The sequence below is a fragment of the Staphylococcus sp. GDY8P67P genome, from assembly GCF_017892545.1.
Lineage (GTDB): Bacteria > Bacillota > Bacilli > Staphylococcales > Staphylococcaceae > Staphylococcus > Staphylococcus ureilyticus.
This window is the reverse complement of the sequence record NZ_JAESLH010000034.1, coordinates 1-46,505: the sequence shown is the minus strand read 5'-3', so window position 1 is coordinate 46,505 and position 46,505 is coordinate 1. Positions and strand designations below refer to the sequence as shown.

58 protein-coding genes, 1 tRNA gene and 1 other RNA gene are annotated in these 46,505 nt (G+C 31.5%); 12 read left to right on the top strand and 48 right to left on the bottom strand.

Annotated elements, in window-relative coordinates:
- Positions 1-53 precede the first annotated feature (53 nt).
- Positions 54-470, top strand: a complete 417-nt coding sequence (locus KA833_RS13610) for a cytidine deaminase (protein ID WP_210128420.1) — start codon at positions 54-56, stop codon at positions 468-470.
- Between the two features lie 39 nt (positions 471-509).
- Here KA833_RS13610 and KA833_RS13605 read toward each other — a convergent pair whose 3' ends face one another.
- Genes KA833_RS13605 through KA833_RS13595 form a run of 3 tightly spaced genes read right to left on the bottom strand, consistent with a single transcriptional unit; the run spans position 510 to position 1,761 of the window.
- On the bottom strand, positions 510-965 hold the full coding sequence (locus tag KA833_RS13605; RefSeq protein ID WP_107359951.1) for a GNAT family N-acetyltransferase: 456 nt from the start codon (positions 963-965) through the stop codon (positions 510-512).
- Positions 966-977: 12 nt separating this feature from the next.
- Positions 978-1,397, bottom strand: a complete 420-nt coding sequence (fosB, locus tag KA833_RS13600) for a FosB/FosD family fosfomycin resistance bacillithiol transferase (protein WP_107359950.1) — start codon at positions 1,395-1,397, stop codon at positions 978-980.
- A gap of 31 nt (positions 1,398-1,428) precedes the next feature.
- Entirely contained in the window at positions 1,429-1,761 is a 333-nt protein-coding gene (locus KA833_RS13595) for a GNAT family N-acetyltransferase (RefSeq protein ID WP_157948044.1), read from the bottom strand.
- Between the two features lie 275 nt (positions 1,762-2,036).
- Here KA833_RS13595 and KA833_RS13590 point away from each other — a divergent pair, with 275 nt between their 5' ends.
- The gene (locus tag KA833_RS13590; RefSeq protein ID WP_210128403.1) at positions 2,037-2,615 is read left to right on the top strand and encodes a hypothetical protein; all 579 of its coding nucleotides are present in this window, start codon (positions 2,037-2,039) and stop codon (positions 2,613-2,615) included.
- Positions 2,616-2,841: 226 nt separating this feature from the next.
- Here KA833_RS13590 and KA833_RS13950 read toward each other — a convergent pair whose 3' ends face one another.
- Complete coding sequence (locus KA833_RS13950; RefSeq protein WP_245336307.1) at positions 2,842-3,075, bottom strand: YolD-like family protein; 234 nt, start codon at positions 3,073-3,075, stop codon at positions 2,842-2,844.
- Between the two features lie 436 nt (positions 3,076-3,511).
- On the opposite strand from KA833_RS13950, the gene KA833_RS13580 reads away from it, so the two are divergent.
- Positions 3,512-4,072 carry a hypothetical protein gene (locus KA833_RS13580; RefSeq protein ID WP_204180528.1) on the top strand — a complete coding sequence of 187 codons (561 nt, stop codon included), beginning with the start codon at positions 3,512-3,514 and terminating at the stop codon, positions 4,070-4,072.
- A 1,193-nt stretch (positions 4,073-5,265) separates the two neighbouring features.
- Here the strand turns inward: KA833_RS13580 and KA833_RS13575 are convergent.
- Positions 5,266-5,856: a hypothetical protein gene (locus tag KA833_RS13575; RefSeq protein ID WP_153647435.1), complete on the bottom strand. Its 591-nt coding sequence runs from the start codon at positions 5,854-5,856 to the stop codon at positions 5,266-5,268.
- Between the two features lie 12 nt (positions 5,857-5,868).
- Positions 5,869-6,708, bottom strand: coding sequence for a DUF4747 family protein (locus tag KA833_RS13570; RefSeq protein ID WP_153647436.1), 840 nt, complete (start codon positions 6,706-6,708; stop codon positions 5,869-5,871).
- A gap of 1,164 nt (positions 6,709-7,872) precedes the next feature.
- Here KA833_RS13570 and KA833_RS13565 point away from each other — a divergent pair.
- Positions 7,873-8,670, top strand: coding sequence for a hypothetical protein (locus KA833_RS13565; protein ID WP_210139599.1), 798 nt, complete (start codon positions 7,873-7,875; stop codon positions 8,668-8,670).
- 339 nt (positions 8,671-9,009) lie between these two features.
- Here the strand turns inward: KA833_RS13565 and KA833_RS13560 are convergent, their stop codons facing one another.
- From KA833_RS13560 to KA833_RS13480, 17 genes are all read right to left on the bottom strand, one after another.
- Positions 9,010-9,402 (bottom strand): YolD-like family protein, encoded by a 393-nt coding sequence (locus KA833_RS13560; RefSeq protein WP_210139597.1) that lies wholly within the window; start codon positions 9,400-9,402, stop codon positions 9,010-9,012.
- Positions 9,403-9,800: 398 nt separating this feature from the next.
- Positions 9,801-10,148 (bottom strand): hypothetical protein, encoded by a 348-nt coding sequence (locus KA833_RS13555; RefSeq protein WP_210124055.1) that lies wholly within the window; start codon positions 10,146-10,148, stop codon positions 9,801-9,803.
- Entirely contained in the window at positions 10,141-10,467 is a 327-nt protein-coding gene (locus tag KA833_RS13550; protein ID WP_071560461.1) for a hypothetical protein, read from the bottom strand. Before KA833_RS13550 ends, KA833_RS13555 begins: the two co-directional genes overlap by 8 nt.
- Positions 10,464-11,000 (bottom strand): hypothetical protein, encoded by a 537-nt coding sequence (locus KA833_RS13545; RefSeq protein ID WP_064263829.1) that lies wholly within the window; start codon positions 10,998-11,000, stop codon positions 10,464-10,466. The genes KA833_RS13550 and KA833_RS13545 overlap by 4 nt, the downstream gene beginning before the upstream one ends.
- 52 nt (positions 11,001-11,052) lie before the next feature.
- Entirely contained in the window at positions 11,053-11,559 is a 507-nt protein-coding gene (locus tag KA833_RS13540; protein ID WP_210139594.1) for a phage terminase small subunit P27 family, read from the bottom strand.
- 1,509 nt (positions 11,560-13,068) lie between these two features.
- On the bottom strand, positions 13,069-13,524 hold the full coding sequence (locus tag KA833_RS13535; RefSeq protein WP_040030199.1) for a hypothetical protein: 456 nt from the start codon (positions 13,522-13,524) through the stop codon (positions 13,069-13,071).
- Between the two features lie 12 nt (positions 13,525-13,536).
- Positions 13,537-14,175, bottom strand: coding sequence for a hypothetical protein (locus tag KA833_RS13530; protein ID WP_210139592.1), 639 nt, complete (start codon positions 14,173-14,175; stop codon positions 13,537-13,539).
- Positions 14,135-14,344 carry a hypothetical protein gene (locus tag KA833_RS13525; protein WP_210123251.1) on the bottom strand — a complete coding sequence of 70 codons (210 nt, stop codon included), beginning with the start codon at positions 14,342-14,344 and terminating at the stop codon, positions 14,135-14,137. The genes KA833_RS13530 and KA833_RS13525 overlap by 41 nt, the downstream gene beginning before the upstream one ends.
- Before the next feature lie 12 nt (positions 14,345-14,356).
- Entirely contained in the window at positions 14,357-14,809 is a 453-nt protein-coding gene (locus tag KA833_RS13520; protein ID WP_245336306.1) for a hypothetical protein, read from the bottom strand.
- Between the two features lie 41 nt (positions 14,810-14,850).
- Positions 14,851-15,375: an N-acetyltransferase gene (locus KA833_RS13515; RefSeq protein WP_210122401.1), complete on the bottom strand. Its 525-nt coding sequence runs from the start codon at positions 15,373-15,375 to the stop codon at positions 14,851-14,853.
- Positions 15,376-15,654: 279 nt separating this feature from the next.
- A complete protein-coding gene (locus KA833_RS13510) occupies positions 15,655-17,925 on the bottom strand; it encodes a phage/plasmid primase, P4 family (RefSeq protein WP_210139588.1) in 2,271 nt (756 codons plus the stop codon).
- Between the two features lie 106 nt (positions 17,926-18,031).
- Positions 18,032-18,337: a type II toxin-antitoxin system toxin TscT gene (tscT, locus tag KA833_RS13505; protein WP_210139586.1), complete on the bottom strand. Its 306-nt coding sequence runs from the start codon at positions 18,335-18,337 to the stop codon at positions 18,032-18,034.
- 12 nt (positions 18,338-18,349) lie between these two features.
- Positions 18,350-18,751, bottom strand: a complete 402-nt coding sequence (locus tag KA833_RS13500; protein WP_210139584.1) for a hypothetical protein — start codon at positions 18,749-18,751, stop codon at positions 18,350-18,352.
- A gap of 5 nt (positions 18,752-18,756) precedes the next feature.
- The gene (locus KA833_RS13495; protein WP_210139583.1) at positions 18,757-18,987 is read right to left on the bottom strand and encodes a hypothetical protein; all 231 of its coding nucleotides are present in this window, start codon (positions 18,985-18,987) and stop codon (positions 18,757-18,759) included.
- A 1-nt stretch (position 18,988) separates the two neighbouring features.
- A complete protein-coding gene (locus KA833_RS13490; RefSeq protein WP_245336305.1) occupies positions 18,989-19,336 on the bottom strand; it encodes a ParB N-terminal domain-containing protein in 348 nt (115 codons plus the stop codon).
- Positions 19,337-19,477, bottom strand: a complete 141-nt coding sequence (locus KA833_RS13485; protein WP_210139582.1) for a hypothetical protein — start codon at positions 19,475-19,477, stop codon at positions 19,337-19,339.
- 11 nt (positions 19,478-19,488) lie between these two features.
- Positions 19,489-19,707 (bottom strand): helix-turn-helix transcriptional regulator, encoded by a 219-nt coding sequence (locus KA833_RS13480; protein WP_070657685.1) that lies wholly within the window; start codon positions 19,705-19,707, stop codon positions 19,489-19,491.
- 152 nt (positions 19,708-19,859) lie between these two features.
- Here KA833_RS13480 and KA833_RS13475 point away from each other — a divergent pair, with 152 nt between their 5' ends.
- Together KA833_RS13475 and KA833_RS13470 are read left to right on the top strand one after the other, a co-directional pair.
- Positions 19,860-20,630, top strand: coding sequence for a helix-turn-helix domain-containing protein (locus KA833_RS13475; RefSeq protein ID WP_129314897.1), 771 nt, complete (start codon positions 19,860-19,862; stop codon positions 20,628-20,630).
- 10 nt (positions 20,631-20,640) lie between these two features.
- Positions 20,641-21,747 (top strand): tyrosine-type recombinase/integrase, encoded by a 1,107-nt coding sequence (locus tag KA833_RS13470; protein ID WP_192946582.1) that lies wholly within the window; start codon positions 20,641-20,643, stop codon positions 21,745-21,747.
- 107 nt (positions 21,748-21,854) lie between these two features.
- Here the strand turns inward: KA833_RS13470 and ssrA are convergent.
- The 12 genes from ssrA to KA833_RS13410 form a co-directional block, all read right to left on the bottom strand.
- Positions 21,855-22,214, bottom strand: a transfer-messenger RNA (tmRNA) gene (gene ssrA, locus KA833_RS13465).
- A 98-nt stretch (positions 22,215-22,312) separates the two neighbouring features.
- Positions 22,313-22,777, bottom strand: a complete 465-nt coding sequence (smpB, locus tag KA833_RS13460) for an SsrA-binding protein SmpB (protein WP_046207457.1) — start codon at positions 22,775-22,777, stop codon at positions 22,313-22,315.
- Between the two features lie 22 nt (positions 22,778-22,799).
- Positions 22,800-25,172 (bottom strand): ribonuclease R, encoded by a 2,373-nt coding sequence (gene rnr / locus KA833_RS13455; protein WP_210128404.1) that lies wholly within the window; start codon positions 25,170-25,172, stop codon positions 22,800-22,802.
- A gap of 35 nt (positions 25,173-25,207) precedes the next feature.
- Positions 25,208-25,948, bottom strand: a complete 741-nt coding sequence (locus KA833_RS13450) for an alpha/beta hydrolase (RefSeq protein ID WP_046207455.1) — start codon at positions 25,946-25,948, stop codon at positions 25,208-25,210.
- Between the two features lie 140 nt (positions 25,949-26,088).
- Entirely contained in the window at positions 26,089-26,322 is a 234-nt protein-coding gene (secG, locus tag KA833_RS13445) for a preprotein translocase subunit SecG (RefSeq protein ID WP_019469442.1), read from the bottom strand.
- 68 nt (positions 26,323-26,390) lie between these two features.
- Positions 26,391-26,852 carry a hypothetical protein gene (locus tag KA833_RS13440; protein WP_046207454.1) on the bottom strand — a complete coding sequence of 154 codons (462 nt, stop codon included), beginning with the start codon at positions 26,850-26,852 and terminating at the stop codon, positions 26,391-26,393.
- A gap of 264 nt (positions 26,853-27,116) precedes the next feature.
- A complete protein-coding gene (gene eno, locus KA833_RS13435) occupies positions 27,117-28,421 on the bottom strand; it encodes a surface-displayed alpha-enolase (RefSeq protein ID WP_046207453.1) in 1,305 nt (434 codons plus the stop codon).
- Between the two features lie 194 nt (positions 28,422-28,615).
- A complete protein-coding gene (gene gpmI, locus KA833_RS13430; protein WP_046207452.1) occupies positions 28,616-30,133 on the bottom strand; it encodes a 2,3-bisphosphoglycerate-independent phosphoglycerate mutase in 1,518 nt (505 codons plus the stop codon).
- A 1-nt stretch (position 30,134) separates the two neighbouring features.
- Complete coding sequence (gene tpiA / locus KA833_RS13425) at positions 30,135-30,896, bottom strand: triose-phosphate isomerase (protein WP_210128405.1); 762 nt, start codon at positions 30,894-30,896, stop codon at positions 30,135-30,137.
- 64 nt (positions 30,897-30,960) lie between these two features.
- Entirely contained in the window at positions 30,961-32,151 is a 1,191-nt protein-coding gene (locus KA833_RS13420) for a phosphoglycerate kinase (protein WP_210128406.1), read from the bottom strand.
- 129 nt (positions 32,152-32,280) lie between these two features.
- On the bottom strand, positions 32,281-33,288 hold the full coding sequence (gap, locus tag KA833_RS13415) for a type I glyceraldehyde-3-phosphate dehydrogenase (protein ID WP_019469448.1): 1,008 nt from the start codon (positions 33,286-33,288) through the stop codon (positions 32,281-32,283).
- Positions 33,289-33,327: 39 nt separating this feature from the next.
- Positions 33,328-34,302, bottom strand: a complete 975-nt coding sequence (locus tag KA833_RS13410; protein ID WP_226857817.1) for a sugar-binding transcriptional regulator — start codon at positions 34,300-34,302, stop codon at positions 33,328-33,330.
- 408 nt (positions 34,303-34,710) lie between these two features.
- On the opposite strand from KA833_RS13410, the gene KA833_RS13405 reads away from it, so the two are divergent.
- Positions 34,711-34,938 carry a hypothetical protein gene (locus KA833_RS13405; RefSeq protein ID WP_070039127.1) on the top strand — a complete coding sequence of 76 codons (228 nt, stop codon included), beginning with the start codon at positions 34,711-34,713 and terminating at the stop codon, positions 34,936-34,938.
- Between the two features lie 143 nt (positions 34,939-35,081).
- Here the strand turns inward: KA833_RS13405 and KA833_RS13400 are convergent, their stop codons facing one another.
- Complete coding sequence (locus KA833_RS13400) at positions 35,082-35,747, bottom strand: DUF4887 domain-containing protein (protein WP_210128407.1); 666 nt, start codon at positions 35,745-35,747, stop codon at positions 35,082-35,084.
- A 281-nt stretch (positions 35,748-36,028) separates the two neighbouring features.
- Between KA833_RS13400 and KA833_RS13395 the strand changes: the two genes are divergently transcribed.
- The 3 genes from KA833_RS13395 (at position 36,029) to KA833_RS13385 (ending at position 37,695) form a co-directional block, all read left to right on the top strand.
- A complete protein-coding gene (locus KA833_RS13395; RefSeq protein ID WP_210128408.1) occupies positions 36,029-36,217 on the top strand; it encodes a hypothetical protein in 189 nt (62 codons plus the stop codon).
- Positions 36,218-36,582: 365 nt separating this feature from the next.
- Positions 36,583-37,479, top strand: a complete 897-nt coding sequence (locus KA833_RS13390) for a TIGR01777 family oxidoreductase (protein WP_064209495.1) — start codon at positions 36,583-36,585, stop codon at positions 37,477-37,479.
- Between the two features lie 18 nt (positions 37,480-37,497).
- Positions 37,498-37,695: a hypothetical protein gene (locus KA833_RS13385; RefSeq protein WP_046207444.1), complete on the top strand. Its 198-nt coding sequence runs from the start codon at positions 37,498-37,500 to the stop codon at positions 37,693-37,695.
- Between the two features lie 141 nt (positions 37,696-37,836).
- Here KA833_RS13385 and clpP read toward each other — a convergent pair whose 3' ends face one another.
- Positions 37,837-38,421: an ATP-dependent Clp endopeptidase proteolytic subunit ClpP gene (clpP, locus tag KA833_RS13380; RefSeq protein WP_046207443.1), complete on the bottom strand. Its 585-nt coding sequence runs from the start codon at positions 38,419-38,421 to the stop codon at positions 37,837-37,839.
- 150 nt (positions 38,422-38,571) lie between these two features.
- On the opposite strand from clpP, the gene KA833_RS13375 reads away from it, so the two are divergent.
- A tRNA-Arg gene (locus tag KA833_RS13375) sits at positions 38,572-38,643 on the top strand.
- Between the two features lie 139 nt (positions 38,644-38,782).
- Here the strand turns inward: KA833_RS13375 and KA833_RS13370 are convergent.
- Entirely contained in the window at positions 38,783-39,556 is a 774-nt protein-coding gene (locus KA833_RS13370; protein WP_210128410.1) for a hypothetical protein, read from the bottom strand.
- 496 nt (positions 39,557-40,052) lie between these two features.
- Between KA833_RS13370 and KA833_RS13365 the strand changes: the two genes are divergently transcribed.
- Positions 40,053-40,610 carry a hypothetical protein gene (locus KA833_RS13365; protein ID WP_210128411.1) on the top strand — a complete coding sequence of 186 codons (558 nt, stop codon included), beginning with the start codon at positions 40,053-40,055 and terminating at the stop codon, positions 40,608-40,610.
- 49 nt (positions 40,611-40,659) lie between these two features.
- Here the strand turns inward: KA833_RS13365 and KA833_RS13360 are convergent, their stop codons facing one another.
- The 10 genes from KA833_RS13360 to KA833_RS13315 all read right to left on the bottom strand — a co-directional run bounded on the left by KA833_RS13360 (position 40,660) and on the right by KA833_RS13315 (position 45,790).
- A complete protein-coding gene (locus tag KA833_RS13360) occupies positions 40,660-41,046 on the bottom strand; it encodes a YbgA family protein (protein WP_210128421.1) in 387 nt (128 codons plus the stop codon).
- A 27-nt stretch (positions 41,047-41,073) separates the two neighbouring features.
- Positions 41,074-41,265: a hypothetical protein gene (locus tag KA833_RS13355; RefSeq protein ID WP_015900763.1), complete on the bottom strand. Its 192-nt coding sequence runs from the start codon at positions 41,263-41,265 to the stop codon at positions 41,074-41,076.
- Positions 41,266-41,349: 84 nt separating this feature from the next.
- Positions 41,350-41,583, bottom strand: coding sequence for a hypothetical protein (locus KA833_RS13350; protein ID WP_210128412.1), 234 nt, complete (start codon positions 41,581-41,583; stop codon positions 41,350-41,352).
- Between the two features lie 208 nt (positions 41,584-41,791).
- A complete protein-coding gene (locus KA833_RS13345) occupies positions 41,792-42,088 on the bottom strand; it encodes a hypothetical protein (protein WP_210128413.1) in 297 nt (98 codons plus the stop codon).
- 158 nt (positions 42,089-42,246) lie between these two features.
- A complete protein-coding gene (locus KA833_RS13340) occupies positions 42,247-43,413 on the bottom strand; it encodes an FRG domain-containing protein (RefSeq protein ID WP_210139580.1) in 1,167 nt (388 codons plus the stop codon).
- A complete protein-coding gene (locus tag KA833_RS13335) occupies positions 43,410-44,000 on the bottom strand; it encodes an ImmA/IrrE family metallo-endopeptidase (protein ID WP_210128416.1) in 591 nt (196 codons plus the stop codon). The genes KA833_RS13340 and KA833_RS13335 overlap by 4 nt, the downstream gene beginning before the upstream one ends.
- Before the next feature lie 74 nt (positions 44,001-44,074).
- Positions 44,075-44,410, bottom strand: coding sequence for a sigma-70 family RNA polymerase sigma factor (locus KA833_RS13330; protein ID WP_210128417.1), 336 nt, complete (start codon positions 44,408-44,410; stop codon positions 44,075-44,077).
- Positions 44,407-44,721: a hypothetical protein gene (locus KA833_RS13325; RefSeq protein ID WP_210128418.1), complete on the bottom strand. Its 315-nt coding sequence runs from the start codon at positions 44,719-44,721 to the stop codon at positions 44,407-44,409. The genes KA833_RS13330 and KA833_RS13325 overlap by 4 nt, the downstream gene beginning before the upstream one ends.
- On the bottom strand, positions 44,718-45,254 hold the full coding sequence (locus KA833_RS13320; protein WP_210128419.1) for a pathogenicity island protein: 537 nt from the start codon (positions 45,252-45,254) through the stop codon (positions 44,718-44,720). Before KA833_RS13320 ends, KA833_RS13325 begins: the two co-directional genes overlap by 4 nt.
- Before the next feature lie 26 nt (positions 45,255-45,280).
- Positions 45,281-45,790 (bottom strand): phage terminase small subunit P27 family, encoded by a 510-nt coding sequence (locus KA833_RS13315; RefSeq protein WP_069805117.1) that lies wholly within the window; start codon positions 45,788-45,790, stop codon positions 45,281-45,283.
- Positions 45,791-46,505 lie beyond the last annotated feature (715 nt).

Genomic DNA, 46,505 nt, shown 5'->3' with positions numbered 1-46,505 from the left:
CACAATTATACGGACTTTATCGATTTATACAAATATTTATTGGAGGTATGTTTATGAATATTGAACAAAAACTTTTCGAAGATGCTAAATCCTTAATCAAAGAACGTTATCCAAAAGGATGGGGTGGTGCAGCTGCAATGTATTCGAAAAATGGAAACACATATACATCAGTCGCACCAGAAATTATAAACGCTTCTAGTGCATTGTGTATTGAAACTGGAGCAATATTAGAAGCACATAAGTACCAAGATATAATCACTCATTCAATTTGTGTTGTAAGAGATGATGAATATAGGGATTTTAAAATACTTACCCCATGTGGTACATGCCAAGAAAGATTACTATATTGGGGAAATAAAATTAAAGTCGGTATAACAACTGATAATGAACAACCCCAATACAAAAATCTATATGATTTACAGCCACATCATTGGACTAATGCTTACGATGATATTGAATTTTCAGTATAAATTTATTATAAAATGAGCTAACTATTTAATTAGTTGGCTTTATTTTATATTATCGATACTTTTAGAGAATCCAGATGTCTTATTTTCAAAACCATTATTTTTATAAAAACTATAGACATTGTCTCTTTCTTCTCTTTTACCACTATTTAAAGTGAATGTTTTGCATCCTAATTGAATTGCTAACATTTCTGACTCTTTTAATAAAAGTGTTCCATAGCCTTTCCCTCTATAACTAGAATTAATAACGAACGCTAGTAAACGCATATATTCACCATTTTTTTCATAGAACAACATTTTGCACATACCACTTAAACCAATTATCACGTCATCTTTTATTAAAAGTAATAAATAATAATCTTCATTATTGTATATCTTGTTCAAACGATTAACTAAATCCTCTTCTATTGTTGGATAACCTAAATCTTCATATAAAACTAACAATTCATCGATTTTATTTAAGTCACGTTCATCAAATAATCTTGTTTCTACATTCATAATATAACCTACTTATTTATAAAATTTCATATGTGGCTTTTCTTCTTTATAATAATCTAACCTATCTTGTAATGTACCTGTATGTAGTTCTAACTTGTGCCCGTCTGGATCAGTGAAGTATATTGATTTCTTATCTCTTATATCTCTTGTACGCCCTTCTAATATGTTCACATTTCTAACTTTTAACCATTGATACCATTCTTTAAATTCACTTTCATCAATTGTAAATGCCATATGCGTATAGGAGTATTGAATTTCATTTCTTGGTATATCTTTTTCTTCATTCAATGCCAGCCATAGTCCACCTAAAGTAAAATAAGCTGTCTTATTACTCTCTACTAGAATGTTAGCTTTTAAAATATCTTTATAGAAAGCAATAGATTGCTTAATATCTGATACTGAATAAGTAACGTGATTTATAGATTGAATCATTTAGTACCACCTCTTATTTAAAATTTAGTTGTTAAAAGTTTTTTCTATAACCATAAAAATTTCTAAAACCTTGTTTTTCGTAAAATTTTGCTGAACGGTTTGTTGCTAATAAATCAATTCTTGTATCTGGATACATTTTATGTAAATGATTTATCAACTCATTACCTATCCCCCTACCTCTTTTATGCTCTATTATAAGCAACTCACAGATAAACAAAGTAGTATAACCATCTGTTAGGCCTCTAACAAAGCCAATAACATTATCGCATTTATCAACGGCAACTATTGTTATGGAATTTTCTAAAGATTTCTTGTAGTTATCTTTACTTTCAACAAGCTCTTGCCATCTCTCAAGTTTATTCAATTCATTAATTTGTTCCCAATAACGTAAACGAAATTCTACTAATTTAAATTCAATGATAAATGCACATCCTTTTTTTATAATTCACAGAATATTCTAACATAGATAAACACAAAAATAATCTCTACATTAAATAGATAATACTACGTAACCTTTTATCGAAATGTAATATAAGTAAATTCACAAACAGTAATGTTAATCATAACTTTTTGTTATCACTATTATTTTTAAGTATAGTACAATTAAGTTAATAATTTATTTTTAAGGGAGAGCATTAAATGAAAAATTTTTTATTTTTATTATTAGCAAGTTTTCTAGTTTTAGCAGCATGTGGGAATAAAGAAGAAAATAAATCAGAAGATACAAAAGAAACAAAATCATCATCAAAAGATGATAAGAAAAAATCAAATGATGATAAAAATGCATCTAAAGATAAGAAAACAAATAAAGAAGATAACTCTGATAGCGATAATCAAACTACTAGCAGTGACAGTCAATCACAAAATAGTGATGGCCAACAAGCTAACGTAGATAATCAAAATCAAACTACTAGCAATACACAACAAGCTAATTCAGATCAACAAGACCAACAAAATAAACAAATGAATGCTAACCAACAACAAAACACCGCTAACACACAACAACCGCAACAAGACAATCAACAAGCTAACGGTTATGATCCTAATAATCCATATATGAATATGCCTGACCAAGAATGGCGTAAAAACACTGGGGATGGTCTTTCATCTGGCGAAAAGCAAACTATGTATGCAATTGAAAATAATCAATATGAAGTTGAAGACGCAGAGCAAAAACTTGCAGCATTAAAATATTATCAAAATAAATATAGTCAATAATATTTACGATTACACTACTTGTGCATATATCTTTTATAAAACAACCCACCTAAACGATTAGGTGGGCTTATTTTATCTCCACAATATCTAATAAATTAACATCACTTAAACCAGTTACTTCATATAATTGTAGAGTTTCTGTTTACGGGTCTATTTTGTGTATGTAATTAACATTTGTTTCAATATATCCACCTTCAAAGTAACGTAAATCAATTAATGGTTGGTTTTACATTTTAAATATTAGTGTATCGTTTAAATCAGCAAGTTGGTGGTCTCTTAATGTGGGCTTGTCTATCTTATTTTGGTCATTCATATACTGTTCTAATCTTTCGTACTGTTCGGGCATCGTCTTGAATGGTTGCCATTTAACCATTCCTCTGCCCTTTGGTATGCGTGGATTAAGATATTCACGTGGTATTTTACGATAGTCAGTTTCATTTTTATATTTATTTGGCATCATAGTATCACCTCACTAAACACAACGGAACATTCGTTCGCATATGTAAAAAAATAACCACCCAGTGACTAGTGTGGGTGGATTAAATCAAAACGGTACAGTTAGCTTCTTACTACTAAACGCAAGTAAGTCCACTGCACGTAATAAAATAAAACATACAACCAAATGATAGTATGCCAGTGTTAAACACTGTTTCCTCATTTATATTGTACCATAAAAAATAGGGAAAGCGCATATTGCCTATCCTAAACAGTATTATTAGAGAGCACTCTATTAAGGAATGGTAAAACTTATTCTAGTAATTTAAAATCATTTTATTAGTTATTGATTTTAGTAAATACTATCAGTTTGGAATTATATTGCAAAACTTATGAAAAATACCATTTTATTTTACATTATATTGTTATGTTAGTTATATAAATCAAAGGAGGTATTCATTATGAACAATTATGCGAAGTTTACTAGTATTGTATTAGCATCAATATTTACGTTATCTTTAGCCGGTTCACCTATCACACAAGCGAGTAAAGAAAACATTAATGTCCATCAAAAACAACAATTGAGTATAAATAACATACCAAGTGATGCACAAAAAGAAGGAGACCACTACGTTAAATATATTTCAGATCAAGAGTTAAAATCAGAATTAAATAAAAAAGGATATGATACTAGCGGTTTTGAATCAGCTGAAAGTAATAATAGTATCAATACTTATGCCGCTAAAAAAGGCGGAGTAACAAAAGCAGTATATGGTAAAGGCAAAAATTCGGATAAAGTAGACTTATACCTATCACATAGTGCAGCAACAGGTATAATAAAAGCTGGAGGGTCTGGTGCAGCTGGTGCGTTAGGAGCTTTAATTGGCGGTGTATCAGGTGGTTTTACAGGTTCGTTTGCAGGGTATCTAGTTAATGCATTTGGCGGTAATGCAGTTCCTAAAAATGGCATTATAATTAAAGGTAAAGTTGATGGTACTGTAGATAGTGTTGTAAATCAGTAGCAAATGAGGTGTTTTCTATTATTAAAATTTTAATTGTTTTTTTATCAGCCTTATTATCCACGTTGTATGCGTTGCTAATTTTAAATTTAGTTACCAATCAGACATTAAGTTCTATCTTAATAGGAATTGGTCTATTTATAATAGTATTTACAATTACTACAATTGGACAAAAGATGAATAATAACAAAAATAAATAAAAAAAGGGGTGGTTTTCAGCCCCCTTTTATTTACTTCATTTTATCCAATAAACTATTAAACATCTGCCTAATTCTTTGTGACTGCACACCAAATATACTCCCAGTTTCTTCAAATTTCACACCATTACTAAGTAATAAGAATATATTATGTTCTTCTTCAGTCGCTACTCTTTCAACAATAGCCTCTAATTCATTAAAAAATATAATATCTTCAAAGCTTGTATCGTTATTATCTATTGTTTTATGGTAGTTTAATATAAATTCTTTTACAGTACCTTTATCATACTTCGTACATAATCTACTGTCTTTGCAACACGTTTTAATATAACTTTTTTGTGTGTCTTAACGTTAATACACTTATGCCCATCACATCAGCTATAACGTTCTCTGTATGATTGTTATCGTCCCTCCATTACAATTTAATGATCTGTTGTACCTTTGTTTGGGTATTGTTGTATACCTCTGTAATGCCCTTTACAATCGATTCTAGGTTCATATATTGAAGTTCATCCATATCACTAGTTAGATTCTTATAAGTATCTACCATATTATGATAATTACACACGTATCTTTCTAGAACAACTTTCAATAAATTTCAAAATTTTCATACATGAAAAAAGCCCTCAACCGTTGTGGTTGAGAGCTCTTATAGTGGAGACGGCGGGAGTTCATTAAAGCGTTTATCTATTCATGTATAAATCGCTATAAGTGTTGTCATATCAATGTTTACGTTGCCTAATCAGTTGTGTGTAAAATGTTAAAATTGAAAAAACAAAAGAAATTTGGGGCAATGATTATTTGAAATGCAAATATAGAATTTGTTCCCCTTTGATTTTTAAAATAGTACCGCCAATAATTGTATATGTTAAACTATCTACTTTTTCTAACGATTTCAAATCACCTTTTCAATACAGTTATTCATAAATACATTTCTCGCTGCAGCACAGAGCTTCTCTCAGCATATGAAGAGTAATGTTATGAAATACATTTATATACCTAAAAATAAAATGGTAATTTAATACAAGTTGAAAATAAAGTAAGGGTAAACAGTAAGCTGAAAATAATAGTGTAAATCACTATAAATCCTAAAAGAGCATTAAAGATTACACAAATTTCCATTGGTATAATTAAATAAAAATAACTAAATACTAATATTAAAATACTAATCAAATTAAAGCCTGCTGAGAAATAAAATCTATATAAGGTTGTTATCAGTTTTTCTAAAAGCTTTTCAGAATTCTCATCGAAAAAGTTATCACTATTTAACTTTAATGTTTTGATTAAGTTCGTTTTTCCAATAGCACTTATAGTTAATGCTAAAGCACTAAGAGAAAAAGCTATCAGTGCTATAAAACCACCTATAAAAGCTAATATTAATGGAGGTAAACTATCAATGAAATTCTGTTTATTAGTACAATATAAAATAGTTAAAAATATTATTAAAACAAAAGTGATTATAAAACTATATAGCGCCTCTCTACTATAATATATTTCTTTATATCTTCCACTTTCGCATAAACTCTTCAAAAATCTTCTGTTCTTTAGTTTTTTTCTTATTAAGGATAATTTAATATTGCTATTTTCCATAAGGAAACCACCTTATTCCTCTATTCTCTCCGATTGATACATAACTTCAATAGGAGAATCTCGTTTATTATTATCAATTGGTTCTTTAAGAAACAATTTTTTATCTTTTTTCGTGTTGATTTCTATCCAACTATCTGAAGCATTTTTCCCTTTTGCATAATAGTAACCTGCTCCATATTCAGCAACTTGTCGTAATACACTAACAATTTTAGAAGTTTTTTTAATCGGATCTCTCACATCACTTTTCAATTCATGTTTATATTCTTTTATATTTGCTTCTTGTAATTCATCAATTATCTCATCCATATCATCTAGTATATCTTCCGAACCATTAGGTGGGACTATTGCAGCTGTAAATACGTTCATTTTGTCAATTTCCATAAACTTGGCTTCAGCACTTTTTTTATCTACCATCATTGTAATATTTACATAACCAACTTCAGGTAAATTATTTTCAAATAATATTTTAAATATGTTAATAAAATTTCTATAACCAAATTTTTGTTTAGGTACAAACGCTATTACTTCCGTTGTTAAATTAAATGAGAAAGGTATTGCATATGAAACTTTTTTCAAAGTTATATCGTCTAATTTTTCATAACCTTCATCAAAAATATTAAAATTCTCTTCGTCATATATTTTCAACAACCAGCCAAATATAATATTTTTTTTAAAATCTTTATTGATTCTATAAAATCTATATTTAACGTTGGTTTTTTCATCTCTATAACTATTTTTTGAATCCATGTTTAATAATACATATTCTAAAATATCACTTAATTTTTTGTGATTTTTATATATTTTAAAAATATCCTCATTCACATTAAATTTAGCATAATATATGTTACTCATTTTCCCCGTAACCTCTTTCTTGTGTAGTTATTTTTTATTATATATTTAGTTGTACAAAATAAAAAGGGTTTATATTAAAAAAGCAACTAATATCGGGGAATGATATCAGTTGCAACTACACAATATCATTATACTATATTTTAGTACCTAGTACTAATCATTTTAATCTTATTCCTAAAATCTGCATATATTATCATGTGGGAATCTACATTGGGATGTTACTTACCCAACTTTTCTAAATCCATAACATTCTTTTCATCATCTTCATCAATACTATCAATAAATACTGGTGTAGCTACATTCACTTATCTAACATTACAAGTTACAATATATGGTTGAATATTTTGTTCGTTTCTTAGATCAACTAACAAAGGGCGACGTGTTTCCCTACTTCCTTTATCTAATAACTCATGTAGCTACCGTCACAAATTGTTAAATAAGCTCATGCACTAAAGTGGTGCGTTAGCTTACACACTAAAATACTGTATGAGATGTATACAAATTTTTATATACCACTGTCCATATTTGGACTGTGAAACTCACTGCGCAAATCTGCGCCACGAGATCATACATCATAAATATATTTCGACTATAAGCTGCGTAGCCAAATTGACTACGCACATCTATAAGTTAGATAACCAATATTTCGGTTTTCCAAAGTACCGTTTTGGTAATTCAGCTATTACAGAACTACATTTGAGCTTTTCAGAATTTAGAAAACGGAAATATGCGTTATCTAATATCCCCAAATATGGACGTATTACATCGATTTTTACAAGTGTAGTTGTAACTACGGTTTCTCTTAGCAAAGCTCAAAAATGAGCCGTGTACTTTTTGCAAAGTCCAAATTTGGACTCTGCCGTCGTGTTTTAAGACCTCGCGCACCAAGTTAGTGCATATTGCTAAATTAGCAATATGGTTTACATACTTTTCAAGAATTGCTCATAATTATCAAATATCCCACTCTCACATTCCCCCTGTGCTGCATCGAGAAATGAATTAATGTATAGTTGTTCGTAAAATGTTCCATAATCTCCTATAATTTTCATCGAATTATAAGTGTTTTATAACTTAACATCTTTAATCATAACTTTTTGTTATCACTATTTATTTTTGAATGTAGTACAATTAAGTTAACAATTTATTTTTAAGGGAGAGCATTAAATGAAAAAGTTTTTATTTTTATTATTAGCAAGTTTTTTAGTTTTGGTTGGTTGTCAAAGCCAAGAAGATAAAGAGAAAGAGTTTAAAAAATCAACAACTACATATGTAAACGAACTAAATAAACATTTGGATAAGTATGATGAAGATGAAGGTGAAAGCATAGCAGATTTCGCAAAAATTTCTAATAAAACAAAAAAAGAAATAATTAAATCTTTTGATATATACAAAGACAATTTTGATAAAGATGCTTTAGATAACTACGAGAACAAAGAAGTTTATAACACTTTATCGAACATTACTAGTTTGTATACTGATTACTATTCGAATGTAAATAAAACAGCAAAAATTAATAATATAGGTGATGAAACATTTATTAAACATCTAGCAAATTATACATATAGATTAAGTGATTCTTTAACTAATCAAGAGGAAAATTTAAAAGAAATAGATACAAAATCACTACTAGGTGAAAAAACAAACAATAAATTAAATGATATGATTCACACTGATGAAGATGACATGGATGAATATATGTCTGTATTTGGGAGTTTACAAGGTGAAGGGTACGAAGTTGATAATGTAGATGAATTACCAAAATTTGATGCTGTGAAATATAGTAAATATCAAAACAATCAACATGACAGAACAATGTCGGCAAACGAGTATAATGAAATAGCAGATGAAGCCAATAAAATGTTAGATTCTGATTCACAAGTTGAGCATGTTGATGATGAAGTTAACGTATATGTATATAATTTATTAATGGACAAGTATAATATATTAGTTGATTATAAATAATCCTTTGGTCAGCCACCACTATGCTCTATATATCTTATCTTTAATAACGAAAAAACTTTATGAGATTAAAACTTATGCTGATCTTTTTGGAAACACAAAACTATAATTAATACATTATCCCAGTATGGGGTGCATTCTATTGCATAAACATTTTACTAAAGCCACTTTTTGTTCGTTCTCTTTTTATTGATGAGTAACTACTATCTTAGAATAATTTGAAATTCGTTAGATATGTTTTAAGATGACAAACTATGGTTATATAACAAATAGCCACTACTTAACTACCTTTATATTGATTTATGAGTATATCTCTGAGACCTGCACTTTATTTAGTGCAGGTTATTTTATGTCTACAATATCCATCAAGCTAATTTTTCTTAATTCATCTTCTACATGGATGTATAAGCATTCCTCTAAGTCACCCACCTTGTGAATGATACCCTCTACATTTTCAATGTAACCATCTTTATAATAGCAGACTGTAAGTGATGGATCATGAAACATCTTATATACTAATGTATCATTTAACTCGTTTAATTGATCTTCACTTAATATAGGTCTCTCAATTTTATTTTGGTCTAGTATGTATTGCTCTAATCTTTCGTATTGCTCAGGCATTGTCTTGAAAGGTTGCCATTTAACCATGCCACGTCCTTGTGGTATGCGTGGATTAAGATATTCACGTGGTATTTTACGATAGTCAGTTTCATTTTTATATTTATCTGGCATCATAGTATCACCTCAATAAATATAATAGAACATACGTTCGTTATTGTAAATAAAAAAAAGACAGACTAGACCGTCTGCCTTATAAATTAAGAGTTATAATGCTAAAAACTGATAAATACATTTTAACATGACATTGAACTATCAAGCAAATAACCATCCCATAACATACTTGGGCAATTGGTATGTGCAAAAATTAATAATTATAAAATAATATATATAGCTGTATGTAAGTTTACTATAGCATTAAATATCAGAATAAGCCTATTTTATACTCACTCTAATGTGATTAAAAGAAAAAATTTAGTTGTATAATAACCAAATAAAAAAGACGACTTTTAAAGTCGTCTAGTGCGTATTCTATAGAAAGTGATAAGTGATTCCATTACCTATTATATACAATTTTAGTTATATTGCAAATATTCAATCATTTTAACTATTAACTTGTCTAACATCTGCTTAACTCTCTGAACGCCTACTTCGAATATACGAGCCATATCTTTGTAAGTTTTCCCCTCTACCATCAGTAAAAACAAATTAAACTCTTTGAATGTTCCTACTGTTTCGGCAGCCAATTCTAGCTCGTTTAAAAATATCGCATCTTCTGTATTCATTTGATCTATACGCTTATGGTCAACTTCAGCACCTAACTCAAAGAAATCATCTGTTTCAATGGGTTTATCTTCATAATCATCGTTAATATGCTCGTGACAGCTCAATATAAACTGCTTAATCGTCTTTTTATCATACATAGCCGATTTCACTCGCCAATCGATCTAATATAGACGTTCTAGCACGCAACAATGCCCTTTGTTTAATACCGATAACGTCGCAAATAACGTCATCTGATAAGGTTTCCTTGTCCCACCACGTCAACTTGATAACTTGTTGCTTTAATAAAGAAGAATCATTATATACAGCAGTTATACCTTTAACCACATCACATATATTTCGGTACTGAAGGTCATTGACGTTATGAGGTCTGTTGATGTACCAGTCACAAAGTCTGTGATAGTTCAACATATACTTGGATAACATTTTATAGTTCACATCTTGATACTCAATAATCATATGGCAAGCACCTCACGTTCATTTTGCAGGCTTTCACGTTTTGTTTCGATATAGTCATTATAAATCACTTTATTGGCTTGTATGTGCTTCTCACGGCGTTGTGAACGGTTTTTATGATGGACTTGATATAAATCTTTCTGCAGTTTCTTAATCGTTTCGTGTGGCTTATATGAGCCATTTGACTGCATGTATTGAATGATATCCTTTTGTTCATGCGAAGGATAGTGTTTGATTAGCTTTTTAACCAAATTTAGTCGTTTATTTGATTGTTTTTTATATCTATCCAGCTCGTCTTTTTTCTCAACAATCCAACATACTAACTTTTCTAAAGGATATGAAGTTGTGACTACACCCATCACATCATCACATGTCATGTGCGACGTATTAAGGCTATACATACATTCAATTTGTTCTTCAATGGTTTGTATTTTACGATTAATAAACACGGGATTATAAGCAGTTAATAGCTCGTATTCGGTTATCTTTTCTGTAGGATAATATCTTAATACTTGCATACAGGGTTTTAGAAGCATTGTATAACCTCATTTCTTTAATTATTAGCATTTATCACATTTTTATAAACTATTAATCATCTTTGCCTATGCCAAACTCTTCATATACTGATTTAGGCTTCTTACCTGTCACAAAATCACCTACGGGATCATACTCATTTTTTGTCTTAGGTTCCATAATCTTGAGACGTGCCTCAACAGTTAATCCTAATTTGGGACAAATGGCGTTCATTGTATTCACGCTATCCCTTTGTATTGTGTAATGAGGTGAGAGCTTACTTCCACGTTCAGTCACAACCACCATACCTTCTTCTTGAATTTTGAGTGTGGCATTTTTGTAGTTACTATATGTTTGGCAATAAGTAGCAAGCAGACCTTTGTCTAAATCTTTAATAGGTAATTCATTAATAAGTGGAAGCACTCTATACCATTCTTGAGTAGCATCATCGTCTAAAAAATCGGGTGGCTCTTTTGATAAAGGTGTAAGCTCATTCATAGCTTTCTCAGTCGCATTTCTTTGTTCTTGTACATCTTTGGTACGGTAAGCTTTTTGTTGTGATAATAGTTTTCTTTGTGACATCCATATCATCTCCTATTAGTATTATATGTATTGAAACAATCATTCATATTAAGCTCTGACAAACGTCTTATAGTGCATTGAAAGGCTTAATAGTCGGATATTAAGCCATAAACGGCTTAAATTAGGCTATTTTATCTATTGATATTGTGAATTTTTACACAATTTTAGCTTTTCATTTCAAGATTCGGTTACGGATAAGTCGGGCTCGTTTTCGCTCGAACACTAGAGCCACGGGGGTTTTTCTTCGCCACACCAAAAAATATTTTTGAAATTTATTTTTTTGAATCTCAATCCGAAAATTTTTACACTCCCGATAAAATTAATCTATCCGTTAAAATTTCCACCACTACTTTAATTATCTACTGGGCAAAATTAATTTACTTTCAATCTAAATTTAGTTACTTTTTACTCTTTTCATACAACGTATTCTAAGCCCATTTAAGCCACATGTAAGATTGTTGAGTACCTAAAAAAACTAAATAATAAATGTATGCTCTGTATAGCTCTCTAAATGGCTACAAATGGCATTGTATAATGCAAAGTATTCATGCTTAGTTATAACGTTTTGTATCTCCTAATTGCTTCTAACATTGTTCTTGCTTATCACTTTACGAACAACAATTATTATTTATATTTTTAAATCTCATTTTGATTTTTGAATTTAATTTTTATTTTGAAATTAGAAATATTATTTTGAAAATAATTCTTTAAAACTTTTTTGTAATTCAAATCTGAAATTACTTTTTACATTTACTTTCTTCTCTTAATGAACTTCTTAACTGAATTGATTCAACAAATGAAATCATTTATCTTCTGAACTCAATCAACAATTGAACTTCAACAAATGAATTAACTTAAACAATTTATCTTAATTGGATTAATCATTCTTAATTAGAAATCAAATATCAATTACAATTCATTTCTTCTCTTTGAATGTTGATGAACAATCACAATGAAACTTCTGTGTGAACTATCTCATTAGTTGGATCTAATCCTCATACTAAAAGTAGTGACCTTATAAACTGTGTGCTTAATAACCCGACCTTTAATGTAGGTAGCTTAATCACTGCGTACTTTATTGTGCAGTCCTCTAAACTATCCACCTTAATAAGCAGTGTGCTTTAATACACAGTGTCTTTAATGCTTGGGCACTTTATAACAGATGGCGCTTTATTATCTATGCTCATTATTTGCCTGCACCTTTAATACTTGGGTCTTATAACTGCATGTGCTTTTATATACTATGTTGAAGTATCTGCTACACATTGAATGCGTTCCACATATATCATTGTGATTACTTTCACATATATACTTTAAGAAAAGACCACCACCAATTAATAGTGATGGCCTAAACCAACGTACAGAAGAACTAGGATCTAATGAAAATAACAAGGAGTTAAATGCCCAATGGCTAATTTAGACTTTAATACTGAGCGCTCAACATTAAAGATTTAGTATATCTTTAATATCTATATTATACCATGAACGCCGTCATAATGCTACTTTATATTATCTAGTATTAATAGAAATTGCTTTTATTTTACCAATCTTTTCAATGAGCTTATTCATCGATGTCACTTCATCTGTATAGATTTGTACACTCTTAACTTTGTTATGCTGCACTAACTTTATAAATTCTTGCATAATTGGTTTGTCATCCACTTCTATAGACAGTCCATACAGTCCTTTATTAACTACCACTGTTAAATTGCCGCGATGTATCGATGCTAGGATATTACTATCCTTATTGTTGTCTAACATCACACATAGCTTGTCATTGTCTTTTAATGCTTGAAATACATTGTTATCTAACTCATATGGTTTAAATGTCTGATAGTTAGGATCTACTGTTTTGGTCGTTCCCATTTCTACAGGTTTATCTGTCGTAAGTGCTTGTACTGTAATTCGATTCTTTTGCTTATTATATTTAACGTTATTATCTGATTGTTTGATTGTTGTTAGCATATACTCACATCCTTACCATTGTTTTTTGCCATAATGATATTTTTGGAACTCATCACGAGAAACGGTATCTAATGCTTTCTCCAGTTGCCATGCATAGCCTCTAGGAGTCGTTTGTTCGTCGTACTTGTTGCCATCACCTAAATTGATTTCATGGTCTAGCATTTGGCCTTTATACTGGTTGTGAATGTTACCAGGATTATTTTTCTCTTGCTTAACATAACGTTCACGAGATATACGACGACCAGCCTCATTTTTATTCTCAATCATTTTACGATACACTTTCACAACATCTTGCAGTTTATCCTGCATCTCTTTCGCTAGTTTTTGATGTTCATCCTTAAATCCTGTCATTTCTTCGTTATATGCCTTATAGAACTCTTTGAATTCTTCATCGGTTACTTTGTAATCATCTGTATTCAATTGTCTATCTACCTCAATTAATTCTTGTTCCAAATCAGCTTGTAGACCTTTTAATTTAGTTGCTTCTGCAAATTCATCATTATTTTGATAATGTGTAATTTTACTATTAAGCTGTTTAATACGATTTGTTAGCTGTTGGTATTTTTGTTTAATCTCTTTTGCCTTAACACCCTTATCATAAATTTGATTATCAAAGATATTGATTGTATTGTCTTGTACTGTTTTTACCATAATTAAATGCCTTCTTTCGTTTTTGATTTATTATGCGTTTTATTGCACTAAAGTCTTTCTTATTTCTAGCATATTGCCTTACCAGTGAATCAAGATACCTAACAGATACATTGTTCACATGGGTAGGTAAACGCGCTAGAATCTGATGTGCTATCCGTTTATGATTCATGGAAACACTCCCTTAACTTATTTTCTGTGTATTACCTTTAATATGGTGTGTCGGCATAACATAGTGACTATTTCTATCAATTTCTAACATACGTTTACCATCTCTGTATTTCTGCCAATATTTAGCATCTGCAGTGAGTTTATTAATTTCATCTAGTAAATAATTAATCGCTAAATGATCACCACGTAAATATATTGTCATATGCCCTACACTGTTATAGTTGAGTTTCAAATTATATCCTCTTAACCACAAGAAGATTGATTCAGTATTTAACCTTGATTGCAGCTTTGCCTGTCCTAAACTCGACAAGCACCAATCACATGTTATAAAGTCTATTTCTAAATACTGATACTTGCCCTGTGTTTTATAGATGTGACAAATAGGTTTGTTAGCAATTTCTAAATTCTTAATATCATTAAAGTTGAGTTTCTTATTATTTAATTTGAATGATTTCTTATAGCTCATTTTCTTCATCCTCTATTCTTTTTAATATATCCTAAATAATCCTAAATAGACGGTACTCTTTTCTTAATCAGCAATTCTTCTTGGTTCTTTCCTCTTTTTCCGTAAGTTTTGAAACCATACTTTTTAAAATATAATGTATTATTTTGCGTTTCAGTCCATAAACACACTGGAACATTTATTGTGTTAGCAATATTTATCACACTGTTCATTAATTTCTTTCCATAACCTTTTTCTTTTGAATGCAAAGAATCTACTTCTATCATTAATGGAACGTTAAAACATTCAGCATGATTCTCGTTAGGTCTACGCAAATTAAACGCTATAGTACCTTTAAAGTCTTTTGTGAATACTTGAATAAAATTACCAAGTGGCAAAATATAGAATCCATTTTCTGCTAATTTTAATAGTCCTAATATAAAACCACATTCTTGTTTTTCAGAACTGTTTAATAATATTTGTAACAAACCAGCTTTAAATGTTTCTTGATTTGCTGCCACATTGTTTTGAAAATCATTATTTTTTGCCATACGTTCAAAAATATCATGTTCAATTTCGGTTATAGTCACATTATTAACCTCCGTTTGTTTTTAGTAGCGTATTTACTCTACCATTCTACTTTTGCGCTACCTCGTATTTCCTTGTCATATCAAGCGTTACTAGAGTTTTAGTAGCGGTAGCATTACTTTTCTGTACTCACAGATATTTATATATATATGATTTGTGAACTTAAAATATTTTCAATCTCATAAAATTCAATCTACCGCTACTAAAATAGACAAACTCCTTGATGCTATAGTCTTTATAAGGGTAGCGTTTAGGTAGAATTAAGTAGAGTTACGCTACTTTTATCTTTTTCTGAATCCACCTCTGACAACACCATTACCATTAATTGTGAATTTCACTGATTTTTTCCAAACCACATTAAAGTGATTTTCAATAATTGTTCTAAAATCTGATTTATCTATAGGGTCTCTTATAAAATTACTATTGCACCAAACTTTATAATCTTTATATGAGATTGATTCAGGTGTGTTCAAGAAATAATCAATACTTCTGTTCTCAAGATATTCACTTAAAGGGTTATTATTATCTGTGAACATTTCAATACTTTTATCAGAGCGCTCATTGTGTGTAATATATGAGCCTTCACGTTCTAACATGTCAGCTAAAGTATCAATTGCTAATTTTAAAACGTACTCCTTAGCACTTTCACTATTAATTTTGTTAGTGCTTTCTGTAACGCTTAATCTTGTCTCATCATCTTTAAAACTGTATTCAAATGGTATAATGTGCAATCTTTTATTAATCTGATCCCCACTTTCTTTAAATTTAGGGTAATGATTACTAGCGATAATAAACGGCGTTTGCATACGCACTGAACGGCTGTCCTTACCTTTTTGTTCAATTTCAAGGTACCCACCTGTGACTGAAGTTTTAATATTACCAGTATCCTCAATTTCAACATTAGGTAAATCATCAACTAAATTCGCCATTTTTCCATATATACTCGAACCTGCAAAATTATTATTTGCTAACCTTTGTGGACTTACTGACGATATTTGACCACCACTATCGAATGTAGCTTTAATCATATGCTGTAATGTAGATTTACCATTATCTGCAACAGTACCTAAAAGATATAGAATTTGATCAATTAGTATTTTGGGGTATAAAACTTGTGCAAACATTTCATATATATTGATTTTTGTAGCTTCATGATTACATGACACTTTTTGTATAGTAGTATCAATAAATTCATCGTATGCATTCGGATTATATGCTGTAGGTATTTTACTAATTACAAATATATCGGGTGTAAATTTTTTAAAACTTTTTGATTTAAAATGAACTAATCCATTTTTAGCAGCCACATAATCTGTATTGACTTCAGTTTTAATATCACATGTATCTATAATGTAATTTCTAACTTCTTTAACGGCATTATCCTTTAAAATTTCTAAATTCCTTATGATGCTTCGCATCTTACGACCAGTTTTATCAATTTCATAAATACCACTTTTAGGACTGTAAATATATATTTCTCCGTCAGCGTCGGGGTATCTAACAATTGATTTCTCTTGCAAAATATACTCAGCCATTATTGTGTGGGCAAACGATGGCTTATAATTTGTATCACCATCTGGATAGATCCACCATGAACCTTTTTTTAGTTTTTTAGATTTTGATTTTTCAAAGTTAAAGTCATAATTTGAATTTTTAAAAACTTCACTTTGATTACTAATAGCCTTATCTAGCTCTAACTGCCCCCATGTAGTATTGCCACGTTTACTATTCCATTTATCAGTCAAGTTATTATAATCTAAAAATAATCGTTCCATTTGCCCTTTATCCTTGCTCGTATAAAAAGCTAGATAGTGTAATAAACTTTGTACACCTTCACTAGGACTATCAAAGTATTTTTCATAATTACCTTTTAATAGATCACTGATTTTATCTTTATTTTTAGATTTCATCATGATATCCAATACTTCATCATCACTTAAATCATTAGTGCGATTAGGATGTATTGTGAACGTCTTAACTGGTTCCTCTACTTTAAAATACCTCTCTACAATATTATTGATCGTTGCTTGTACTTCACATATTTCACTTTGACCAATTGATTCACCAGTGACTGTCATAAATCTTGCGTTATTATACAATTCAATATCTAAATCACTTCGTTTTTTCTTTCGCTCTGAAGGTAGTTCACCTTTAAAGAAACAATGTAATCCTGTGCCACTAGGTGATAATTCACAGTAAGTTAATTCTGTCATTTCTAATGCTAAATCAGTTTGTAATTGACCTGTATCAGGATTGACTGCATCATCTATATCTAAACAAATATAATCATCATCATTGCTTAACACAAAGCCGATACCGTTATAACTGTGATTCTTCTCATACAAACTATGAATTGCATCAAAAATCGTCCATGTTTCACTTTCTGTAGAACTTGCACGATAACCAGCATAGCTATATGGCACTTTTTTATATTGTTTTTGCTTGTTATCCCATTCAGCACGCCACAATACCCATTTAGGCAATTGTTTTAATTCATCGGGTATTTCTAGCGCATTGACTTCAATGATTTTATCTTTTTCCTTAATTGCCATTAAATTCCTCCCTATTCACTTCAAAAACGAAGCACGGAATGATATAATATATTTATATAAATAAGCCATTCCATGCTTGTTTTGCTTTATTGTTATCGAAATTCATTTATGCGTTGTCAGATTCTGTCGCCAAACATTCATCTGATGACGCTATTTCTATATCTAATGCTTTAAAATCTTTGATTAACTTATCAAATTGCTTTAGATACGCTAACATTAACTCAGTTGTATGTTCATGTTGTATACGAGATTCGTTATAACCTATTGCGTAAGTCATCATTTCCTCTTTAGTTGTTAAATCTCTTTTAGTGAACATTTCATCACCATGCCACACATGTGCAGTAATCACGTCATCAATTTTTTCTTTCAATAATTCAAATTCGCATATTAAATCTTTCTGATTCCAATTCATCGTAAAACTCCTTTATTTATAAAAATTGATATAATTTGGTCTGTTTTTCTCGATCGCTTTGATTAACTTTTCAATTTCTAGCTTAGCAAGATAGAGATTGTTTAGGTCATCTTCCCGTGAGAAGTAACTGATTTCATTTGCTATATCATAATTCTTGACCTGCATTTGCTTTAAGATATTGGTAGCGTATACAGACATTTGTATCATCGTTTCAAAGTCTTGGATCATATCCAAAATATCCAACTCGCCAATATATTTATCGTTCACACCTTGACGTTTCATATAAGCTTGGATGAGTTGCATTTCTTCTACTTGTCTGTCATCTTTGCTTAAACCTCTATTATTAATACGCTCACTTATAAGCATGAGTGCAACTTCTCTGCCATATTTGCTTTTAAATTCTTTAATTTTCATGTTATTTAACTCCCTTTTCTAATATTTGTCATTTGCATTTTTAAATCGTTTAAATCGATATTTAATTTGTTGTTTAAATTAAATAACAATTCTCCCAAATCTTCGCTAATTTCTTTTTCAAGTGGTTTTGACTTACAATAATCAATTAGCCATTGCATTAATTCGTTAGCATAATCACTTTGACCTAACACATGATGCACCTGTTCTGTTTGTTCGATATATTCATCTTTTGTCATCTTATTCAACCTCTAATTCTTCTTCGTCATCTAGGTATACGTCATATTCATCGTCATATTCACCATGAAATCTATTCATATTAGTAAAAATGCTTGCTTCATCTTCAACCGTTAAGCCGTATAGTAATTCAGCGAGACAATCTTCATAGCCTAGTTCTTTTAATGCTTCCACACGGCGAATACCATCAACGATATAAAGCCCATCTTCTCTTGCACTGACTGTGATAAAACCTATAGCAAGTCTGTTAAAGTTTTCTACAATACCGTCAACGTTTGGATTATCTGTGGAACGATATGAGTAATCCACTTTCAAATCATTAATATTAACTGTTTCAAATTTTTTATTCATTTATACTTCCTCCAAATTTGTAAATTTAATTCCATATGCTGTTGCGACAATAAAAATTGCAAATGCTATAAAGATATCTAGTGCTATACCAATTAATACAGTTAGTATTGATAGCATTAAAATGTATATTAGGTATTTCATGTTATCCCTCCTTATGACCCTACTTGAATTGAGTTGCTAAATAATTCATCTATAGGCATACCGTATAGATCACTTAATATCTTTGCTTCATCTAAAGAAAATTTTGCCTTTCCACTTTCTTTAAGTTGATAACGTTGTGGCGAAATACTAAGTTTCTTTGCAATTGCTTTTTGAGTATCACCTTTCTCACGTCTTGCGATGTATAACATTGGATATGCTAAGTTTGTCATTTTGTTCTCCTCCCAATTAACAAGTTTATATGTTATTTCTTGTTGTAACTATACTATACAATTGTTATAACCATCTTGTCAATACTGTATTATGATATAAATTCAAAATGACATGTTTATATGTTATTATTTAAAAGAAGAGGTGAATAAATGTGATTAAATTCAATTTAAAAAAAGTAATGAAACAAAAAAACCTTAATATAAGTCAATTAAATGAAATGACAGGTATATCAAGGAATTCTTTAAGTCTTTTAATTAACGGCAAAAGTCAAGGCATACAATTTGAGACTATAGAAAAGATAACAAGAGCTTTAAATATTGAAGTGGAAGAATTATTTGAAAGAAGCTTTAATGAACTAAAAATTGAGTTCGGAAATTTGTACAACATTACTCAAAAGCATGAGTATCAGACAGGCAACGTTGATCCCGAAACTAAAGAATTTATTCCTATTGAGGGAAAAAAGGGAGAACATAACTATACTTTTATAGGAATAGGATCTAAGTATATGATTGATGGTAATGAATTAGAGGAAGCGATACCTTATAATTTTTCTTTAGAATTTAATACAGATGATGTTTTACATTTAAATATCCTATTAAAAAATAGTGACTTCATAAATGATTTTATCTATTTGTTAGATAATGTAAAAAACTTCCAAAATTTGCTCATGACATATATAACATTAAAAATATTAGAAAATTTAAAACAAAGTAAATTAAAAACAATTAAAAATAATTTTAAAATAACGAATAAAATAATCGAAGTTACTTATGATTTAAGTGAGAATTCTATTAAACTACCCTTGAATGATGATTTAACTATTAGTTATGAACATTTAAATTATGAAGTAAAAAAAACAAATGACAAATCACTTTACAAAGTCATTTTTGATGATGGAATATATTTTAAATACCAAAAGTAGGTGAAACTCCATGCAACACGACCTTAAGCTATCCCACAACATTTATAAAGATGCTAAACGTGGTACATACTATTTCCGTATTAAATACTACGAGAAAACGGGAGAACGCAAAGAAATTAAACGTACTGGATATAAACAACGTAAAGAAGCTGTGAAAGCATGTAACACTTATATGGACGAAATAGAGGGTATCGGCAAGATTAATCAATTACCGTTCGATGAATTGGTACAAGAGTATGTTGAGTGGTATTCTGCACGTCGTAAAGCATCAAGTTTAAAATCACTTAAGACACATACCAATAATCATTTATTACCATTCTTTAAATCAATGGACGTATTCAACATGACTACACAAGATGTGATGAAGTTTCAGAATAAGAAAATGAAGGAAGGACGTTCTGCAGAATATTTGAAGAAAATGCATGTATTCTTGGTATCTATATTGAACCATGCTATGAAGTATCATGATCTAAAACAAAATGTTGCATCATTAGTAGGTAACTTTGAGATTGAGACACAGAAACGCTTAAATTACTGGACGTTAGAACAATTCAATCAATTTCACGATATGTTACCTAATTTGCAACAAAAAGTATTCTTCAAGCTATTATTCATGAGTGGCGCACGTAAGGGAGAGATTAGAGCGCTCACATGGGACAATGTAAACTTTGAGGATGATTATATCCATATAAACAAAACGGACTACCACGGTGAAGTGACAGCCCCTAAAACGAAAGCGTCCATACGTGATATATATTTACCTGCTCACATGATGGACGACTTACAAGAATATTTAAATTGGTACAAAGATAATAATATTTATAAATCTAATTATGTACTATTTGGCACATTTTTTAAAGCATTTAGTGAAAGTGCTATTGATAGATGGTTTACTGGTACACTTAAAAAGCTTGATGAAACATTGCCTAACGGGGAAACTTTCCCACGTATTGTCATTCATGAATTAAGGCATAGCCATGCGTCTATGCTAATAAATCATGGTGCTAGCCCTATGATAATAGCGCAACGATTAGGACATACATCTACAGAAGAAGTAACATCACGCTATGGTCATTTGTACCCTAGCACGCAAAAAGAAATAATAAAATATTTATGACGTTGTGCAAAGTTTGCACGGCGTTTTTTTATTGCTTGGGGCTAAACTGGGGCAATATTGGGGCAACAAAAATAAAAAGCCCTTAACCACAAGGGTTAAAGGCTACATAGTGGAGACGGCGGGATTCGAACCCGCGTCCAGAGGTCCTGATACTAATCTTTCTACGTGTGTAGTCTATCAAGGTATTTCGCATAATGTTAGGTGATAGACAGCCGACATTATGCTAGTTCGATTAATCTCTTCTAGGCAGACTTCGAACGGCAGTGCTTAGCGTATCCTATTAAGGTTGAATCGCGTTAACTGCACATAGGAAATGCAGTTAGGCGATGCAGAGTGCTATTAGGCAGCTACTGCGAAATTATTGTTTGATTTGTCAGTTAATTTTTAACTGTGTGTGTTGGTGCGGAGACAACCCTCCGACACGCTTAACTAGCTCGGGGACCCCTGTCGAATCCAAAAACGTCCCCTTAATAATATAATGTACTTTCTGCAGATTTAATCATCTATCTTTTCAGAAAGCACATATTATATTACCAAAGATCGAAGTCTTTGGCAATATTTTCGCTTAATAACGCGCTTTAAGCGCTCTATCTACGTCACGTTTCATTGCTTTTTCTTTCAATGCCTGACGTTTATCATGTTTTTTCTTACCTCTTGCAACACCAAGTAAAACTTTGCATTGACCGTGTTTTAAATAGAGTTTTAAAGGAATGATGGAATAACCAATTTCTCTAGTACGTTCTCCTAATTTTGCTATTTCACGTTTGTGTAATAGTAATTTGCGTGAACGACGTGGGTCATGGTTAAATCGATTTCCTTCTTCATATGGGGCAATGTGCATATTATTTAAAAACATTTCGCCACGATTTACTTGCGCATAGCTATCTTTAAGGTTTGCACTGCCACGACGAATGGACTTAATTTCTGTCCCTTTCAACACAATGCCCGCTTCAATCGTATCTTCTATATTAAAATCATGTCTGGCCTTACGATTTTCAGCTAATGTTCCTGGTGATTTTTTCTTTGGCATTGAGTTTCACCTCTTTGTTGAATTATTTTTTCTTCTTACGAGCTTTATTTTTCACTTTTTTATCTTTGTAAAATGGCTTGTGTTTGGTGTTACCACTTGCTTGTTTGTTTTTATTGCGTTGGTTTTTACCTTTTCGTTGTTTCTTCTTGCCTTTTTTATCATTATTTGAGTTATCTAATGATTGACCGCGTGGCTTCGCTTGAATCGTCTTACCACGTGAAGGTCTTGGACTACGCTCTTTTTTCGGTAATGGCATACCGACAATTTGGAAATCGATCATACGCTCATCAACATCTACGTTAACAACTTTGATTTTAACTGGATCACCAATGCGAAAGACTTTAGCTTGGCGTTCTCCAATCATTGCCATTTGACGTTCATCGAAGTGATAATAATCGTCGGTCATCTCTGATACATGTACCATACCTTCGATTGTATTTGGCAATTCGATAAACATACCAAAATTAGCTACAGAGCTGATGATACCTTCATATTCTTCTCCGATATGTTGAACCATATATTCTGCTTTCTTCAATTCATCGGTGTCACGTTCTGCTTCGATCGCTCTACGTTCTCTTTGAGATGTATGATCAGCAATTTCTGGTAATGCTTCTTCCCATTTATTAAGTGTTTTATCATCCATTGTTTTATCAATAAGATATTTACGAATAAGTCTATGCACGATTAAATCTGGATATCTTCGAATCGGTGATGTGAAGTGTGTATAGTGTTCTGCTGACAGGCCGAAGTGACCTAGATTCACATCATCGTAACGTGCTTGTTGCATTGAACGTAACATCATAGTAGAAATGACCATTTGCTCTGGTTGACCTTCTACTTCTTGTTGAATTTTTTGTAAAGTTGATGGATGTACTTCTTCGCCAGTACCTTTAATCATTAAACCAAAGTTAGTAATAAAGTCAAAGAATTGGCGTAAACGTTCAGATTTCGGTTGCTCGTGTACACGATATATAAATGGTACATTTAATCGATCGAAATGTTCTGCTATCGTTTCGTTGGCTGCTAACATAAACGATTCGATGAGACGTTCACCTTCACCGCGTTTTCTTAATTCTACGTCTGTTGGAATGCCTTCATCATTGACAAGTACTTTGGCTTCACTGATATCGAAGTCAATTTCACCACGGCGTTTACGCATGTTGATTAAACGTTCAGACAAGTCTTTAGCTAAATCAAGCATTGATGTAACTTCGTTATATTGTTTGCGCGTATCTTCATTTTGATCTGTAATAATTTCATTCACTTCATCGTATGTCATACGATAATTTGAATGAATCACACTATCAAAGATTTCATGATTAACCACATGACCACGTTCATCTAATTCCATCTGGCAACTTAAAGTTAGCCTATCTACTTGTGGATTCAATGAACAAATACCGTTACTAAGTCGATGAGGTATCATTGGAATTACACGGTCAACTAAATATACACTTGTTGCACGGTCGTATGCTTCTTCATTTAGTGCTGATCCTTCCGTTACATAATAACTGACATCAGCGATACTCACTGTCAATTGTGTATGACCATTATCTAACTTCTTGACACTAATTGCGTCATCTAAGTCTTTAGCGTCTGCGCCATCAATTGTAATAGTTAGCTCATTTCTTAAATCACGACGTCCTTCAATTTCAGATGGTTTGATTTCATCTGGTACAGCTTCAGCTTCTTCTAATACCTTATCTGGAAATTCTATTTCAATACCATGTTGATAGATAATCGACAAGATGTCGACACCTGGATCATTTTTATGACCTAAAATTGCTGAAACTTGGCCTTCTGGGTTATCGGTACCGTCCGCATATTTCGTGATTTGTACTAATACTTTATGCCCATCTATCGCACCTAAATTATGACCTTTAGGTATAAACACATCTTGCATAATGCGTTTATCATCTGGTAAGACAAATCCAAAATGTCGAGCTTCACTGTACGTGCCCACTACTTGGGTAACGGAGTGTTTTTCGATTGATTTTACTTCACCTTCCAGCTTACCTTTATGTTCACCTTTAGAGTTTTGTAATTCGACAAGTACAGTATCTCCATCCATTGCACGATTAATCTTTGTAGGTGGGATAAAGACATCATCCATCTCATCGTCTTCAGGACGTAAGAATGCAAAGCCTTTTTTATTTTGACTAAGCGTACCTTGTATTAATTTCGATTGTTTTGATTTTTTAGATTCCTTACGTTGGTATCTGTCTGTCTTCGTACGTTGAATTAATCCTGTTTGTTCTAATTCAACAAGTACCTTGATTAAGTCTCTAAATGAGTCGGCACTATTTAAACCTAATGCATCTTGAAAATCTGATACAGACATGGGTTCATAATCTGGTTGCTTAATAATTTCTTCTATGGATTGCTTTAAATTCATTATGCCCCTCCTTTCTATAATTAAATACTAAAAATTTATTTGGACCAATCTAATGATTCTAAGAATTGGTATATATCTTCAAAAACTTTTTCTTTTTCTTTATCAATTGTAATGACATGTCCTGAATTCGCATACCATTTAATTTCTTTATCATCAGACTCGCTGTCATTGTATATAATATTAGCAGAGTCGGTATTAATCATTTGATCTTGCTCACCTTGGATAACAAGTAGCGGATCCATTACCTCGTCTACTTGATTACGTATACTTTGAATCTGACCTTGTAGATCTTTTAACGTATCTGTTGGATGAAACGCATCCATTTCTTTTTCTATGGTCGCTTCATCTTTGCCTTCGTATTTTTTGAAATTACGCGCATACGTTAAGACACCATCAAACATTGCACCTTCAGTCTTAATATGCATAGGTGAACACATTGTTATAATACCCTTTACATCTCTATCTAAGCTTATTTTTAATGCATAACAACCACCCAGTGATAAGCCAGCAACCACAATTTCATCATATCCTTTATCAACAAGGAATTCGTATCCATCTATTGCATCTTTATACCATGCAAATGGACTAGATTGCAGTATCTCTTCTGGTGGTGCTGCATGACCATCATATTGTGGTGCATAAGAAGTGTAACCCTTTTTTTGTAAGAATCTACCTAACTGTCTTACATCTGAAGAATTCCCTGTAAAACCATGTAAAAGTAATACAGCACGATTACCTTCTTCAAAAAAGAATGGTTCTGGTAATCTAATTTGCATTGTGACTCAATCCCTTCATCCAAGCTATTAAAATAATTATGATATCAGTTGTACTCAAAATATATTCCCTACTTCGAATCATTTAAAAGTCGAATACTTCCATTATAAATAAAAAAGCCCGACTTTTACATTGTCGGACCTTATAAACCAAAATAACTTATGCCTAACATTAACAAGAAGAAAATGACAGACAATACAATTGTTAATCTATGCAAGAATAAATCAACGCCACGTTGTTTTTGTTTACCAAATAACTGTTCAGCGCCACCGCTTATCGCACCTGATAGTCCATTACTTTTACCTTCTTGGAGTAATACAACAGTCACTAATGCAATACAATCTAAAATTAAAATGATCATGAAAAATGTATGCATAAAAATTGTCCTCCATTCATTATATACGAACCGCATTATATCACACGTTTATCTTATTTAGCAAACTTCTATCTATTAAAAGTGCTTTTACGTTTAATTGAAACAACCAACATATATATCGCTAAAATAAGTGACATGATCAATACAATTGTTAACGGTAAGATATTAATCATTGATTTTGTATCTAATATCGCTTCATAAACCGCATTGATATTAACTAAATTATATAAAATTTGTGAAGTGAATACTGCAAACATAAACCACCACAAATAAGTATGCCTATTCCAAATCGCAATAATCCCTGTTAAATTAGCAATCACATACATGATACCTGTAAATTGGAAACTGTTTTTTATCACACCAATTGCGTTTTCAGAAGGCTTTTGTCTACTATTTATTAACATTTGTTTTATTACACTATCGTCTAAAATAACGAATAAATGAATCGCATAAAGTATTGCTATAATTAGTGAAGTGTAGGCAAGAAAATGACCTGTTCGAATTTCTTTTGTTTTAGGTTGTGCCTTCATAATCAGTCAATGCTCCTTCTATAATTTACACTATTAATTATATCAGTTTCACAAACAAAGATGAACAAATTAAACAATGTAAATCTTGTATTTCATTAATATGTATGTTTCTCTGACACAATTGGTCATCATAACTGAAATCGACAGGTATCGCAATAACCTAACTGCACCATACGCATGGCGTATGGTTTTTTTATCCAATAAAAAACACGCAAACCCATAGGGTTTACGTGTTAGCGCGTGAACTCATTTTTTAGATAAACACTATTTATCTAAATTGTAGAAAGATTTAATACCATCGAATTTACCTGTTTCAAATAATTCATCTTCGATGCGTAATAATTGATTGTATTTAGCAATACGGTCAGTTCTTGATAATGAACCAGTTTTAATTTGACCAGCATTTGTAGCAACTGCGATATCAGCAATAGTTGTATCTTCTGTTTCACCAGAACGGTGTGATACTACTGCTGTATAACCAGCTTTTTGAGCCATTTCAATAGCATCAAATGTTTCAGTTAATGTACCAATTTGGTTAACTTTAATTAAGATTGAGTTACCGATACCTTTTTCGATACCTTCTGATAATTTAACAGTGTTAGTAACGAATAAATCGTCACCAACTAATTGAACACGATCACCGATACGGTCAGTTAATACTTTCCAACCGTCCCAGTCATTTTCATCCATACCATCTTCAATAGAAATAATTGGATATTTATTAACCAATTCTTCTAAATAGTCAACTTGTTGTTCTGCTGTAAGTTTTGAACCATTTTCGCCTTCGAATTTAGCATAGTTATAAACACCATCTTCGAAGAATTCTGATGAAGCACAGTCAAAGCCTAAGAACACATCTTTACCAGGTTCTAAACCTACTGCTTTAATCGCTTCTAAGATTGTTTCAACAGCATCCTCTGTACCTTCAAATTTAGGAGCGAAACCACCTTCGTCACCTACTGCTGTTTCTAAACCACGGTTTTTAAGGATTGATTTTAAGTTGTGGAAAATTTCTGCTCCCCAACGTAATGATTCTTTAAATGTTTCTGCACCAACTGGTAAGATCATGAACTCTTGGAATGCGATTGGCGCATCAGAGTGAGAACCACCATTTACAATGTTCATCATTGGAACTGGTAATTGTTTACCATTGAAGCCACCTAAATATTTATAAAGTGGTTGGCCTAATAAATCAGCTGCTGCACGTGCTACTGCAATAGAAACACCAAGAATAGCATTTGCGCCTAATTTACCTTTATTTTCAGTTCCGTCTAATTGAATCATCATTTTATCAATTGAAACTTGTTCTAATACTGAAAATTCACCTTCAACTAATTCAGGTGCAATAATTTCATTTACGTTTTCAACAGCTTTCGTTACACCTTTACCTAAATAACGTGATTTGTCTCCATCACGTAATTCAACTGCTTCGTGCTCACCAGTAGACGCACCTGATGGTACAAGTGTGCGACCAAATGCACCGCTTTCAGTTAATACTTCTACTTCCACTGTTGGGTTGCCGCGTGAGTCAAGGACTTCGCGAGCATAAACATCTGTAATAATTGGCATGTTTGTAATCTCCTTTATAAATAAGTAGTTTAGAAATATTAAATTTCATCTTTATTATAGCTATAAATACTATAAATACAAATAATTTAATTACTTCATTTTGATTATGCGTGCCATCAGTCATTTAAGCAAATCTTAAACAATGACACGCCCTTATATTTCTGGTCTTTAGACCATATTGTGTTTATATTATTTTAATGCTTGATAAGTGATTCACCAGTCATGTCTTCAGGTTGTTTTACTTGTAACAAATCTAATAGTGTAGGCGCTAAATCACCTAGTCGACCTGTTTCACGTAAAGTTTCACCCTCTTTAGTAACAATCACTGGTACAGGGTTGGTCGTATGTGTTGTCATTGGTTGCTCATCATCAGTGAGTACCATATCTGAGTTACCATGGTCAGCTGTAATGATGGCATGACCACCCATATCAATAATTTTATCTACGACTTCACCTAAACACTCATCAACTGCTTCAATCGCTTTGATTGTAGGTTCAAGCATACCGCTATGCCCCACCATATCAGGATTGGCAAAGTTTAATAAGATTAAGTCTAAGTCACCTTTATTCAACTCTTCAATCAGTGCGTCTTTGACTTCATAAGCACTCATTTCTGGTTTAAGATCATAAGTTGCAACTTTAGGTGAGTCAATCAATCTACGACGTTCACCTTCGAATTCATCATTGCGACCACCACTCATAAAATAAGTGACATGCGGGAATTTTTCAGTTTCCGCTATACGTAACTGTTTCAAGCCATTATCTTGTGCAACTTCACCAATTGTATTTGTTAAGTCGACTTTTTCAAAAACAATTTTTGCATCTACATTATCATTATATTTTGTAAATGTAGCGTAAAATAAGTCATTAACTTGATCTACTTTAAAGCCTTCAAACGCTTTATCTGTAAAGATTTCAGACAGTTGACCAGCTCTATCAGGACGGAAGTTATAGAAGATGACTGCATCTCCATCATTCACGCCATTATTTTGATCTTTGATGATAAATGGTTCGACAAATTCATCAGTTAAATCTTTAGCATAGTTTGCTTCAACACCAGCTTTAGCTGATTCAAATGTTTCTCCACCAAAGTTACGAATTGCGTTATAAGCTTTTTCTTCTCTATCCCAGCGTTTATCACGATCCATTGCGTAATAACGACCTGAAACAGATGCGAATTGGCCAATGCCTAATTCTTTAAATTTAGCTTCTGTTTCTTCGATATATTTAAGTGCTGATTTTTGGTCGACATCACGTCCATCTAAGAACGCGTGTACATAAACGTTGTCAACGCCTTGCTTTTTGGCTAATTCTAATAAAGCAAATAGATGCTTGTAATGACTATGCACACCACCATCTGACAATAAACCAAAAATATGAAGTGCTGATTGATTACCTTTTACGTGTTGAATCGCCTGGTTCAATACATCATTTTCAAAGAAATCGCCATCTTCAATAGATTTATTGATACGTGTTAAACTTTGATAAACAATGCGTCCAGCGCCAATATTCATGTGTCCAACTTCTGAATTACCCATTTGACCTTCAGGAAGTCCAACATCCAAGCCACTCGCTTCGATTTGTGTTGTTGGATATTGATTATAATAACGGTCAAAATTAGGTTTATTAGCTAGTTTCACAGCATTACCATGCTCACTTTCTCTATTTGCAAAACCATCTAAAATAATTAATGCAGTTGGTTGTTTAGCCATATTATTTTGCACCTTCTAACAATTGTACAAAATCGTCCACTTTAAGAGATGCGCCACCTACTAATGCGCCATCGATGTCTGATTCTGCCATGTATTCTTTTATGTTGTTAGGTTTAACACTACCGCCATATTGAATACGTGTTGCTTCAGCAACTGATTGTCCTGATAAGTCTGCAATCGTTTCTCTTACAAATGCACACATTTCATTGGCATCTTTTGCAGTTGATGATTTGCCAGTACCGATTGCCCAAATTGGTTCATATGCAATGACAACTTGTTTCAATTGTGTTTCAGATAATCCTTCAACCGCTTTTTTCACTTGGTTACCAACAACTTCATTAGCTTTGCCACTTTCGCGTTCTTCGTCTGTTTCACCAACACAAATAATTGGAGTCATACCATGATTGAATACGGCATGTGCTTTTTTGTTAATATCTTCATCTGTTTCATGGAAGATTTCACGACGCTCAGAGTGTCCAATAACAACGTATTTTACACCTAAATCAGCTAATGCTACTGGTGATGTTTCACCTGTAAATGCACCATTATCTTCATAAAAAGCATTTTGTGCACCAATTTGTAAACCTTGTGCTTTACCTTCATTAACTGCTGTTACTAAGGAATCTAATTGAATTGTTGGAGCACAAATGACAGATTCTACCTCTTTAGTATCTGGTAATGCTGGTAATTCATTAATAAAATCTTTAGCCTCTTGAACTGTTTTGTTCATCTTCCAGTTACCCGCAATAATTGGTTTTCTCATTATATACACTCCTATAAGTAAATTATGATTAATTTTTAATCAAGTTTTGCTCGTAAATTAACGATTATTTATTAGCAATCGCAACGACACCTGGCAATTCCTTACCTTCAAGATATTCTAATGAAGCACCGCCACCAGTTGAAATGTGACTAAAGTCATCAGCATATCCTAATGAAATCGCTGCTGCAGCTGAATCGCCACCACCGATAATTGTGTTTGCGTCTTTCATTTCAGCAATTGCTTCACAAACCCCAATTGTACCTTTTGCGAAATTACTGAATTCAAATACACCCATAGGTCCATTCCAAACTACTGTATGAGCGCCTTGTAGTTTTTCTTTGAATAATTCTACAGTTTTCGGACCAACATCCATCGCTTCTTGGTCGGCAGGAATGTTATCGACAGAAACTTCTGTAATCTTCGCATCATTAGAAAATTCTTTTGCAACTTTACAGTCTACAGGTAATACAATTTGATCTCCTGCTTTTTCTAACAATTCTTTTGCAAAGTCTACTTTATCTTCTTCTAATAAAGATAAGCCGATTTCTTTACCTTGCGCTTTGAAGAATGTGTATGACATACCGCCACCAATAAGCACTTTATCTGCAATTTTCAATAAGTTAGTGATTACACCAATTTTATCTGAAACTTTAGCGCCACCAAGAATTGCAACTACAGGTTTATCTGGGTTTTCTACAACACCACCGATATATCTAATTTCTTTTTCCATTAGATAACCTGCTACAGTTTCTAAGTGAGCTGCAATACCTACGTTTGACGCATGTTTACGGTGTGCCGTTCCAAATGCATCATTTACAAATACATCACCTAATGATGCCCAGTATTTACCTAATTCAGGGTCATTTTTAGACTCTTTTTTACCTTCTAAATCTTCAAAACGTGTATTTTCAACTAATAGCACATCACCTTCATTTAAATCTTTAATTGAGTGCTCTAATTGTGTTCCACGTGTTTCAGGAACAAATGCCACGTCTTTATTTAATTTTTCAGCTAATGCATTAGCTACAGGTTTTAAAGTTAATTCTGCTTTATCACTTTCTTCTTTAACTTTTCCTAAGTGAGAGAATAAAACGACTTTACCACCTTGTTCAATAATATATTTTATAGTTGGTAAAGCTTGAACGATACGGTTGTCGTCCGTAATTTCACCGTCTTTCATAGGTACGTTAAAATCTGCACGTACAAGTACAGTTTTACCTTTTAACTCGATATCAGATACAATTTTTTTTGTCATGTAATCTTCCTCCTTTAGATGGATGAATAAAGTAAAATAAGCGGAGAAGCGTTGAGCTCCCCGCTTACTCCTAAGCTTATTGATTCAATTTCACAACGCTATACTTGTTAAACTAAAGTGAGCATCAAATTATTTAGCGTGACTTGCTAAATATTCTAATGTGCGTACTAATTGTGAAGTGTATGACATTTCGTTATCATACCAAGCTGCTACTTTAACTAATTGACGATCTCCAACAGTCATAACACGTGTTTGAGTTGCATCAAATAGTGAACCGTAAGTCATTCCGATTACATCAGAAGAAACGATTTCATCTTCAGTATAACCGAATGATTCGTTAGATGCATTTTTCATTGCGTTATTTACGTCTTCGATACTTACATTTTTATCTAAAACTACTGTTAATTCAGTTAATGAACCAGTTGCAACTGGTACACGTTGTGCTCCACCGTCTAATTTACCATCAATTTCAGGAATTACTAGGCCGATAGCTTTAGCAGCACCTGTTGAGTTAGGGATGATGTTTTCAGCAGCTGCACGCGCACGACGTTTGTCACCTTTTCTATGAGGCGCATCTTGTGTGCTTTGGTCACCAGTGTAAGCATGAATTGTAGTCATGAAACCTTCGATTAAACCGAATTCATCATTCAACACTTTAGCAACTGGCGCTAATGAGTTAGTAGTACATGAAGCACCTGAAACAACGTCTTCTGAACCATCTAAAGTATCATGGTTAGTGTTGTAAACGATTGTTTTCAAGTCACCTTTAGCTGGTGCTGAAATCAATACTTTTTTAGCTCCTGCATTGATATGTGCTTCTGCTTTTTCTTTATCTGTAAATAAACCAGTACATTCTAATACTACATCGATATCTAAGTCTCCCCAAGGTAATTTGCTTGGATCTGGCTCAGAAAATGATTTAACTTCTAATCCGTTAACGCGGAAACCATTCTCTTCAACTTCAACTTCTCCTGTGAAGCGACCTTGTGTAGTGTCATATTTTAATAAATGAGCTAACATTTCATCATCTGTTAAGTCGTTTACTGCTACTACATCGATTCCTTCTACATCTTGAATTCTTCTGAATGCTAAACGACCAATTCTACCAAAACCATTAATTGCTACTTTAACTGCCATTATAATGGCCTCCTTTAAAATGATATTTAAAAAGTGGAATCACTTTTTATTACTATTATTCGCGATAATACTTGCCGCTCCTTCATCTGTGATTAACACAGTGTTTTTGGGTGCAATCGAAAGATAAGCTTTAATTGCCTCTCCTTTTGATTTACCCCCAGCAACGGCAAAGATAAACTTTTTCGATACAAGGTCTTCTAATTGAAGTCCGATCGTTTTTACTTTGTGAACGATCTGCCCTTGTTCATCGAAATAATATCCAAATGCTTCTCCCGAGGCATTGTGATGTTGAAGTTTTTCAATAACTTCACTAGGTGATTGACGTCTACGCGCCATCTTCAGCGCATCACCAATGCCGTGGATTGTAATATTTGCTTCTTTAATTTTTTCTAAAGTGTGTATCACTGAAGGCTCTAACATAAGTGTATTATACGTTGTTTCACTAACATTATCTGGTACATAAAGCGTTGTATAATCTCCATCTGTTTGCTGTGCCATACTGGCTGCAATCGTATTGGCTTGATATACAACGTTTTCACCAAGCCCACCTCTTGCAGGTACAAAAAATACGTCGTAAGGTTGCCGATGCATAGCTTCACTTACGTATGCCATCGTTGAGCCACCAGTAACTGCTACAGTTGCATGATCGTATAAAACATCTTCAACTAGCTGTCCGGCTTGTTTAGATAATTCAATTTTAACCGTTTTATCAGTGTCTGAATCACCAGGAATGACATAAACATCTTTAATGCCATATTTTTCTTTGATAATTTGCGCAAGGTGATGATCATCTGAATAAACGTTAAAATAACTATTGAGTTGGCGTACTGTCGTTTCACCAGCTTCAGTGATTTCCATACCTGTAGGTTTAACTTTGATAAGTGCTTGTTTCTTTAAAACATCTGTTTCAGAACGCAACACTCTTTCAGTTAAATCCATATATTCACTTAAACTACGTCTACCGACGGGTTGATACTGAGCGATAGTAGTGAGTATTGAAAAACGACGATACATCTTTTCAACAATTTCTGGGACAAGCTTTTGTTGAATTTTTATCAAGTTCTTCACTACTAACCTCCTCCGTTTCTATATACAAGGGTCAAGTTCTAACCATAGATTGACTTTTTACGTCCCTACTGGGACAAAAAAATATAACCTCTTATATTTGCTATAATACTACTATACATTTAAAAAAGCAAGAGAAATACTTCGTTCTTAAATAAAGTGAAATTTATACTTTTATAGTTCTATTCTCTATAGAAATATTTTACCCATTTTCTTTTTTTATTAATCATTTTCCACATGACATTTTTTAATTATATGTTAAACATAACATCATCAACATGCGTTTCTTTGAAACAATCTCCAATTATGCTTAAAATAAATATAAACTTAATGAGTTATTTTTCAGGAGGAATATACATGTCTAACAATAAACAACCAGAAGTTATAGACCCAGAAGATAAAAGATACAAAGATGACGATTACTTTAAACAAACGAAAGAACATTCTCAAAAAAATCCATATCAATCATTTAATTACAACAAACACATTGGTTGTCATTTAGGTCCATTTGGTTGTTTAGGTGGCTGCTTATCAATCATACTGCTTTTGTCATTCATTTCATATTTAGTGAGCTTTTTATTTTAATCATTCTTTTTTTGTTTCATATGATTCTTACTACAAATGATAAGCTGCGTTTCATTTTAGTGCTTAATTCACATTAATATTTATAAAAAACACGCACTGTATGTGACAGCACGTGTTCTAGAAATATAATTTTCTTTTTATATTTAATCTTCATCAGATGATTGCGAACTTTTTTCTGTGTTTGAATTATTATTTTGAGTTGAACGTTGTTGAGTATTTTGTTGCGTACTGCGTTGTTGTGTAGAAGGTTCACTCGTCTTCTCTTCTGTTGAAGACTCAGATGTGCGCTCTTCAGTAGAAGGTTCACTCGTCTTTTCTTCTGTTGTTTTTTCTTCTGTTGAAGGTTCGCTTGTTTTTTCCTCTGTTGAGCGTTCTTCAGTAGTACGTTCTTCCTTTGTTTTTTCAGGTGAATCTTTTTCTTCCGTAGTTCTTCTTTCTTGTGTTCTAGGTTGCTGTGTCTGTTGGGTTTGTTGGGTTTGTTGCGTCTGTTGCGTCTGAGGAACTTGTTGTGTTTGCTGTGTCTGTTGGGTTTGTTGGGTTTGTTGGGTTTGGTTTGTTTCTTCAGTTGATTTTTCTTTTTTCTTGTCTTTTTGTTCCTTAGTTTTTTCTTTCTTTTTGTCTTTTTCTTCTTGTTTTTGGTCTGCCAAACGTTCATTGGCTTTATTTGAATGATCTACGAATGCAAAAATTGCAAAAACTAACCCACCTATAAGTAATAGGACAATCAATCCACTGATCAGTTTTGCGAAACCACTCATTTTTTTATTATCTTTGTCATCAAAATTGTTATTTTGATTATGCTTAGGCATATGCTCCCCTCACTTCAATTTATATCAAATCATCATTTTCAAATGGCATTTAACTTCATGTTAGAACTATATTTTACACTATTTCATTGATTAAACAACCTTATTAACCACATTTTAATGTAGATGTTACTTTGATTTCCAAACTATAGTAAAATAATCACATACAACACTTTTATTGTTGCTTCAACTTAATACTAATCTAATTTCGAATATTGTTTCAATACTTTTACTTAAATTATTCTTTTACTATCAATAATATCATAACAGGATGTGAATAGATTTTGAAAAAGTACGACTTATTTAATGAATCAAATCAATCACAACAAAAGCCTACCCATTTGCGTCATATGATGAGCGAAAATGATAATGATGAATCAAAAATCCCAATTAAAACACGCTATAAACTTTTTATACTTGTGCTATTTTTGCTTTTAATCGCTTTTGGCATTATCGGCTTATTTATTTTATAATATGTAGTACTTCAATTACACTATTATAATGACATCAAAATAATTTCTACCGATTCAATGATGTATATTAAGAATCACAAAAAATTAGGCCTACACGATAATCGTATAGGCCTCTACTAAAGGGAGTCAAAATTTTACCTTCGCTAGTATATTATGGGGTATACTCGAAATAATTAAGAGATGATTAATTAATATCGAAGGTACCTTTATTATAACGACATATGATTTTATTTTAAATACATCTTAGACATAGTAAATGACATATTTTTGAACAAAATTCGAATAAATTTTGTCATACTCTTTATGAGATTTACTTGCATTTAAAGCCTGAACGATTCCATACTACAATTCTATGAGGTGATACTATGAAACACTATCTAATTACAGGCGGTACTGGTCTAGTAGGTACTCAGCTAATCGAGGCAATACAACAAAGTGATTCCAAAATCACGATATTAACAAGACAAAACAATGCTACATCACATCCTAAAATCACATATGTTAACTGGTCAGAACCGAATTGGGAAAGCCAAATTCCAGATATTGATATCGTGATCAATTTAGCCGGTGCTAGCTTAAATAATCGCTGGACCTCCTCACATAAACAAAATATTATGTTAAGTCGATTACAATCTACTCAGGCACTATACGACCTTTTTAAAAACAGAAAGCAAAAGCCAGCTGTATTCTTTAACGCCAGCGCAGTAGGTTATTACAAACCTGATTTAACACGTACATATACTGAGCTGTATCAAACATTACCATTTGATTTTTTATCTGAAGTGGTATATCAGTGGGAACGTTTAGCACGTCAATTTGAATCATTAGGCACACGAGTAATTATTGGCAGATTTGGAATGGTACTATCAAATCAAGGTGGTGCATTACCATTGATGAAATTACCTTATGATTTAAATGTCGGTGGTAAAATAGGTAGTGGTAGACAATGGTATTCTTGGATTCATATTGAAGATTTAACAAGAGCGATACTCTATACCATAAATAATGAAAAAGCACGCGGCGTATTTAATTTCACATCACCTATTGCAGAACATCAAAATATGTTTGGTTATACCATTGCAAGAGAAGTTCATCGCCCACACTATACATGGGTACCTTCATTTGCACTCAGACTTATCTTAGGTGAAATGTCGACAGTTGTACTTGATACTCAAAAAGTCTTACCTAATAAGTTGCAAGCACTAGATTTTGAATTCAAATACCCAAATCTGAAACTAGCACTAGAAAATTTAGTTCATTAAGAAAGGGACTATTTAAAAATGAAACAAGATAGTATTAGCCATATCTTATTATTCATTGCAGGTTTACTCCTCATCACCAATGGTATTTTGGCATTTGAAAAACCTGCTATTATGATCGTCATTTCTATGTCTTTAGTAATCATTGGATTATTGACGTTAGTCATTTCGATTATTTTAATTTATAAAAAGAAACAAAATCTCTTAAATAAACACTAATCATACTTTCAAAATATTATTAAAAAAACAAGCCACACATGTCAACCACATCGTATATGCATCATGCATTTTAGAAATGGTCGTACATTGTCGTGACTTGTTTTTTGTTACTTGTATGTCATTATTAGCTTACGCGATATATTATGATTCTGGCACCATAACATCATCGATTAAACCGTATTCTTTAGCTTCTTCTGCTGATAAGAAGTTATCACGGTCAGTATCTTTTTCAATTTGTTCAATTGATTGACCTGTGCGCTCAGCTAAAATTTTATTTAATTTAGCACGTGTTTTCAGAATATGATTAGCGGCAATTTCAATTTCAGTTGCTTGACCTTGCGCACCACCAAGTGGTTGGTGAATCATTACTTCAGCATTTGGTAAAGCAAAGCGTTTACCTTTTGCTCCTGCTGCAAGTAAGAATGAACCCATAGATGCAGCCATACCAATACAAATCGTTTGCACATCTGGTTTAATGTGTTGAATTGTATCATAAATAGCAAATCCAGCAGTTACACTACCACCTGGTGAGTTAATGTAAAGATAGATATCTTTTTCAGCATCTTGTGCTTGTAAAAATAATAATTGTGATACGATAGAGTTGGCTACGTTGTCATCAATTTGTGAACCTAACATAATAATACGGTCTTTTAATAAACGTGAGTAAATATCATAAGCACGTTCCCCACGGTTTGTAGTTTCAATTACTGTAGGTATTAAATTCATTAATATTGCCTCCTTATTTCTAACTGATAAATTTATTTTAACCTAAAAGTCAAATATGGTCAAAAAATAACGCTTAGAATTTCATCAAACATTATAAATTATTGTTGACCAACACTTATAAGATTTGTACACTAATATTATTGTTATTTACCCCTCGTAGTGTAATGGATAACACATAAGATTCCGGTTCTTAGAATAGGGGTTCGATTCCCTTCGAGGGGATTAATAAGTTATTTTCTCATTTTCACCCGATATCACTAGTTGTCAAAATACTTGTGGTGTCGGTATTTTTATATTTTATAGTGTCATTCGTTTTGATACGTTTTGAATTTCGCGCCCCCATTTAGTCCCCATTATAAAATCAATTGTTTTGTGATATTCCCATACACCATTCTTGAATATCTACTAATAATATATTTAATTGAATTAAATATTCAATTAGCGCATTCTCTCTACTATTTTTACTTATATTAATTACATATTCTCCTAAGTAATCTTTCTCTATTAATGTATAAATATTTTTAAGTAGCTGTTTAAAGACAAATAACTGCTTCTGTTCTTCTTTCCTTAATTCAATCATTTCATTACTATAAATAATTTCATCAATTATACTAATATATTTAATCAATTCTTCATAATTTCTTGTTGTAAACTTTATTTCTTTTACATTACAATCATCATATTCACAATAATTATTTTTAAAATAAACCTTATTCTCTGGTCTAAACATTTTAATATTATATTTTTCATCCAATAAAAATTCTTTTTCTTTATGTAAACTACTTGCAATCCTTTTCATAGAGTATGACTGAACTATTCTATCGTTAATTTTCACTATAAAATCCATAGACATACTAAGTCTTATTTTTATTTTTTCTCTATCCTTTATTGATTTCTTCTCATATTCTTTTTCTAATAATTTATTTGCGTTATCTCCTGCAATTTTTGCACCTAAATAAGCACCACCAAATGTAGCAAAAATACCAATGAAACTTATAGCAATTGTGTAACCTTCTAATTTATTTTCTGGATCTATATTACTCAATATATAGCCAATCGTAAAAATAAAAGTGAATATCATTAAACTAATTACACCAATAATAGTTATAACAGTTTTACCATCAAATCTATTCAAGTGTTGCTCACCTCTTAATTGTTGTTTTTATAATTATCTTCTAAAAAGCACACTAATACAAGATGAATTAAGAAATAATATTACTATTTACTTTTCCTTTATATACAATTGGACTTTTTCGTCCTTTTGCTATCGTCTTTTTTGGATAAAAGTATGTGGTCATTTTTGACCGTGTACATTGTTTGCTCTTTTTTGAGCTACCAAACCACATACTCATTTTTGAGTAATAGCTTTTGTTACATAATTCTCAAAAAAAAAAACAGCTCAAAATATCTTAAATAACTTTATAAACGATTCTGACATTCACTCTGTGCTGCATCGAGAAATGAATAAACGTATAGTTGTTCATTTGATGTTCTATAATTACGTCCATATTATCATTAAATATAAACAAATTCTTAAATTTTTAGATTAATCATAACTTTTTGTTATCACTTTTGTTTTTTAGGTATAGTACAATTAAGTTAATAATTTATTTTTAAAGGTGATATGTGAAATGAAAAAGGTCTTATTTTTACTATTAGCAAGTTTTTTAGTATTAGCAGCATGTGGGGATAAAGAAGAAAACAAGTCGGAAAATAAGAAAGAAACTAAAGCATCGGATAAAAAAAGTAAGAAAGATGATAAGAAGTCTGATGAAGAAAAAGAGAAGTCAGACGATAAAGCTAATGAAAAAGTACAAGAGCAAGTGAATACTCAAGAGCAACAACCTGTTCAATCACAGAAACAAACACCTACACAACAAGAGCCTACTGACCAAGAGAAAATGGAAGCTAATGCAAAAGTTGCGAAAGAACACGGATTTACAGGTATTCCTAATGGCGATGTTGGCATGTTAGATGAAAATCAATCCCCAGACGACGATTCAGAACAAACTTATGATTATGAAAATAACGGAGTACAACGTACACCTAGTGAACAAAAAACACATGAAGATTGGGTTAATGGGCAAGATGAGTGGATGAAAGCTAGTGAATCTGAAAGAGAAGAAATAAGAAAAGCTGATGCAGAAAAGTATGGATATGAATATGATCCAAGTGATTATGAAGAATAGTAATACAAATGCACCTCATGTCATTATATATTTTCATAAGCCAACCCACCTATTCATTTAGGTGGGCTTTATTTATAATAGTAGATTGTTTTAAATAAGTGACTTCATATAAATCAGCTAACTTCTTGATAAAATCAATCAATTCTTTTTCTGTTATAATACGATTTTCAAAATCTGTCTTTAGTTTTATAAATAACTGCTTTTCTTGTTCAGTACTTATTTTTTTAAAATATCCCCACATATGACAATAAGCATTTATTATTGAGCCTTTAGTAGGCTGCTTATTTAAGGCGTATTGAATTTTTTGTTGAACTAATTCAATTTCAACATCATTATTCATCAAAAATCTAATATCATTATAAGCGTTTTGATCATGCCATAAAACTTCGTATTTATATCTACTCCACAGTTTTTCTTTTTGAAATTGTTTGTTAATGTTATATACCTTCTTTCAATGTTCTATTTAATAAAAAGGAACTATTTTACTAGCTTTAATAATATCTTTAGTAAAGAAAAATTGTTTGCCCTGTCCTGTGTATGAAGGGTTGAGTATCATATTTGCTTTTGCGTTATATAACCATTCGGGATGTATTCCTGAATTCAAAATATCCTGGAATTCTTGGAAATCTTTATTCCAATCTAAATTTGGTTCCATTTATAATCACCTCATGAATATGATAGAATGTTTGTTCGTATATGTAAATAAAAAAATAGACCACTAATTAAAGTGAGACTATTATTAAAATCCAATTTTACCCTCTCTATCATGGACGAACTCTATGTGATCAATATCTTCTCCTGTGTATCCATCAATGCCGATAGCTTTCAAATCTCCAAAGGTTTTAATATAATTTTCGAATTTATTTTTTCTTTCTTTCTCTGTGTTAAAACCACCAATATTTTCTTCAATATAAAAATGCTCACCATTCTTTAAAAAAACTTTTATTCTATACTTTTTGCCTTCTATGCCCAATATTTCTCCCTCTTTCTACTTATTATTTATTTTATTATTAAATATAACATAAAAAAATAGGGCAAGCACATAAGTGCCTGCCTTTATAACTATTGTATATATCTTTATTTCACCGTCTATTTAATATAAAAATAACCGCCCCCGATACACATGTTGGTGGTTTGAGTAGATAATTCTATTTGTTATCAACAACTCGTTTTTATGTAACTTAATTGTCTGAAATTCTTCCTTTATCAGTACCAAATTTAAAATATAAACTAGCTAAAATTACAAAAATGAAATCAAAGTCACCAAATAATGTATGTATCACAGCTAAGAAAATCGCAAGAGACATTAATACTAAAAATAATGTTAAAAACATAGATATAATAGCATTACCTTCATCACTTCTCGAAATCCTTATATCCCATACAAATGGAGTTATAAAATCAGAGTAAATTACATATAAATGCTTAAATATATATAATCCACATAAAAGATATATTATTAAACTTATTCCTTCCATATACCCCCCGCCCCCTTATTTATATAAATAGGGCAAACATATAAGTGTCTACCCTTAAATAAGCATATACGCTTATACTTTTCATTTTTTCTACACAATAATTACCACTATACTATGTGATTCGATTATTATTACAACTAAAAGTAAAGATGAATTTTCTATATATCATCAATAAATTCCTTTTTAGTTTCATCACTATATTTTGATACCATGAAACCAATTTGCTTATCTAAATCTGGATACAGATGATTTTCGAAATAATGATACTCTCTTAATTTTGTTAACATTTCTCTTCTTAATTCTTCATATCCTTCTTTGAATAACTGCTTATCTTCATCAATTTTCACATTTTCATCAAGTTGAAGAATCTCATTAAAACTATCGATTTTTCTCTTTAAATCTTCAACGAAATTCTTAATTATTTCTAATTGGCTTTCCTTTTTATTTTGAGAGTTATTATATTCTTCAATCATTTCTTGAGCTAATTTTAAATCTTCTTGTAATCTTTTTGCATATTCAATTTTATCAAATTCCATTTTAATAACTACTCTATTCATTTTTTTGACATCCGTATGATTAAGATCGTAAAGGAAATCATAATTTAAAAATGCACCTTTTTGAGCTTCAATTCGCTTATTATTCAAATCTTTTTGAACTCTCATAAATAAATGTTTATCGAAATGTTCCTCTTCATCAATGGAATATAATTCTAAACGTGGTTTTCTAAGTTTATACTTATTAGACACACTGAATATAAATAGTAAAGCTATATATGGATTTTTAGTTATATCAAGTAGACTCGTCTTCATGCCATAATGTTGTAATATTGATAACTGTCGAGCTCTATCCATTCTGTTATCTTTACTATATGGTATATAATCTAATTCTTCTGGATAATTGTAAGCAATTTTTTTATAAATTTGTTCAAAATTAGTTTTTAATTCTGTTGAAATATCGCTTCTTAATATACCTGGTAGCATGGGCCAATCAGATCTTTGTCCTCTAAAGTAATTAAAAGTGCACGTATCTATATTCTCTGATTCTTGCAGTATTTCTTTTATTAAATAAAATAATTGCCATTCCTTTTTATGGCGCTTTTGATCAATATCAATCTTTTTATTTAAGGTCTCAACCATTTCTTCATACTCTTTATTAAGTTGTTTATTTTCACTGTTATTATACTCTATATCTATTCCAATAATTGTATATGGTTTATAAGGATTTTCTTGATCGTTGGGGATTAAATTTATTTTAAGATAGATTGTATTGTATAAATTGTAATATTCAATTTTTTCTTGTATTTCATTATAAATTGATTTTGTCATGTTTTATCACTTAATAGTTCGTAATTTTTTATACTATATCCTAAAGATTCCTCAGATACTTTTAATTTTTTAGCTACTTCTTTTATTAATTGATCAACTTGAAATTCATCCAAATTTTTAGGATTATAATCTTTGTTTTTTATTGCTTCTGATAATAAATGACTAACAAGACCTCTGGGCATCAATAGTTGTGCTGCAAATTTGTTTGCCTCAGTTTCTCTTATTTTATTAATGATATCTTTATACTTATCTTTGTCATTCGTTCTGAATGATATTCCTTCATGTTCCAATAACGCATGACCTAATTCGTGAGCAAGTGTAAACCTTTTTCTATTTTTAGATTCTATCCGATTTATTATTATTTTATTTTCTTTACTATCGTAATAACCAGAATCATTTAATGAAAAATCAAATCCATCTATTTTTTCTTCAATTGCTATTTGAAGAATATTACATATTTCCTTCAAGTCTATAAAAAAACCTTTTTCATCGGACACTATCATATTTTCAATTTCATTTTGTTTATCGTTTGGGAATAGGTTTATTATTTCTTTATTTAATATTTCTCCATATTGTAATTCTCTCATTTTTCCACCTCTTCACTAAAGCTCAGTTTATAAATTTTAACTGAACTTTCTCAGTGAATTATTATAACATAAAACTACATTACTTTTTCCAACAACTTATTGAACATCTGTCTAACCCTTTCTGCAGACACTTCAAATATACGTCCTACTTCTTGATAAGTCTTGCCTTCTGCTAAAAGCCAAAACATGTAAAATTCTTTATCTGTGGCCACTTGCTCCATTAATGTTTCTATTTCATTATAAAATATGCTTTCTTCAACATTATTCTCGTCTATAGGTACTGCTTCCTGTTGGTCATTCACACTAAAGAAGTCATCAACATTTGTATCTTCATCATACTCTTTACTGTTATCTATTGTCTTATGATAGTTTAATATAAACTCTTTCACTGTCTTTTTATCATATTTCATACATAATCTACGGCCTTTGCCACACGCTTTAATATAACTTCTTTCGCATGTCTTAACGTCAATTCACTTATACCTATCACATCAGCTATAACGTTGTCTGTGTAGTTGTTATCGTCCCACCATGACAATTTAATAATCTGTTGCACTTTTACTTGGCTATTGTTGTATACCTCTGTAATACCCTTCACAATCGATTCTAGGTTCATATATTGAAGTTCGTCCATATTGTGAGATTCATTCTTATAAGTGTCTACCATTATGTGATAATTGCGCATGTATCGTTCTAAAATAGGATAATCTACATCAGTCATATTACTAACTCCTCACGTTCCTGATTTAATGATGCCTTCGTTTCGACTAAAAAGTTTTGATATATTACTTCACTCTCTTTTTGACGTTGCTTATTACGCTCTATACGTTGGTTATGATGCACTTTATATAAATCTTCTTGCAACTTGTCAATCGTCTTGTGTGGCTTCTCACTGCCATTTGTTTGGAAATATCTCATTACTTCTTTTTGTTCTCTAGGTGTATATCTACGAATGATTTTCTTCATTAGATTTAGTTTCTTAGTACTGTTATTTTTAAAATGATTTAATTCATCTTTTTGTTGTATTATCCAAAATACTAACTTTTCTAATGGATAGGAAACAGTAATAACGCCTTCAACTTCGTCACAACACATGTGCGATGTGTTCAAGTGGTACATTGCATCTATTTGCTCTTGTATCACTCGTATTTTGCTATTAATCATCATGGGTGAGTATTGTGTTAAAAGCTCGTATTCGGTAATCTTAGGTTCTTCATAATACCAAAGCACATTTTTACTTCTTTTTAAAATCATTGCAGGCCTCCCTAGCACTTTATTATTTAATCGTTATTATCCATACCAAACTCTTCATATACCGATTGTGGTTTTTTACCATCTTCAAAAAATTCACTGAATGGATCATATTGTTGCTTAGGTTTCGGTTCCATGATTTTAAGCCGAGATTCAACTGTAAGTCCTAACTTAGGCGCAATACTATTTAACTGTGATAATGCATCACGTTTGATTGTATGATTAGGATTAAGTTTTGACCCTCTTTCAGTCACAACTACCGAATCTTCATTTTCTAATCGTTTATTGGCGTTGATGTAATCAGAATAGGCTTGACAATACGTTGATACTAACGCCAAATCTAAGCTCGCTACAGGCAACTCATTAAGTAGTGGATAAATTCTGTACCATTCCTTTGTAGCTTCTGAATCAAGCCAATCAGGTGCTTCTGGTGCTAATTTAGTAAGATTATTCATTGCTTCTTCAGTAGCTTTTCTTTGGTCTTGTACATCTTTTGTACGGTATGCTTTCTGTTGTGATAATAATTTTCTTTGTGACATCCATATCATCTCCTATTAGTATTATATGTATTGAAACAATAATTCATATTAAGCTCTGACAAACGTCTTATAGTGCATTGAAAGGCTTAATAGTCGGATATTAGGCCATAAACGGCTTAAATTAGGCTATTTTATCTATTGATATTGTGAATTTTTACACAATTTTAGCTTTTCATTTCAAGATTCGGTAACGGATAAGGCGGGCTCGTTTAATTCGTTTTCAAAAAGGCTGGGCGCAAATTCAACGCCTCCCTTTAAATTTAGAAAATATTTTTTTCAAATTTCATTTTCTTTTTTATAATCTCCAGTATTATTTTCACTGCCCGATTAAATTATCTATCCGTTAAAATTTCCACCACTACTTTAATTATCTACTGGGCAAAATTAATTTACTTTCAATCTAAGTTTAGTTACTTTTTACTCTTTTCATACAACGTATTCTAAGACCATTTAAGCTACATGTAAGATTATTGAGCACCTAAATAAATGTATGCTCTGTATAGCTCTCTAAATGGCTACAAATGGCATTGTATAATGCAAAGTATTCATGCTTAGTTATAACGTTTTGTATCTCCTAATTGCTTCTAACATTGTTCTTGCTTATCACTTTACGAACAACAATTATTATTTATATTTTTAAATCTCATTTTGATTTTTGAATTTAATTTTTATTTTGAAATTAGAAATATTATTTTGGATAAAGTCCGTATAATTG

Excerpts from the sequence above, each read along its gene's own strand:
- eno (WP_046207453.1), bottom strand. The coding sequence starts at position 28,421 with ATGCCAATTATTACAGATGTTTATGCTCGCGAAGTCCTTGACTCACGC.
- gap (WP_019469448.1), bottom strand. The coding sequence starts at position 33,288 with ATGGCAGTTAAAGTAGCAATTAATGGTTTTGGTAGAATTGGTCGTTTA.
- KA833_RS13510 (WP_210139588.1), bottom strand. The coding sequence starts at position 17,925 with ATGGCAATTAAGGAAAAAGATAAAATCATTGAAGTCAATGCGCTAGAA.
- KA833_RS13330 (WP_210128417.1), bottom strand. The coding sequence starts at position 44,410 with ATGAAATATGATAAAAAGACAGTGAAAGAGTTTATATTAAACTATCAT.
- KA833_RS13530 (WP_210139592.1), bottom strand. The coding sequence starts at position 14,175 with ATGGTAAAAACAGTACAAGACAATACAATCAATATCTTTGATAATCAA.
- KA833_RS13440 (WP_046207454.1), bottom strand. The coding sequence starts at position 26,852 with ATGAAGGCACAACCTAAAACAAAAGAAATTCGAACAGGTCATTTTCTT.
- KA833_RS13590 (WP_210128403.1), top strand. The coding sequence starts at position 2,037 with ATGAAAAATTTTTTATTTTTATTATTAGCAAGTTTTCTAGTTTTAGCA.
- KA833_RS13520 (WP_245336306.1), bottom strand. The coding sequence starts at position 14,809 with ATGAGCTATAAGAAATCATTCAAATTAAATAATAAGAAACTCAACTTT.
- KA833_RS13320 (WP_210128419.1), bottom strand. The coding sequence starts at position 45,254 with ATGATTTTAAAAAGAAGTAAAAATGTGCTTTGGTATTATGAAGAACCT.
- KA833_RS13560 (WP_210139597.1), bottom strand. The coding sequence starts at position 9,402 with ATGATGCCAGATAAATATAAAAATGAAACTGACTATCGTAAAATACCA.
- smpB (WP_046207457.1), bottom strand. The coding sequence starts at position 22,777 with ATGCCAAAGAAAAAATCACCAGGAACATTAGCTGAAAATCGTAAGGCC.
- KA833_RS13580 (WP_204180528.1), top strand. The coding sequence starts at position 3,512 with ATGAACAATTATGCGAAGTTTACTAGTATTGTATTAGCATCAATATTT.
- KA833_RS13335 (WP_210128416.1), bottom strand. The coding sequence starts at position 44,000 with ATGAGAGAATTACAATATGGAGAAATATTAAATAAAGAAATAATAAAC.
- KA833_RS13545 (WP_064263829.1), bottom strand. The coding sequence starts at position 11,000 with ATGCTTCTAAAACCCTGTATGCAAGTATTAAGATATTATCCTACAGAA.
- KA833_RS13420 (WP_210128406.1), bottom strand. The coding sequence starts at position 32,151 with ATGACAAAAAAAATTGTATCTGATATCGAGTTAAAAGGTAAAACTGTA.
- KA833_RS13315 (WP_069805117.1), bottom strand. The coding sequence starts at position 45,790 with ATGTCACAAAGAAAATTATTATCACAACAGAAAGCATACCGTACAAAA.
- KA833_RS13555 (WP_210124055.1), bottom strand. The coding sequence starts at position 10,148 with ATGTATGATAAAAAGACGATTAAGCAGTTTATATTGAGCTGTCACGAG.
- KA833_RS13495 (WP_210139583.1), bottom strand. The coding sequence starts at position 18,987 with ATGACAAAAGATGAATATATCGAACAAACAGAACAGGTGCATCATGTG.
- KA833_RS13390 (WP_064209495.1), top strand. The coding sequence starts at position 36,583 with ATGAAACACTATCTAATTACAGGCGGTACTGGTCTAGTAGGTACTCAG.
- KA833_RS13450 (WP_046207455.1), bottom strand. The coding sequence starts at position 25,948 with ATGCAAATTAGATTACCAGAACCATTCTTTTTTGAAGAAGGTAATCGT.
- KA833_RS13535 (WP_040030199.1), bottom strand. The coding sequence starts at position 13,524 with ATGCTAACAACAATCAAACAATCAGATAATAACGTTAAATATAATAAG.
- KA833_RS13345 (WP_210128413.1), bottom strand. The coding sequence starts at position 42,088 with ATGGAAGGAATAAGTTTAATAATATATCTTTTATGTGGATTATATATA.
- KA833_RS13570 (WP_153647436.1), bottom strand. The coding sequence starts at position 6,708 with ATGAGTAACATATATTATGCTAAATTTAATGTGAATGAGGATATTTTT.
- KA833_RS13500 (WP_210139584.1), bottom strand. The coding sequence starts at position 18,751 with ATGAAAATTAAAGAATTTAAAAGCAAATATGGCAGAGAAGTTGCACTC.
- KA833_RS13410 (WP_226857817.1), bottom strand. The coding sequence starts at position 34,302 with ATGTATCGTCGTTTTTCAATACTCACTACTATCGCTCAGTATCAACCC.
- KA833_RS13540 (WP_210139594.1), bottom strand. The coding sequence starts at position 11,559 with ATGTCACAAAGAAAACTATTATCACAACAAAAAGCTTACCGTACCAAA.
- KA833_RS13575 (WP_153647435.1), bottom strand. The coding sequence starts at position 5,856 with ATGGAAAATAGCAATATTAAATTATCCTTAATAAGAAAAAAACTAAAG.
- KA833_RS13325 (WP_210128418.1), bottom strand. The coding sequence starts at position 44,721 with ATGACTGATGTAGATTATCCTATTTTAGAACGATACATGCGCAATTAT.
- KA833_RS13470 (WP_192946582.1), top strand. The coding sequence starts at position 20,641 with ATGCAACACGACCTTAAGCTATCCCACAACATTTATAAAGATGCTAAA.
- KA833_RS13490 (WP_245336305.1), bottom strand. The coding sequence starts at position 19,336 with ATGAATAAAAAATTTGAAACAGTTAATATTAATGATTTGAAAGTGGAT.
- tpiA (WP_210128405.1), bottom strand. The coding sequence starts at position 30,896 with ATGAGAAAACCAATTATTGCGGGTAACTGGAAGATGAACAAAACAGTT.
- KA833_RS13385 (WP_046207444.1), top strand. The coding sequence starts at position 37,498 with ATGAAACAAGATAGTATTAGCCATATCTTATTATTCATTGCAGGTTTA.
- gpmI (WP_046207452.1), bottom strand. The coding sequence starts at position 30,133 with ATGGCTAAACAACCAACTGCATTAATTATTTTAGATGGTTTTGCAAAT.
- tscT (WP_210139586.1), bottom strand. The coding sequence starts at position 18,337 with ATGAATTGGAATCAGAAAGATTTAATATGCGAATTTGAATTATTGAAA.
- KA833_RS13485 (WP_210139582.1), bottom strand. The coding sequence starts at position 19,477 with ATGAAATACCTAATATACATTTTAATGCTATCAATACTAACTGTATTA.
- KA833_RS13565 (WP_210139599.1), top strand. The coding sequence starts at position 7,873 with ATGAAAAAGTTTTTATTTTTATTATTAGCAAGTTTTTTAGTTTTGGTT.
- KA833_RS13355 (WP_015900763.1), bottom strand. The coding sequence starts at position 41,265 with ATGGAACCAAATTTAGATTGGAATAAAGATTTCCAAGAATTCCAGGAT.
- KA833_RS13605 (WP_107359951.1), bottom strand. The coding sequence starts at position 965 with ATGAATGTAGAAACAAGATTATTTGATGAACGTGACTTAAATAAAATC.
- rnr (WP_210128404.1), bottom strand. The coding sequence starts at position 25,172 with ATGAATTTAAAGCAATCCATAGAAGAAATTATTAAGCAACCAGATTAT.
- KA833_RS13340 (WP_210139580.1), bottom strand. The coding sequence starts at position 43,413 with ATGACAAAATCAATTTATAATGAAATACAAGAAAAAATTGAATATTAC.
- KA833_RS13365 (WP_210128411.1), top strand. The coding sequence starts at position 40,053 with ATGAAAAAGGTCTTATTTTTACTATTAGCAAGTTTTTTAGTATTAGCA.
- KA833_RS13610 (WP_210128420.1), top strand. The coding sequence starts at position 54 with ATGAATATTGAACAAAAACTTTTCGAAGATGCTAAATCCTTAATCAAA.
- KA833_RS13525 (WP_210123251.1), bottom strand. The coding sequence starts at position 14,344 with ATGAATCATAAACGGATAGCACATCAGATTCTAGCGCGTTTACCTACC.
- clpP (WP_046207443.1), bottom strand. The coding sequence starts at position 38,421 with ATGAATTTAATACCTACAGTAATTGAAACTACAAACCGTGGGGAACGT.
- KA833_RS13950 (WP_245336307.1), bottom strand. The coding sequence starts at position 3,075 with ATGATGCCAAATAAATATAAAAATGAAACTGACTATCGTAAAATACCA.
- KA833_RS13405 (WP_070039127.1), top strand. The coding sequence starts at position 34,711 with ATGTCTAACAATAAACAACCAGAAGTTATAGACCCAGAAGATAAAAGA.
- KA833_RS13400 (WP_210128407.1), bottom strand. The coding sequence starts at position 35,747 with ATGCCTAAGCATAATCAAAATAACAATTTTGATGACAAAGATAATAAA.
- secG (WP_019469442.1), bottom strand. The coding sequence starts at position 26,322 with ATGCATACATTTTTCATGATCATTTTAATTTTAGATTGTATTGCATTA.
- KA833_RS13480 (WP_070657685.1), bottom strand. The coding sequence starts at position 19,707 with ATGACAAACTTAGCATATCCAATGTTATACATCGCAAGACGTGAGAAA.
- fosB (WP_107359950.1), bottom strand. The coding sequence starts at position 1,397 with ATGATTCAATCTATAAATCACGTTACTTATTCAGTATCAGATATTAAG.
- KA833_RS13550 (WP_071560461.1), bottom strand. The coding sequence starts at position 10,467 with ATGATTATTGAGTATCAAGATGTGAACTATAAAATGTTATCCAAGTAT.